54 protein-coding genes and 3 pseudogenes (2 of these 57 only partly in view) are annotated in these 55,257 nt (G+C 63.4%); 32 read left to right on the top strand and 25 right to left on the bottom strand.

Annotation, left to right across the window (positions count from 1 at the left end; genetic code table 11):
* The 5 genes in view from ACZYHG_RS00775 to ACZYHG_RS00755 are tightly spaced (at most 21 nt apart) and all read left to right on the top strand, a layout consistent with a single transcriptional unit that may run on beyond the window.
* A protein-coding gene (locus ACZYHG_RS00775; RefSeq protein ID WP_464612111.1) for a GMC family oxidoreductase crosses the window boundary here: on the top strand, positions 1-1,482 show its 3' portion. 150 nt of this gene lie to the left of the window's left edge; the window shows 1,482 of its 1,632 coding nt (coding positions 151-1,632); the start codon falls outside the window, past its left edge; the stop codon is at positions 1,480-1,482.
* Positions 1,479-2,408, top strand: a complete 930-nt coding sequence (gene fhmpcd1 / locus ACZYHG_RS00770) for a 5-formyl-3-hydroxy-2-methylpyridine 4-carboxylate 5-dehydrogenase (RefSeq protein WP_464612110.1) — start codon at positions 1,479-1,481, stop codon at positions 2,406-2,408. Before ACZYHG_RS00775 ends, fhmpcd1 begins: the two co-directional genes overlap by 4 nt.
* 1 nt (position 2,409) lies before the next feature.
* Positions 2,410-3,243: an ABC transporter ATP-binding protein gene (locus ACZYHG_RS00765; protein ID WP_464612109.1), complete on the top strand. Its 834-nt coding sequence runs from the start codon at positions 2,410-2,412 to the stop codon at positions 3,241-3,243.
* Entirely contained in the window at positions 3,240-4,055 is an 816-nt protein-coding gene (locus ACZYHG_RS00760) for an ABC transporter permease (RefSeq protein ID WP_464612108.1), read from the top strand. The genes ACZYHG_RS00765 and ACZYHG_RS00760 overlap by 4 nt, the downstream gene beginning before the upstream one ends.
* 21 nt (positions 4,056-4,076) lie before the next feature.
* Positions 4,077-5,087: an ABC transporter substrate-binding protein gene (locus tag ACZYHG_RS00755; RefSeq protein WP_464612107.1), complete on the top strand. Its 1,011-nt coding sequence runs from the start codon at positions 4,077-4,079 to the stop codon at positions 5,085-5,087.
* Between the two features lie 38 nt (positions 5,088-5,125).
* Here ACZYHG_RS00755 and ACZYHG_RS00750 read toward each other — a convergent pair whose 3' ends face one another.
* Positions 5,126-5,551 (bottom strand): hypothetical protein, encoded by a 426-nt coding sequence (locus ACZYHG_RS00750; protein WP_464612106.1) that lies wholly within the window; start codon positions 5,549-5,551, stop codon positions 5,126-5,128.
* A 139-nt stretch (positions 5,552-5,690) separates the two neighbouring features.
* Here ACZYHG_RS00750 and ACZYHG_RS00745 point away from each other — a divergent pair, with 139 nt between their 5' ends.
* From ACZYHG_RS00745 to pldH, 7 genes are all read left to right on the top strand, one after another.
* A complete protein-coding gene (locus ACZYHG_RS00745) occupies positions 5,691-6,680 on the top strand; it encodes a putative B6 ABC transporter substrate-binding protein (protein ID WP_464612105.1) in 990 nt (329 codons plus the stop codon).
* Positions 6,681-6,757: 77 nt separating this feature from the next.
* Positions 6,758-8,326: a putative B6 ABC transporter ATP-binding protein gene (locus ACZYHG_RS00740; protein ID WP_464612104.1), complete on the top strand. Its 1,569-nt coding sequence runs from the start codon at positions 6,758-6,760 to the stop codon at positions 8,324-8,326.
* Entirely contained in the window at positions 8,323-9,420 is a 1,098-nt protein-coding gene (locus ACZYHG_RS00735; protein ID WP_464612103.1) for a putative B6 ABC transporter permease subunit 2, read from the top strand. The genes ACZYHG_RS00740 and ACZYHG_RS00735 overlap by 4 nt, the downstream gene beginning before the upstream one ends.
* 3 nt (positions 9,421-9,423) lie before the next feature.
* Positions 9,424-10,359 carry a putative B6 ABC transporter permease subunit 1 gene (locus tag ACZYHG_RS00730; protein WP_464612102.1) on the top strand — a complete coding sequence of 312 codons (936 nt, stop codon included), beginning with the start codon at positions 9,424-9,426 and terminating at the stop codon, positions 10,357-10,359.
* A 48-nt stretch (positions 10,360-10,407) separates the two neighbouring features.
* On the top strand, positions 10,408-11,214 hold the full coding sequence (gene pldA, locus ACZYHG_RS00725) for a 4-pyridoxolactonase (protein ID WP_464612101.1): 807 nt from the start codon (positions 10,408-10,410) through the stop codon (positions 11,212-11,214).
* A gap of 26 nt (positions 11,215-11,240) precedes the next feature.
* Entirely contained in the window at positions 11,241-12,419 is a 1,179-nt protein-coding gene (gene ppaT, locus ACZYHG_RS00720; protein WP_464612100.1) for a pyridoxamine--pyruvate transaminase, read from the top strand.
* A gap of 38 nt (positions 12,420-12,457) precedes the next feature.
* Entirely contained in the window at positions 12,458-13,204 is a 747-nt protein-coding gene (pldH, locus tag ACZYHG_RS00715; protein ID WP_464612099.1) for a pyridoxal 4-dehydrogenase, SDR-type, read from the top strand.
* A gap of 154 nt (positions 13,205-13,358) precedes the next feature.
* Here the strand turns inward: pldH and ACZYHG_RS00710 are convergent, their stop codons facing one another.
* Entirely contained in the window at positions 13,359-14,201 is an 843-nt protein-coding gene (locus ACZYHG_RS00710) for a LysR substrate-binding domain-containing protein (RefSeq protein ID WP_464612098.1), read from the bottom strand.
* A gap of 48 nt (positions 14,202-14,249) precedes the next feature.
* On the opposite strand from ACZYHG_RS00710, the gene ACZYHG_RS00705 reads away from it, so the two are divergent.
* Positions 14,250-15,296, top strand: coding sequence for a bile acid:sodium symporter family protein (locus ACZYHG_RS00705; protein WP_464612097.1), 1,047 nt, complete (start codon positions 14,250-14,252; stop codon positions 15,294-15,296).
* A gap of 15 nt (positions 15,297-15,311) precedes the next feature.
* Here ACZYHG_RS00705 and ACZYHG_RS00700 read toward each other — a convergent pair whose 3' ends face one another.
* Both ACZYHG_RS00700 and ACZYHG_RS00695 read right to left on the bottom strand, forming a co-directional pair.
* Positions 15,312-16,091, bottom strand: a complete 780-nt coding sequence (locus ACZYHG_RS00700) for an alpha/beta hydrolase (protein ID WP_464614842.1) — start codon at positions 16,089-16,091, stop codon at positions 15,312-15,314.
* Between the two features lie 264 nt (positions 16,092-16,355).
* A complete protein-coding gene (locus ACZYHG_RS00695) occupies positions 16,356-17,003 on the bottom strand; it encodes a MarR family winged helix-turn-helix transcriptional regulator (RefSeq protein ID WP_464612096.1) in 648 nt (215 codons plus the stop codon).
* Positions 17,004-17,121: 118 nt separating this feature from the next.
* Between ACZYHG_RS00695 and ACZYHG_RS00690 the strand changes: the two genes are divergently transcribed.
* Positions 17,122-18,651, top strand: coding sequence for an MDR family MFS transporter (locus ACZYHG_RS00690; RefSeq protein ID WP_464612095.1), 1,530 nt, complete (start codon positions 17,122-17,124; stop codon positions 18,649-18,651).
* A gap of 30 nt (positions 18,652-18,681) precedes the next feature.
* Here ACZYHG_RS00690 and ACZYHG_RS00685 read toward each other — a convergent pair whose 3' ends face one another.
* A complete protein-coding gene (locus ACZYHG_RS00685) occupies positions 18,682-19,539 on the bottom strand; it encodes a LysR family transcriptional regulator (protein ID WP_464612094.1) in 858 nt (285 codons plus the stop codon).
* 95 nt (positions 19,540-19,634) lie between these two features.
* Between ACZYHG_RS00685 and ACZYHG_RS00680 the strand changes: the two genes are divergently transcribed.
* The 4 genes and pseudogenes from ACZYHG_RS00680 to ACZYHG_RS00665 all read left to right on the top strand — a co-directional run bounded on the left by ACZYHG_RS00680 (position 19,635) and on the right by ACZYHG_RS00665 (position 24,615).
* Positions 19,635-20,969: an aspartate aminotransferase family protein gene (locus ACZYHG_RS00680; protein WP_464612093.1), complete on the top strand. Its 1,335-nt coding sequence runs from the start codon at positions 19,635-19,637 to the stop codon at positions 20,967-20,969.
* A gap of 195 nt (positions 20,970-21,164) precedes the next feature.
* Positions 21,165-22,508: pseudogene (locus ACZYHG_RS00675) on the top strand (NAD(P)/FAD-dependent oxidoreductase).
* A 112-nt stretch (positions 22,509-22,620) separates the two neighbouring features.
* Positions 22,621-23,514, top strand: a complete 894-nt coding sequence (locus ACZYHG_RS00670) for a dihydrodipicolinate synthase family protein (protein ID WP_464612092.1) — start codon at positions 22,621-22,623, stop codon at positions 23,512-23,514.
* 81 nt (positions 23,515-23,595) lie between these two features.
* Positions 23,596-24,615: an NADP-dependent oxidoreductase gene (locus ACZYHG_RS00665; protein WP_464612091.1), complete on the top strand. Its 1,020-nt coding sequence runs from the start codon at positions 23,596-23,598 to the stop codon at positions 24,613-24,615.
* 16 nt (positions 24,616-24,631) lie between these two features.
* Here ACZYHG_RS00665 and ACZYHG_RS00660 read toward each other — a convergent pair whose 3' ends face one another.
* Complete coding sequence (locus ACZYHG_RS00660; RefSeq protein WP_464612090.1) at positions 24,632-25,954, bottom strand: MFS transporter; 1,323 nt, start codon at positions 25,952-25,954, stop codon at positions 24,632-24,634.
* Between the two features lie 209 nt (positions 25,955-26,163).
* Here ACZYHG_RS00660 and cyoA point away from each other — a divergent pair.
* From cyoA to ACZYHG_RS00620, 8 genes and pseudogenes are all read left to right on the top strand, one after another.
* Positions 26,164-27,344: pseudogene (gene cyoA, locus ACZYHG_RS00655) on the top strand (ubiquinol oxidase subunit II).
* A 10-nt stretch (positions 27,345-27,354) separates the two neighbouring features.
* Complete coding sequence (cyoB, locus tag ACZYHG_RS00650; RefSeq protein WP_464612089.1) at positions 27,355-29,352, top strand: cytochrome o ubiquinol oxidase subunit I; 1,998 nt, start codon at positions 27,355-27,357, stop codon at positions 29,350-29,352.
* Positions 29,353-29,361: 9 nt separating this feature from the next.
* Positions 29,362-29,988, top strand: a complete 627-nt coding sequence (gene cyoC / locus ACZYHG_RS00645; RefSeq protein WP_464612088.1) for a cytochrome o ubiquinol oxidase subunit III — start codon at positions 29,362-29,364, stop codon at positions 29,986-29,988.
* Entirely contained in the window at positions 29,985-30,362 is a 378-nt protein-coding gene (gene cyoD, locus ACZYHG_RS00640; RefSeq protein WP_464612087.1) for a cytochrome o ubiquinol oxidase subunit IV, read from the top strand. Before cyoC ends, cyoD begins: the two co-directional genes overlap by 4 nt.
* A gap of 110 nt (positions 30,363-30,472) precedes the next feature.
* Complete coding sequence (locus ACZYHG_RS00635) at positions 30,473-31,171, top strand: SURF1 family protein (RefSeq protein ID WP_464612086.1); 699 nt, start codon at positions 30,473-30,475, stop codon at positions 31,169-31,171.
* On the top strand, positions 31,168-32,520 hold the full coding sequence (locus ACZYHG_RS00630; protein ID WP_464612085.1) for an ATP-binding protein: 1,353 nt from the start codon (positions 31,168-31,170) through the stop codon (positions 32,518-32,520). The genes ACZYHG_RS00635 and ACZYHG_RS00630 overlap by 4 nt, the downstream gene beginning before the upstream one ends.
* On the top strand, positions 32,510-33,046 hold the full coding sequence (locus tag ACZYHG_RS00625) for a response regulator transcription factor (RefSeq protein WP_464612084.1): 537 nt from the start codon (positions 32,510-32,512) through the stop codon (positions 33,044-33,046). The genes ACZYHG_RS00630 and ACZYHG_RS00625 overlap by 11 nt, the downstream gene beginning before the upstream one ends.
* Positions 33,047-33,179: 133 nt before the next feature.
* Positions 33,180-34,442 carry a DUF763 domain-containing protein gene (locus tag ACZYHG_RS00620; protein ID WP_464612083.1) on the top strand — a complete coding sequence of 421 codons (1,263 nt, stop codon included), beginning with the start codon at positions 33,180-33,182 and terminating at the stop codon, positions 34,440-34,442.
* A 23-nt stretch (positions 34,443-34,465) separates the two neighbouring features.
* Here ACZYHG_RS00620 and ACZYHG_RS00615 read toward each other — a convergent pair whose 3' ends face one another.
* Positions 34,466-34,708: a KTSC domain-containing protein gene (locus ACZYHG_RS00615; RefSeq protein ID WP_464612082.1), complete on the bottom strand. Its 243-nt coding sequence runs from the start codon at positions 34,706-34,708 to the stop codon at positions 34,466-34,468.
* Between the two features lie 97 nt (positions 34,709-34,805).
* On the opposite strand from ACZYHG_RS00615, the gene ACZYHG_RS00610 reads away from it, so the two are divergent.
* The gene (locus tag ACZYHG_RS00610; protein WP_464612081.1) at positions 34,806-35,420 is read left to right on the top strand and encodes an alpha-ketoglutarate-dependent dioxygenase AlkB; all 615 of its coding nucleotides are present in this window, start codon (positions 34,806-34,808) and stop codon (positions 35,418-35,420) included.
* Positions 35,421-35,461: 41 nt separating this feature from the next.
* On the opposite strand, the gene ACZYHG_RS00605 is transcribed toward ACZYHG_RS00610, so the two are convergent.
* Positions 35,462-36,247, bottom strand: a complete 786-nt coding sequence (locus ACZYHG_RS00605) for an SDR family NAD(P)-dependent oxidoreductase (RefSeq protein ID WP_464612080.1) — start codon at positions 36,245-36,247, stop codon at positions 35,462-35,464.
* Positions 36,248-36,348: 101 nt separating this feature from the next.
* Between ACZYHG_RS00605 and uxuA the strand changes: the two genes are divergently transcribed.
* The gene (gene uxuA / locus ACZYHG_RS00600) at positions 36,349-37,533 is read left to right on the top strand and encodes a mannonate dehydratase (RefSeq protein WP_464612079.1); all 1,185 of its coding nucleotides are present in this window, start codon (positions 36,349-36,351) and stop codon (positions 37,531-37,533) included.
* 3 nt (positions 37,534-37,536) lie between these two features.
* Here uxuA and ACZYHG_RS00595 read toward each other — a convergent pair whose 3' ends face one another.
* From ACZYHG_RS00595 to ACZYHG_RS00580, 4 genes are read right to left on the bottom strand one after another with little or no spacing between them, the layout of a single operon-like run.
* Positions 37,537-38,394, bottom strand: coding sequence for a sigma-70 family RNA polymerase sigma factor (locus ACZYHG_RS00595; protein ID WP_464612078.1), 858 nt, complete (start codon positions 38,392-38,394; stop codon positions 37,537-37,539).
* Positions 38,394-38,870 (bottom strand): carboxymuconolactone decarboxylase family protein, encoded by a 477-nt coding sequence (locus tag ACZYHG_RS00590; RefSeq protein WP_464612077.1) that lies wholly within the window; start codon positions 38,868-38,870, stop codon positions 38,394-38,396. The genes ACZYHG_RS00595 and ACZYHG_RS00590 overlap by 1 nt, the downstream gene beginning before the upstream one ends.
* Complete coding sequence (locus ACZYHG_RS00585) at positions 38,770-39,120, bottom strand: hypothetical protein (RefSeq protein ID WP_464612076.1); 351 nt, start codon at positions 39,118-39,120, stop codon at positions 38,770-38,772. The genes ACZYHG_RS00590 and ACZYHG_RS00585 overlap by 101 nt, the downstream gene beginning before the upstream one ends.
* Positions 39,117-39,311 carry a hypothetical protein gene (locus ACZYHG_RS00580; RefSeq protein WP_464612075.1) on the bottom strand — a complete coding sequence of 65 codons (195 nt, stop codon included), beginning with the start codon at positions 39,309-39,311 and terminating at the stop codon, positions 39,117-39,119. Before ACZYHG_RS00580 ends, ACZYHG_RS00585 begins: the two co-directional genes overlap by 4 nt.
* Before the next feature lie 94 nt (positions 39,312-39,405).
* On the opposite strand from ACZYHG_RS00580, the pseudogene ACZYHG_RS00575 reads away from it, so the two are divergent.
* Positions 39,406-39,870 (top strand): annotated as a pseudogene (locus ACZYHG_RS00575) (Rossmann-fold NAD(P)-binding domain-containing protein); the annotation flags it as partial.
* Positions 39,871-39,903: 33 nt separating this feature from the next.
* On the opposite strand, the gene ACZYHG_RS00570 reads toward ACZYHG_RS00575, so the two are convergent.
* The 11 genes from ACZYHG_RS00570 to ACZYHG_RS00520 all read right to left on the bottom strand — a co-directional run bounded on the left by ACZYHG_RS00570 (position 39,904) and on the right by ACZYHG_RS00520 (position 50,441).
* Positions 39,904-40,287 (bottom strand): LuxR C-terminal-related transcriptional regulator, encoded by a 384-nt coding sequence (locus tag ACZYHG_RS00570; protein ID WP_464612074.1) that lies wholly within the window; start codon positions 40,285-40,287, stop codon positions 39,904-39,906.
* A gap of 286 nt (positions 40,288-40,573) precedes the next feature.
* Positions 40,574-41,389: a trypsin-like serine peptidase gene (locus ACZYHG_RS00565; RefSeq protein WP_464612073.1), complete on the bottom strand. Its 816-nt coding sequence runs from the start codon at positions 41,387-41,389 to the stop codon at positions 40,574-40,576.
* A complete protein-coding gene (locus tag ACZYHG_RS00560) occupies positions 41,386-41,742 on the bottom strand; it encodes a hypothetical protein (protein ID WP_464612072.1) in 357 nt (118 codons plus the stop codon). The genes ACZYHG_RS00565 and ACZYHG_RS00560 overlap by 4 nt, the downstream gene beginning before the upstream one ends.
* 16 nt (positions 41,743-41,758) lie before the next feature.
* On the bottom strand, positions 41,759-42,457 hold the full coding sequence (locus ACZYHG_RS00555; RefSeq protein ID WP_464612071.1) for a hypothetical protein: 699 nt from the start codon (positions 42,455-42,457) through the stop codon (positions 41,759-41,761).
* A gap of 41 nt (positions 42,458-42,498) precedes the next feature.
* Positions 42,499-43,533 (bottom strand): DUF4438 domain-containing protein, encoded by a 1,035-nt coding sequence (locus ACZYHG_RS00550; protein WP_464612070.1) that lies wholly within the window; start codon positions 43,531-43,533, stop codon positions 42,499-42,501.
* A complete protein-coding gene (locus ACZYHG_RS00545; protein ID WP_464612069.1) occupies positions 43,530-44,366 on the bottom strand; it encodes a hypothetical protein in 837 nt (278 codons plus the stop codon). Before ACZYHG_RS00545 ends, ACZYHG_RS00550 begins: the two co-directional genes overlap by 4 nt.
* Positions 44,367-44,396: 30 nt before the next feature.
* Positions 44,397-45,500: a hypothetical protein gene (locus ACZYHG_RS00540; protein ID WP_464612068.1), complete on the bottom strand. Its 1,104-nt coding sequence runs from the start codon at positions 45,498-45,500 to the stop codon at positions 44,397-44,399.
* A gap of 89 nt (positions 45,501-45,589) precedes the next feature.
* Positions 45,590-46,270, bottom strand: coding sequence for a hypothetical protein (locus ACZYHG_RS00535; protein WP_464612067.1), 681 nt, complete (start codon positions 46,268-46,270; stop codon positions 45,590-45,592).
* Positions 46,271-46,293: 23 nt separating this feature from the next.
* Entirely contained in the window at positions 46,294-48,054 is a 1,761-nt protein-coding gene (locus tag ACZYHG_RS00530) for a hypothetical protein (RefSeq protein ID WP_464612066.1), read from the bottom strand.
* A gap of 11 nt (positions 48,055-48,065) precedes the next feature.
* Positions 48,066-49,358, bottom strand: a complete 1,293-nt coding sequence (locus ACZYHG_RS00525) for a hypothetical protein (RefSeq protein WP_464612065.1) — start codon at positions 49,356-49,358, stop codon at positions 48,066-48,068.
* Positions 49,359-49,388: 30 nt separating this feature from the next.
* Complete coding sequence (locus tag ACZYHG_RS00520; RefSeq protein WP_464612064.1) at positions 49,389-50,441, bottom strand: hypothetical protein; 1,053 nt, start codon at positions 50,439-50,441, stop codon at positions 49,389-49,391.
* Positions 50,442-51,037: 596 nt separating this feature from the next.
* Between ACZYHG_RS00520 and ACZYHG_RS00515 the strand changes: the two genes are divergently transcribed.
* The 3 genes from ACZYHG_RS00515 to ACZYHG_RS00505 all read left to right on the top strand — a co-directional run bounded on the left by ACZYHG_RS00515 (position 51,038) and on the right by ACZYHG_RS00505 (position 53,706).
* Complete coding sequence (locus ACZYHG_RS00515) at positions 51,038-52,057, top strand: isopenicillin N synthase family dioxygenase (protein ID WP_464612063.1); 1,020 nt, start codon at positions 51,038-51,040, stop codon at positions 52,055-52,057.
* Between the two features lie 294 nt (positions 52,058-52,351).
* Positions 52,352-53,041: an SDR family NAD(P)-dependent oxidoreductase gene (locus ACZYHG_RS00510; RefSeq protein WP_464612062.1), complete on the top strand. Its 690-nt coding sequence runs from the start codon at positions 52,352-52,354 to the stop codon at positions 53,039-53,041.
* Positions 53,042-53,454: 413 nt separating this feature from the next.
* Entirely contained in the window at positions 53,455-53,706 is a 252-nt protein-coding gene (locus ACZYHG_RS00505; RefSeq protein ID WP_464612061.1) for a hypothetical protein, read from the top strand.
* 77 nt (positions 53,707-53,783) lie between these two features.
* On the opposite strand, the gene ACZYHG_RS00500 is transcribed toward ACZYHG_RS00505, so the two are convergent.
* Complete coding sequence (locus ACZYHG_RS00500) at positions 53,784-54,902, bottom strand: DmpA family aminopeptidase (protein ID WP_464612060.1); 1,119 nt, start codon at positions 54,900-54,902, stop codon at positions 53,784-53,786.
* A 4-nt stretch (positions 54,903-54,906) separates the two neighbouring features.
* Positions 54,907-55,257, bottom strand: the end of a protein-coding gene (gene xseA, locus ACZYHG_RS00495; protein WP_464612059.1) for an exodeoxyribonuclease VII large subunit. 1,218 nt of this gene lie beyond the right edge of the window; the window shows 351 of its 1,569 coding nt (coding positions 1,219-1,569); its start codon lies beyond the right edge, outside the window; its stop codon occupies positions 54,907-54,909.

Genomic DNA, 55,257 nt, shown 5'->3' with positions numbered 1-55,257 from the left:
CTTGGCTGGGGCAAGATCCTGACCGAGCGACGCCATGACTGGATGTATTTCTGCGAGCCGGAAGACAATGTCGGCGGACGCCGGGTCGAATGCGCGCGCGGCAAGGTGGTCGGCGGATCATCGTCGACCAACGCCATGGCCTATGTGCGGGGCAATCGCGGCGACTACGATCGTTGGGCAGCAGCGGGGCTCAGCGACTGGTCCTATGACAAGGTGCTGCCGTACTTCCGAAAACAGGAAAGCTGGCAAGGCGGCGAGAACCAGTATCGTGGCGGCAGGGGCCCAGTCAGCACCCAGTTCTGCCGCTACAAGGACACGCTGATCGAAGCCTTTGCACAAGCCAGCGTGGACGCCGGTTACGACCAGACGAAAGATTACAATGGCGAGCGGCAGGAAGGGTTCGGCCGCCTCCAGATGACGATTTCAAAGGGCCGGCGCAGCTCGACCGCGACAGCCTATCTGCGGCCGGTCCTGAAGCGGCCCAACCTGACCGTCCTGACGGAAGCGAGCGCGACCAGGATCGTGCTGGAGGGTGCGCGCGCCACCGGCGTCACCATCAACCATCGCGGAGCCGAACGTACGGTTCTCGCCCGCAAGGAAGTGCTGCTTTCCGGCGGTGTGATCAACACGCCGCAACTCATGATGCTGTCGGGCATCGGGGCGCAGGATGAGCTTGCCGCCCACGGTATCCAGACGCGGGTTGACCTGCCGGCGGTCGGCAAGAACCTGCAGGACCATGTCTCGGTCATCCTCATGTACCGGCGCCGGGCTCCGGGCGGCCCGTTCCTGCGCAACATGCGTGCCGACCGGATCGGGCTCGATTTCGTCAAGACTTACTTCACGGGACGCGGTTTTTCCGGCGATGTGCCTGGCGGTGTCGTCGCCTTCCTGAAGAGCGGCCCGGCGCGACCGTTGCCGGATGTGCAACTGCTCTTCACGGCAGCTCCGCTCGCCGCATGGCCATACTTCAAGCCATTCAAGGCGCCGTTTGCGGACGGCTTCGCAACACGCATCGTGGCGACGCAGCCCGAAAGCCGGGGCGCGGTGAAGCTGGCGTCGGCCGATCCTGCGGCGGCACCCCTGATCCATCAGAATTTCCTCGCCTCGCCGAAGGATTGGGAGTCGCTGCGGGCCGGCTTCAGGGTGGCGCGGGATCTCGCGTCGCAGCCCTCCATGCAGCCCTTCATCGCGGCGGAGTTTTTCCCCGGGCCGAAGTGCCAGAGCGACGACGAGATCGACGAGCATATCCGCAAGACCTCCATCACCGTGCATCATCCCGCCGGGACTTGCCGGATGGGCGCCGACGAAGCCTCTGTCGTTGATCCGCAATTGCGCGTTCGCGGCGTCCAGGGTCTGCGCGTGGTGGACGCTTCCGTCATGCCCGACCTGGTCTGCGGAAACATCAATGCGGCAGTGATCATGATCGCCGAGAAAGCCGCCGATCTCATCGCCAGTTCGAAAGAAAGCAGGGCAGTGTCATGATCCAGCGTATCGCCATCATCGGTATGGGCACGATGGGTCCGGGCATGGCCGCCCGGCTCGCCAGAGGCGGCCTTCAGGTCGTCGCCTACGACGTTGCCCCGGCAGCGATCGAGCGCGCGCGATCCATGCTGGGCGTGGCCGAGACCGTCCTTAACTCCCTCGGTATCGCACCGCCGCCGGCTGGCGTTGGAACGGTTCGCTTCACCAACGACATCGGCGATGCGGTGTCCGGTGCCGATCTCGTCATCGAGAACGTTCCTGAAAACATTTCGGTCAAGGCCGACGTCTATCACGCGATCGACGGCCTGATCGCATCGGACACGATCGTCGCGTCCGACACGTCCGGTATTCCGATCACCAAGCTGCAGGCGCATATCTCGCATCCCGAGCGGATGGTGGGCATGCACTGGTCGAACCCGCCGCACATCATCCCGATGATCGAGGTGATCGCCGGCGAGAAGACTGCGCCGCAAACCGTGGCTGTCATCCGCGACCTTATCCGCTCCATCGGCTTGCTGCCGGTGGTGGTGAAGAAGGATGTTCCGGGCTTCGTCGAAAATCGCGTCCTCTATGCGCTGCTGCGCGAGGCGGTCGACCTTGTCGAGCGCGGCGTCATCGATCCGGAAGATCTCGATACCTGCGTGTCGTGGGGCATCGGCTACAAGATCGCCGTGATCGGGCCGATGGCGCTCCTCGATATGGCGGGCCTCGATATCTACAAATCCGTCTCCTCCTTCCTCAACGCGGATCTCTCCAATCGCGACGACGTCGCGCCGATGGTGCTGGAAAAGACCAACGCGTCGAAGTTCGGCATCAAGTCGGGCGAGGGCATGTTCTCCTATACGCCCGAGCAGACGAAGGCCCTGCAAGGCGAACGGGCCCGCAAACTCGTCGCGGTGCGGCGCATCCTGGAGGGCCGGGAGTAGCATGCGCATGGAACCCATTCGAGCAGCAGGCGGCCGGCTAGCCCATATCCGCCACGATGACGACCTGATCTCCGCCAAGGGCGTTTCGGTCGTCATGGCCAGGCAATTGGTGCTAAGGAATATCGACCTTGCGATACCGAAGGGGTCGTTCGTCTCCCTCATCGGGCCTTCCGGTTGCGGCAAGAGCACCTTGCTCAAGGTTCTTGCCGGGCTTGTCAATCCGACGAGCGGCAGCGTTTCGATCGCCGGGCTTTCGCCGGTCGAGGCGGCGCGCAAGCGTATGATCGGCCTCGTCTTCCAGGACGCCAACCTGCTTCCGTGGAAGAATGCCGTCGACAACGCATCGATGCTGCTTGGCATCGCCGACAAGTCGCTCTCGCGCGCGGATTTGCGGGCGCGCGGGCAGGAGATGTTGGAACTGGTTGGGTTGGGCGACAGCGCCCACAAGCGTCCCCATGAATTGTCCGGCGGCATGCGTCAGCGCGTCGCCATCGCGCGGGCCTTGGCGCTCGATCCGGCGGTGCTGCTGATGGACGAGCCGTTCGGCGCGCTTGACGCCATAACCCGCGATTCGATGGGCCAGTCGCTGCTGGAAATCTGGCAGCGCACCGGCAAGACCATCGTGCTCGTCACCCATTCCATAGACGAAGCTATCCACCTGTCGCGCCATGTCCACGTGATGGGGATCAAGCCCGGGCGGATCACCGAGAGCCTCGACATCGGTCTGCCCTATCCGCGCGATCTGTCGGTCACGGAAGATCCGGAGTTCGTCAGGCTGGCGGTTCATCTGCGGATGATGCTGCGCGCCAGCCACCAACCGGGAGGCACGTCGTGAGCGATCAACCCATCACCAATCTCTCCGAGCCGCGGCTTGCCTCCAACTGGGCAGCGGCGACAGGCAGCTGGCTGCCAGCGGTCATCCTTCTGCTGGCGACGATCATCGTCTGGGAAGCCGTGGTGCGGATCTTCGCCATATCCGCCTTCATCATTCCGGCCCCCTCCGAGATCGCGCAGTCGCTGGTCGCGCAATGGGCAACGTTGATGCGGGCGACACTGGTGACGGCCGGCGAGATCCTGTTCGGCTTCGTTGTCTCTGTCGTGGTCGGCATTGCCATCGCGCTGGTCATCGTGCGCTTCGACTGGCTGGGGCGAGCGCTCTATCCGCTGGTGGTGCTGTTCCAGAATGTTCCCAAGGTGGCGCTGGCGCCGATCTTCATCCTCTGGTTCGGCTACGGGCTCGCGCCCAAGATCGGCCTGATCCTGGTCATCGCCTTCTTCCCGGTGACGCTGTCGATGCTGGCGGGCATGCAGTCGGTCGACCGCTCGCTGCTGTCACTGATGAATTCGGTCGGCGCCAGCCAGACCCAGATCCTGTTTCGGATCCGCGTCCCGCATTCGCTGCCGAACCTGATGGCCGGAACCAAGATCGCCGCGACGCTCAGCGTCATCGGCGCCATCGTCGGCGAGTTCGCCGGCGCCTCGGACGGGCTCGGCTACGTCATCCAGTTCGCTTCTACCCAACTCGACACGGCACTGGTCTTCGCGGCGCTGCTGCTCGTTTCGGTGCTGGGCATCGCCTTCTACTACGCCGCCGAGATTCTCGAACGCATCGTGGTGCCGTGGGCACCGAAATTCAGTCGGGCCTAAGTCCCCAGGAAGGATAGAACAATGCTCAGACGTTCACTCATCAAAGCAGCCACGCTTGCAGCGTTTGCCGGCGCGCTTGGCTTCTCCGACATGGCGCTGGCGGCAGACAAGGTCAACGTCCAGCTAGACTGGGTGGTGCGCGGCAACCACGCCATGTTCTTCGTCGGTAAGGAAAAGGGCTTCTTCGCCAAGAACGACATCGACGTGACCGAGATCCGCAAGGGTTCCGGCTCGCCGGACGCCATGCGGCTGGTCGGCAACGGGAACGCGGATTTCGGTTTCGGTGATCTTCCCACGCTGGCCGTCGCGCGGTCGCAGAATGTTCCGGTGGTGGCGCTGGCAGCCGTCAACCAGCACTCGCCGCTGGCGATCATGTCGCTGGCCAAGACCGTGAAGCTCACCAAGCCGGCCGATCTCAAGGGGCTCACCATCGGCATTCATCCGGCCGGTTCAACCTACCTCTTCTTCAAGGGCTTCCTGGCGGCCAATGGCCTGACCGAAAAGGACATGACGCTGAACAGCGTTTCGCCGCCTTATGAAAGCTACCTGCTCCTTGGCCGGGTTCAGACGGTGATCGGCTATGTCGATGCCGAGGTCCCCGAACTGGAGGCCAAGGCTGGAGGCCCCGGCTCGCTCAGCATCATGTTGGGCGCCGATTACGGCTGGAAGGCCTATGGCTCGGGCCTCTTCACCTCGCAGGCGATGATCAAGGACAAGCCTGATGTCGTCGCCCGCTTCGTCAAGGGCTACAGGGAGGCCTTCGACTATGTCGTGGCGCACCCCGAAGAGGCTGCCGAGATCACTGCCAAGGCAGCACCCGGTTATGCCGACAAGAAGGATGTGTTGCTGGCACAGATCAATGCCGACATCGCGTCGACCTTCACCAGCCCGGACACCAAGGAACACGGTCTCGGCTGGATGACCAAGACGCAATGGGAGGAAACGCTGAAGACGCTCACCGATCAGGGCGTGCTCAAGACGGCTCTCTCGGCGGACGACGTCTTCACCGACACGTTCCTGGCAACCAAGTAGGAGGCGCGCGGTGTCGGGGCGGGCAAATCGATGAGCGCCTACCGGCAGACCAAGCTGTCCTGCACCATGGCGCAGGACACGACGCGCTCGCCTTTCGCCGCGTCGGTGCGGTCAAGCGTGATCTGCACGCGGGTCGCATATGTGCGGCCCGACAGGCCGCACCACAGCCGCTCGACGGGCAGGTTCTCGCGCTTGTCGTTGAGGATCGTGAACGTGCCCGTCTTGGGATCGAACCAGAGTTCGACACGGGCGCTCTTGCCCGGCTCGACGGTCGCGATCCCGGCCGAATACCAGTGGGCGAAGTCGGCATTGCAGGACAAGCCTTCGTTGCCCGCATTTGAAATCGTCAATGGCACCATGTCGAGCCCGTCAGTCCCGGTGCGCACGGTGACGTGGTGCAACTCAACCGCATTGGCGAAGGACGTGAACGCCAGCATCACCGGGAGAATATAACGAATCTTCACTTTGCCTGAGCTCCGTAGGGTGGGTTTGTGCAGGCAGTCTATCTCGCTTCCGCGCAATAACAATAAGAATAATGATTGGTAGTCAACCAGAGAGGGTAAAATGTTAAAGCTTCTTAAAAGCAGTGTAAGTGCACTTATATTGAGCGGTGTCTTGCTTGGCGGCGCGTTTGCCGGTGAAGTCAAGTCGATCGCAATCCTGACGCCCGAAGAAGGCACGGATTATGGCTGGAACCAGCAAGGCATCGACGCGGCAAAGGCCGCGGGCAAGGCCGCCGGCGTCGAAGTGGTCGTGGCTCAGGGCCTCGGCTATGGCGACGTTCGTCCGACCATGCGGGAACTTGCGTCCGATGGCGCCAGCCTACTGATCGCGCATGCCAGCGGCTACAACACCTCGGCGCCCGAAATCGCCAAGGAGTTGAAAGTTCCGGTAGCCATCGTCGACACCCCCAACGGCCTGGAGAAGGGTCTCGTCGCAGACTACACGCTGAGCGGCCACCAGGGCGCCTATCTCGCCGGCCGTCTGGCCGCCAAGATGTCGCGTTCGAAGTCGGTCGGCATCGTCGTCTCGGGCGAACCGCCGTCGTGGAACTCGCAATCGGCGGCATTCGCGCAGGGCGTGAAGGCCGAGAACCCAGCCGTCAAGATCACCTACGCGGTGATCGGGCCGGCCGCCTACAGCGACGCGGCCGGCGGCAAGCGCGTCACCGAAAGCGTGATCGCGTCGGGTGCGGACATCATCTTCGGCCAGGGCAATGGTTCGAGCTTCGGCATGCTGCAGGCAGTCGAGACGACCAAGGCGGCTGACGGCGGCAAGGTCTATTTCATCGACGTCATCGGTGACAAGTCGCCGATCGACAAAGGCTTCCTGCTGTCGTCGGTGGTGTGGAACATCGAGCCGGTCTACGCGGCGATGATCGCTGACCTGAAGGCCGACACGTTCGGCACCAAGCACTATGCGATCGGCCTCAAGGACGATTCGGTGAAGCTGCTGAAGACCGCTGCGATCCCGGACAATGTCTGGGCGGAAATCCAGGCGCTGCGCGAAGACGTCATTTCCGGCAAGATCAAGGTCGATCCAGTGTTTGACGCGGCCGCCGTCAGGGCGTTGATGACAAGCGTCGCCCAGTAAGGCGATCAAATACAGGCTGCTGGAGGGGTGATCCGTCACCCCTCCAGACCTTTCCCGTTTTTCAGTGCTGGGCCTTCATGAGCAGTTCTTCTTCATCGCCCGTCGACAAGCGCGACATCGTCGCGCTTGAAGGCGTGACCAAACGCTTTCCCGGAATCGTCGCCAATGACAGCATCGACCTGTCGATCCGTCCTGGCGAAGTGCATGTGCTGCTGGGCGAGAACGGCGCGGGCAAATCCACGCTGATCGGCATGTTGTCCGGCCTGCAGCAGCCGGATGAAGGGCGCATCCTGGTCGACGGCAAACCGGTGCCGATCACCTCGCCGCGCCATGCGCTTGCGCTCGGCATCGGCACCGTTTTCCAGCACATGATGCTGGTGCCGACGCTGACGGTGGCGGAAAACCTGTTGCTTGGCGGGCCGTGGTGGCAGCGACCCAAGACCGAAGAACTGGCGGCGCGCGTCGCCGAGATCACCAGCAGCCTCGGCATCACGGTGAAACTGCATGCCAAGGTGTCGGAGCTTTCACTTGGCGAGCAGCAGCAGGTCGAAATCCTGCGCGCCATGGTGCGCAACAGCCGGCTGCTGATCCTCGACGAATCCACCTCGATGCTGACGCCGAAGGGCATCGATGAACTGGGCGCATTGATGCGTCGTCTGGTTGAGCAGGGGCTTGCCATCGTCTTCATCACGCACAAGTTGAAGGAGGCGGCTGCCTTCGGCGACCGCATCTCGGTGCTGAAACTCGGCCGCAAGGTCGGCGAGATCCCGCCCGAACGCTTTCGCGCGCTGGGGGAGCAGGAGATCATTTCCGAAATCGTGCAATTGATGTTCGGCAAGCAGAAGGACGATCCCGAAGCGGTCGAGCGTCCTGTCCGCACCGTCCGCACGGACGCCGCTCCGCTGCTTCAGGTCACGGATCTGGCGGTCGCGCCGACGGACAATGCGCCGGGCCTGTCATCGATCTCCTTCGATATTCTTCCAGGCGAGATTCTGGGCATCGCCGGCATCGACGGCAACGGGCAAAAGCAGCTGGCGGAAGCCTTGGCCGGTCAGCGTGTGGCGACCGGCGGTTCGGTGCGGCTGGAAGGCTCGGCAATAGAGGCGCTGAGCGTCGGCGAACGCCGCCAGCGTGGCCTTCGCTACCTGACCGACGATCGGCTGGGCGAGGGCACGGTCGGCACCTTCCCGGTCTCGATCAACTTCTTCCTCAAGCAGGTCGGCGCGGCTCCGTTCTGGCGCCACGGCGTCGAACAGCGCGGCGAAATCGACAAGCGCGCCGCCCAGCTCGTGCGCGACTATGATGTGCGCACGCCAAGCTTGAAGACGCCGGTCGCGCGGCTGTCCGGCGGCAATATCCAGAAGGTGCTGCTGGCGCGCGAACTGGCCGAAGGCGCCAAGGTGGTGATCTTCAACAAGCCAACCTACGGTCTCGATCTCGCCAACACATTGGCGTCGCGCCAGCGCATCCGCGACACTGCGGCGCGCGGCCTCGCCGTGCTGCTCATCTCCACCGACCTCGAGGAGTTGCTCAGCATGTGCGACCGCATCGCTGTCATTGCCAACGGTGCGCTGGTCGGCACCGTCGAGAACACCGACGATGCGCGAACCAAGGTCGGTCGCCTGATGATCGGACTTGCGGCATGAGCATCGACACCGCACCCACCGCCAGTGCAACCGCGCTCGATGCCACGAGCGCCGCGACGACGCGCCGCGACATACTGCGTCGGCTGCTGATGACGCTCGGCCCGATCCTCATCGCTCTCGTCATCGCCGGCTGCATCCTGCTTTCCGTCGGCGTCGACCCGCTCGCCTATTACGGCTTCGTCCTGGAGAAAGGATTGTTCTCGCCGCTCGGTATCCAGCAGACGCTGACGCGCATGGCGCCGCTGCTGTTTCTTGCCGCCGGCCTCATCGTGGCCTTTCGCGCCGGCATGTGGAATCTCGGCGGCGACGGCCAGTTCCTGCTCGGCGCGGTGACGGCGGCGGCCAGCGCTCCCGTGTTCGTGCAGATTATGCCGGCCTGGCTGGCGCTGTTCTGCGCGTTCCTCATCGCCATGGCGGTGGCGATGATCTGGTCGCTGGTGCCGGCGCTGCTGCGTGCCTATCAGGGCGTCAACGAGATCATCACCACGCTGATGATGACGTTCCTCGGCACCTCGCTCGCCAATGTGCTGGTCAAGCTGGTGTTTCGCGATCCCTCCACGACCGTGCCGCAGACCCGCACGTTGCCGGTGGAAGACCGGCTGCCGCGCCTGTTCGACACGACCATCACCAGCGGCCTGCTGCTCGGCCTGGCGGCGATCATCATCGTGCATCTGGTGATGACGCGCACGGCGTTCGGGCTGAAATTGCGGATCGTCGGCGCCAACCCGCGCGCCGCGATTCATTCGGGGCTCGGCGTGCCGGGCCTGACCGTCGCCGTCTTCGCCATTTCCGCGGGGCTCGCGGGCCTTGCCGGCGCCGTCGACATCATCGGCGTGCAAGGCAATGTCCGCGCCGACTGGAACCCCGCCTATGGGCTGGCGGTCATTCCAGCCGTGTTCCTTGCCCGCATGAACGGCTTTGCCGCGATTGGTTTCGTGTTCCTGCTTTCGGTGCTGTCGATCGGCGGCGAGAGCGCAGCGCGGCGGCTTGGTGTGCCCAACACTTTCACGCTGGTGCTGGTTTCCATCGTGCTGATCGTGCTCGCACTCGCCGAGTATGTCGATCACCGCTATCATCAGTCCAGAAAGGCCTGACGCATGACCGGGCTGCTCAGCGAAGTCTTTCTCAGCGCACTCCTGTTCGGGGCGGTTACCGCGGCAATCCCGCTTCTGCTTGCCGGGCTCGGCGAGCAGATGTCGGAAAAGGCCGGCGTGCTCAACATCGGCATCGAAGGCATGATGCTGGCCGGCGCCTATCTCGGCTTCGTCGGCGCCTTCTATTCCGGGTCATTGTGGCTGGGCTTTCTCACCGGTGCGGCCGGCGGCGTCGCGGTGGCTCTGGTCATGGCGTTGTTGTGCGTGCGCATCGGGCTGAATCAGATCGTTATCGGCATCGCGCTGACGCTCGGTCTCGAAGGGCTGACGGCGCTGCTGCACCATTTCCAGTTCTCGCGCAGCTATCCCCGCCTGCCGGCGGCGGACGCGAGCGTCATTCCGCTGCTGTCGGATATTCCTGTCATTGGGCCCGCCTTCTTCAAGCATCATCTGATCGTCTATCTGGCGGTCGCGCTGGTGTTCGCCATGAGCTACCTCTACCGGCGCACGCAACTCGGCCTCAATTTGCAGGCCGCCGGCGACAAGCCGGCAGCACTCGACGTCGCCGGCATCGACGTCGTCAGGACGCGCACCATCGCGGTGTTGACGACCGGAGCGCTGGCCGGGCTTGGCGGCGCCTATCTCGCCAATGTCGGCGCCGGCCTGTTCATTCCGTTCATCACCAACGGCGCCGGCTTCCTCGGCATCGTGCTCGCCATGCTGGCGCGGGGCCGACCGATCTGGGTGCTGTTCGGCGCCCTTCTGTTCGGCGTCTGCCTGTCGCTGACGACGGCCATGCAGGTGGCTGGCATCAACATCCCGACCGACGTCATCCAGATGCTGCCGTTCCTGGCTGTGATGATCATGCTGGTGCTGTTCGGCCGGCGCGCCAGCCTGCCGGCGGCACTTGGCATTCCATACGAGCGCGGCGCGCGCTGACAACAATCACATGCGCGGAAGAGACCCGCGCCAAAACAGGAGGCAACAATGTCGGATACCAAGGTCTACCTGCTCGACGGCGGCTCGCTTGTTCTCGACGGCTACCATGTGTTCTGGAATCGCGGCCCGGGCGGCGAAGTGCGCTTTCCCGTTTATTCGATCCTGATCGAGCATGCCGAAGGCCGCTTCCTCATCGACACCGGCTACGACTACGACCACGTCATGAAGGTGCTGCCGTTCGAGAAGCCGATCCAGGAAAAGCACCAGACCATTCCAGGTGCGCTGGCCCTGCTTGGCCTTGAGCCCAAGGATATCAACGTCGTCGTCAACTCGCATTTCCATTTCGACCATTGCGGCGGCAACAAGTATTTTCCGCATGCCAAGAAGATCTGCCACCGCACCGAGGTGCCGCAGGCCTGCAACCCGCAGCCTTTCGAGCATCTCGGCTATTCCGACCTGAGCTTCTCGGCGGAAGCCGCCGAAGCGCGCGGAGCGACCGCGCAGCTGCTGGCGGGCACGACGCGCGCCAACTCGACCTTCGAAGGCATCGACGGCGACGTCGAACTGGCCAAGGGGGTCAAGCTGATCTCGACGCCCGGCCATTCGATCGGCCATTACAGCCTGCTGGTCGAATTCCCCAAGCGCAAGCCGATCATGTTCACCATCGACGCGGCCTACACGCAAAAGAGCCTTGAAACGCTGTGCCAGGCTGCCTTCCACATCGACCCGGTCGCGGGCGTCAATTCGATGCGCAAGGTCAAGAAGCTGGCCGAGGACCACGGCGCCGAGCTGATGTACTCGCACGACATGGACAACTTCAAGACCTACAAGACCGGCACGCAATTCTACGGCTGACCGCCGCCAATCCGGAGACCAAGACCATGCGCTACCTCGAACACGCCGATCCGGTCATCACGCTGACCGCAGGCCCGGTGAATGCCTATCCAGAAGTGCTGCGCGGTCTCTCGCGCACTGTGCTCTATGATTATGACCCGGCGTTCCAGCTCTTCTACGAGAAGGTGGTCGACAAGGCGCAGAAGGCGATGCGGCTGTCCAACAAGCCGCTCATCCTGCATGGCGAGCCGGTGCTGGGCCTGGAGGCCGCAGCAGCGTCATTGATCACGCCGGACGACGTGGTGCTCAACCTTGCCTCAGGCGTCTATGGCAAGGGCTTCGGCTACTGGGCGAAACGCTATTCGCCGCATCTTCTCGAAATCGAAGTGCCCTACAATGAGGCGATCGACCCGCAGCCGGTCGCCGACATGCTGAAGGCGCATCCGGAAATCACCATCGTGTCGGTCTGCCATCACGACACGCCGTCAGGCACCATCAACCCGATCGACGCCATCGGCGCGCTGGTCTCGGCGCATGGCGGTTACCTGATCGTCGACGCGGTTTCCTCCTTCGGCGGCATGAAGACCCATCCCGAGGACTGCAAGGCCGACATCTATGTCACCGGCCCCGGCAAGTGCCTCGGCGCGCCGCCGGCGCTGACGATCATGGGCGTCAGCGACCGCGCCTGGGCCAAGATGAAGGCCAACAAGGCAGCACCGCGCGCATCTGTGCTGAGCATCGTCGATTGGGAAAATGCCTGGTCGCGCGACAAGCCGTTCCCGTTCACGCCATCGGTCGCTGAAGTGAACGGCCTCGATGTCGCACTCGATCTCTATCTCAACGAAGGACCGGAGGCTGTGTGGGCGCGCCACGCGCTGACGGCAAAGGCCATGCGTGCGGGCGTCACCGGCATGGGCCTGTCGATCTGGGCCGCGAGCGACGCGATCGCCTCGCCAAGCACCACGGCCGTGCGCACGCCCGACGGCGTCGACGAGAAGGCGCTGCGGGTCGCGGCGCGCGCCCGTTATGGCGTCGTCTTCTCGTCGGGCCGCGGCGAAACATTGGGCAAGCTGACGCGCATCGGCCATATGGGACCGACCGCCCAGCCGATCTATGCGATCGCCGCGCTGACGGCGCTTGGCGGCGCCATGAATGCGGCCGGCCAGAAGCTTGCGGTCGGCAAGGGCATCGACGCGGCGCTGGCCGTTATCGATGCCGACGCCTGAACAGACATCATCGGATCACGGATTGAGGGAGCATTTTCATGACTGAACGGCTTGCAGGGAAGACGGCGCTGGTTACCGGCGCGGCACAGGGCATCGGCAAGGCGATCGCGGCGCGGCTTGCCGCCGACGGCGCGACCGTCATCGTCAGCGACATCAATGCCGAAGGCGCCAAGGCGGCAGCCGCATCGATCGGCGGCAAGGCGAAGGCGATCGCCGCCGACATTTCCGACCCGGCATCGGTCAAAGCGCTGTTTGGCGAAATCCAGGCGCTGACGGGCGGCATCGACATTCTGGTCAACAATGCCAGCATCGTGCCGTTCATCGCCTGGGACGATGTCGACCTCGACCATTGGCGCAAGATCATCGACGTCAATCTGACAGGCACCTTCATTGTCAGCCGAGCCGGCACCGACCAGATGCGGGCGGCAGGCAAGGCAGGACGGGTGATCAACATCGCATCCAACACCTTCTTTGCCGGCACGCCGAACATGGCGGCCTATGTCGCGGCCAAGGGCGGCGTCATCGGTTTCACCCGGGCGCTGGCCACGGAGCTTGGCAAGTACAACATCACGGCGAATGCGGTGACGCCTGGCCTGATCGAGAGCGACGGCGTCAAGGCGAGCCCGCACAACGAAGCGTTCGGCTTCGTCGAGATGCTGCAGGCGATGAAGGGCAAGGGCCAGCCCGAGCACATCGCCGATGTCGTATCGTTCCTGGCTAGCGAGGACGCCCGCTGGATCACCGGCCAGACGCTGAATGTCGACGCCGGGATGGTCAGGCACTAGAGCAATTCCAGGAAAAGTGTGAGCGGGTTTTCCGTCCGGAATTTCGGAAAAACAAAGAGTTAGAGCAGTTCATCGTTTTCGTGAAGCGGTGAACTGCTTTAACGAGAGCAATTCCCGAAAACGGAGACACTGGCCGACAGCCCTGCGCAGCGGCTCAGCGCAGGGCTTTCACCTTGGAGAGTATATCTTCCGAAAGCGCTGAAACGAGTGCCTTGTCAGCGCCCTTGCTCGGGATCAGGACGAACTCCACATCCTCCAACTGCGGCAGGCTGCCGATTTCCTTCAGGCCCGAAGGCGACATGCTTTGCGGTTGCACCAGAACCCCCATGCCTGCGCGTGCGGCGGCCGTCAGCCCGCTCAGGCTTCCGCAGGTGCAGACAATGCGCCATGGCATGCGGTGCCGCTCGAGCACTTCCAGCGCAATGCTGCGCGTGACGCTTGGCGCGGGGAAGGCAATCAACGGCAAGGCCGCAAGCGATAGAACGTGTTCCGGATCGCGGGCGAGCCAGACAAGCGGCTCGCGATAGACGAGCTGACCACGGCTGTCGCCCAGCCGGCGCTTTGCCAAAACGAGATCGAGTTCGCCATTGTCCTGCATCTCATAGAGCAGGCCGCTCAGCGCGACCGTCAGTTCAAGATCAACGGATGGGTGAGACCGGACGAAATCCTCCAGCACGACAGGCAGACGGCTGGCAACCAGGTCCTCGGATACGCCGAGCCTCAAAGTACCACGCAGCTTCTGTGCGGTGAACAGCGCCTGCATCTGGCCCTCTATGGACAACATGGTCCGGGCATGGCCGAGCAGGGCTTCGCCGTCGGGCGTCAGCATCACCTTGTGCGTATCGCGGGCCAGCAACTGCCTGCCAATCGCAGCCTCCAGCTTGCTGATGTGCTGGCTAACGGTGGATTGCCCGAGCCCCAGCCTCTCGGCCGCGAAGGTGAAGCTTCCCATCTGCTGGACGGTGACAAAGCTGCGAAGTTGGACCAAATCGAGCATTGATATCTCAAATTACGATAACTGTTATTCCTTGTATCCTATTTTGCAATGCGCGAAAAGACGGTGCTGCACCCACCCCGGAACGAACATGTCATGCGCCGCTTTCTGCCCGATACTTTTCTGATCTTGCTGTTGTCCACGGTCGCGCTTGCGTCCGTCGTGCCAGCGACCGGGACGTTCGCGAGATGGTTCGCGATCGCGACCAATTTTGCCGTGGCGCTTCTGTTCTTCCTGCATGGTGCGAGGCTCTCGCGTGATGTGGTTGTTGCCGGCCTGATGCATTGGCGCCTGCACCTGGTGATTCTTCTGACGACATTTGGCCTGTTCCCGCTGCTGGGCCTGGCGCTTGGCTATCTGCCTGTTTCGATCCTGCCCAAGCCGCTCTATCTCGGCATTCTGTTTCTCTGTGTCCTGCCCTCGACGGTGCAGTCCTCGATCGCGTTCACCTCGATGGCCGGTGGAAATGTCCCTGCCGCCATCTGCTCGGCATCCGCCTCCAACATCTTCGGCATGTTCCTGACACCCTTGCTCGTTGGGCTGCTCTTCTCCATCGGTGGTCATGGCGGATTTTCGTGGGATGCGGTGGGGCAGATCCTCGTGCAACTGCTCCTGCCTTTTGCGCTCGGACAATTGCTGGAGCCCAAGATCGGCAACTGGATACGCTCTCGCAAGACATTGCTGATGCCTGTCGATCGTGGCTCGATCCTGATGGTGGTCTATCTGGCCTTCAGCACGGCCATCGCCGAGGGGCTGTGGCACATGTTCTCGCTGCGCGACATCGCCGTGGTCGTCGTCGCCGACATGGTGTTGCTTGGCCTGGTGCTTCTGTTCACGACCTATGGCAGTCGGCTTCTCGGCTTCCACAAGGCCGACCAGATCACGATCACTTTCTGCGGCTCGAAGAAGAGCCTGGCGAGCGGTGTGCCGATGGCGAACGTCATCTTTGCCGGCCAGGGCGTCGGCGCGATCGTTCTGCCGCTGATGCTTTTCCACCAGATACAGCTCATGGTCTGCGCCATGATCGCCCAGAAATATGCCAGGGCGGCAAACCGGTCCGCCGTGCTGCAAGCCGAGCCGACGGCCTCGGTGGCTTAGTTGGGTTGCGCATATCTAGGTGAGCTGTCCGGCGGCTTCTAAAATCAGCTGGGTGATCTCTTGTGGATGGGAGATCAGCGACAGATGGCTTGCCTTCACCTCGATGATCTTTGCTTTCATGCGCTTTGCCATGAAGCGTTCGAGATCCGGGTTGATCGTGCGATCCTCTGTCGAGACGGCATACCAGCTTGGTTTCGAGCGCCAGGCGGCTTGCGTCGTCTTTCCGGAGAAGAGCCTGTCCGAGATCGGACCCTGCACGGCATAGAGGATGCGCGCCTTCTCGAGAGGAATGCCGCCAGCGAAATCCCGTAGAAAAGCCTCCTCGCTGAGCTTGCCATAGCCTTCGGACCAGACAAGCCCCGCCGAGGCGGGCGGCGCCGCGAAAGTCCTGGCGAGCGCCGTGTAGTCTTCACCCGCATCCGGAGCGCGAGCCGCCACGTAGACAAGCGAAGAAACTTTTGGATCCATCCCAGCCTCAGTGATGATCATGCCGGCAAAGGAGTGTCCGACCAGAATCGTCGGTCCATCTTGGAGCGCGATCGCACGGTGCGTTGCGTCGATGCCCGCTTGCAAGGTGGTCAGCGGGTGCTGGACGACAGTCGCCTTGAGGCCGGCCTGCTGCAGCCGGCCAACCACTTCCGACCAGCACGAGCCGTCCGCATAAGCGCCATGGACCAGGACGACATTGCGTATCTTGACGCCTGTCTGCGCTCGCGCCTTGGCGGAGCCGGCCAATATGCTCGTCGCCACCCCGGCGACGAGCGCGGTGGAGAAAGTACGCCTGTTGATCATGATCGTGGATTCCTTGAGAGGTTGGCAGGTTCGCGTCGAAGCTTCGACTTGCCGAACCTTCGACTTGCCAAACCTTCGACTTGGAAGTGCCGCAAGATGCTGGCGCGGCGCTCACATCCAGACTTCGCAGCCTGCCCGGCCTTCGTTACCACCGTCACCGCTTCGTGATCGCTTGCCGCGGACAACGTCGTTCACGTGAACCTTCCTGAGCCTGTCTACACAGTCGACCGGCCATTTGGATGTATGGCCGTCCACCCCGGCGCCACCCTATTTCGTCTCGGGCAGTCCGGGCTCCGTCTCGTCCATCATCTGCTTGACGGCATCGGCCGACCTGCTCATCCCCGCGTCGTCGATGGCCCAACCCGCGAAGCGTTCCAGCAGGGCGGCGAACGTTACCAGGTCCTGCTCATCCCATTGCGCCAGTGCGCCAGCGAAGATGCGCCATTTGGTCTGACGCACCGCCGTCACCAGGCGCTCGCTCTTGGCGGTGGGTCTGAGGCAAATGCGTCGGGCGTCGAGTTGCGATGCGACGCGGAAGGCGTAGCCACGCTCGACGAGATCGGCAGAGATGCGGCTGGCGCGGGAGGGGTCGATCCCCATGCGCTCGGCGATGATGCCGACCGTCACCTCGTCCTGCGCAGTGTCGCTGACGACCGCATTGAGCGCGATAATCGCGTCGAGATGGCTCACTTCCAGCGAGGGATCGACGCGGGCCAGGATCAAACGACCGAAGTCCCGGCGCTGGACCGAACGGCGCACCTTGGTCATCACCGCATCGATGGCGGCGACGGCCCCGGCTGCCGCTTCGGACATGCCATTGCTGCGCGCCAGGTCGGCGAGGTCCTGATCGCCTTGTGTCTGGCAATGGGCTGAAAATCGGTCGGCGCTGCCCGGCCCGGTATCGTTGGTGTTCATGCCACAGCGCGCTAGCAAGAATACATGCTGATGTCAATTGCATGCCAATAGCATATAATTGATGTTGACATATATCTGCTGCAGGCACATAAACCGCGCCCAAACGTCGGAGACATCCATGAGCCTTGACTCAACCCTTCCAGATGCCGCGCCCGTGGAGGCCGGGGCCCGGCCCGATCTCACGACGCTGATCGTCTATTTCGGCGCGCTGATCGCCATGTTCATGGCCACCATCGACATGCAGATCGTCGTCACCGCCTTGCCCACCATCGCCGGCGAACTGGGCAATCTGCATCTGTTCGGCTGGGTCGGCGCCGCCTATCTGCTCTCGACCGCTGCTGTCGCGCCCTTCTACGGCAAGCTCGGCGATATGTATGGCCGCAAGAATGTGGTGTTGACGGCGATCACCTTGTTCCTGTTGGGCTCGCTGGTCTGCGGCATGGCATGGTCGATGGAGAGCCTGATCGCGGCGCGCGTCCTGCAAGGTATAGGCGGCGGCGGCCTGATGGTCTCGGCCTTCGCCATGATCGGCGAACTGTTCGGACCGCGCGACCGTGCCAAGTACCAAGGCTACAGTTCGGCGGTGTTCGCGCTGTCGTCGGTGCTCGGCCCGTTGGCGGGCGGCTATATCACCAGTCTGTTCGGCTGGCGCTGGGTGTTCCTGGTCAACCTGCCGATCGGCATCGTCGTGCTTGCGGTGATCGGCTTCGCCATGCGCAGTCGGTTCAACGAAAAGAAGCACCGCGTCGACTATCTCGGCGGCTTGCTGCTGGCCATCGGCACCACGGCAATCGTCTATTGGGGCTATCATGTGCTCGACCCCGCCGGGCCGGATCTGCTCACCTTCGCGCTGCCGGTGATCGCGGTGGCGGCAATCGCCTCGTTCATCATGGTCGAGCGGCGGGCCGAAGAGCCGATCGTGCCCTTGCGGCTGTTCGACGTTTCGACGGTCCGTATCGTCTCGGGCGTGTCGCTGGTTGCCGGCTCGGTGACGCTGGGCATGTTCTTCTATTTCGCGCTCTACATGCAGACGCTCACGGGCCTCAGCCCCGCAGAAGTCGGCTTCCTGTTCCTGCCGGCTTCCGTGACCTCGATGGTCGTCTCGATACTGGCCGGACGGGTGATTGCCGCAACCGGTCGCTACAAATGGATGCCGGTGGTGGCGATGGGTATTGGCGGGCTGCTGATGATTGGCTTTGTTTTCATCAACTCGCACACGCCGATCTGGGTGCTGGCGACGATGATGGCTGTATTCGGCATCAGCATGGGCCTGCAGTTCCAGGTACTGATGGTGGCGATCCAGGCTGCCGCACCGCTGCAGGACATCGGCGCGGTGACCTCTCTGATTACGCAGTCGCGGACCATCGGGGCATCGCTGGGGCTGGCGCTGAATGGCGCGGTGATGACCTGGGCGCTGAACCGGCAGACTTCAGAACTGCCCGCCGACGCCGCCGCCCTGTTGCCGGATGGCCTGACCGGACTGACCCCGCATCTGGCATCGAGCCTGCCGGTCGCAATCCGCGATGTTGTGCTCGGCCACTATTCGAGTGGCTTCAACGTGATGTTCATCTGGGTGGCAGCGCTCTACTTCGTCGCGATGGCACTGACGCTTTTGCTCGAGGACATACAGATCCCGAAGCGCGGCTGAGCCGGGCAGGCAGCCGCCAGTTCGATCGCCTCAAAGCGACGGGAGAACACTTCGGATGTGGCCCGCAAAGGCCTCGACCGCAGGCGATCGCTCCGAGTTGGCAAAGGCGATCAGAATGCCCAGGCGAGGCAGCTGAGGAAGCGGCGCGTTCAGAATATGGAGGTCGGGCGGGACCGCCTCCTTGGTCATCACGCTGATGGCCAGACCGGACCGCGCGACGGCAATCAATCCGGCAAGGCTGTTGCTGGCATAGGATATCTTGTAGCGCAGCCCGGCACCGGCCATGGCTTCACAAGCCGCCTTGTGGTCCACGGCGTTCGACGCCGACAAAGCCAGCGGAACGGTGTCGCCAAAATCGTAGAGCTCCAGCGACGGCTTGCTGCCCACCCACACCAGCGATTCCGTACGCACGATATCCTGCGTCTGGTTTGCATTCGGCGCGGAAACAAGCGCGAGGTCGATCTGGCGTCCGTTGAGAAGCGTTCGCAATTCGACCGTCGGCGCCGAAACGACCTTGATCTCGACATCGGGGTACATGGTTCCAAAACTCTTCAGGAGCGCGGGAAAGAACGCACTCAGATAATCTTCGGGACTGCCGAAAAGGATCGAGCCGTGCAGGCCTTTGTCGGAAAGCGCCGATATAGCCTCGTCGTGGATTTTAAGAATGCGCTCGGCATAGGCCAGGAAGCGCTCACCGCTGCCGGTCAAGCGCACCCCGCTGCCGCTGCGATGAAACAGGCTCTGGCCGAGAGCCTCCTCGAGCCGCTGGATCTGCATGGTCACCGCTGATTGCGTGCGTCCGACCTGTACCGCTGTCGCGCTCAACGTGCCCGAATGGGCAGCACGAACGAAGGTCGCCAGCAGCCTGAGGTCGAGTGGTCCCTGCATATCAATTCCGTTGATATCGGAATCCGATTACTATCAATTTTACTGCATCCGCACCATCGGCTAACTTCCGCCTGAACACTTGGCGGAGCAGCAGCATGTCGAAAAATTCGGATCGTCAATTCTGGGACGCGGCGCAAAAGCATCTCATCCGCTATGGCGGCACGTTCGAGCCCGCCATCATCGAGCGCGCCGCGGGTTCGTTCGTCTATGATGCGGACGACCGGCCCATCCTCGATTTCACCTCCGGCCAGATGAGCGCACTGCTCGGGCATAGCCATCCCAGGATTGTCTCGACGGTCAGCCGCCAGGTCGAAAAGGTCGCGCATCTGTTCAGCGGCATGCTGTCGCGTCCGGTGGTCGAGCTTGCGCAACGCCTTGCAGCGCTGGCGCCCGGTCTCGATCGGGTGCTGCTGCTTTCGACCGGCGCCGAGTCAAACGAAGCGGCCATCCGGATGGCGAAGTTGGTGACTGGCAAACATGAGATCGTCGCCTTCTCAAAGAGCTGGCACGGCATGACAGGTGCCGCCGCGTCGGCAACCTACAGCGCAGGCCGCAAGGGCTATGGACCCGCGGCGGTAGGCTCGCTCGCCATTCCCGCACCCAACAGTTTCCGGCCGCGCTTCAAGCATGCCGACGGCTCGTTGGACTGGCTTACCGAACTCAACGATGCGTTCGACCTGATCGACAGCCAGTCAACGGGAAGCCTGGCTGCCTTTGTCGCCGAGCCGATCCTGTCGAGTGGCGGCATATTGGAGCTGCCGCACGGCTATCTGGCGGCGCTCAAGCAAAAGTGCCACGAGCGCGGCATGCTGCTTATCCTCGACGAAGCGCAGACCGGCATCGGCCGCACGGGCGATATGTTCGCCTTTCAAAGGGATGGCGTCACCCCCGATATACTCACACTGTCCAAGACCATCGGCGCGGGGCTGCCGCTGTCGGCCGTGATGACGACAGCTGAAATCGAGGAGGCGGCGCACGCCAATGGCTTCCTGTTCTACACCACGCATGTCTCCGATCCGCTGCCGGCGGCCGTGGGCCTCGCCGTGCTCGATGTGGTCGAGGAAGAAAAGCTCGTCGAGCGGACACGGTATCTCGGTGCGAAACTGTTCGACGGACTGTCGCGACTGAAGCAGCGCTATGAGTGTGTCGGCGACGTGCGCGGCCGTGGCCTTCTGCTCGGGGTCGAGATCGTCAACGGCAAGGGCAGGGAGCCCGACAACCAGCTTGGCGCCCGGATTGCGGCGGAAGCGTTCCGCCGCGGCCTGAGCATGAACATCGTCAAGCTTCCCGGTATGGGCGGCGTGTTCCGCATTGCTCCACCGCTGACGATTTCCGAAGAGGAACTCGACCTCGGCTTGCGGGTCATTTCGGACTCGATCGAAGGGGGGCTCGCGGCAAGTGCGGGCCTTTCCGGCATCGCCGCCGAGTGACGGGCATGGCGATGGCTGCGATGGTGGCCAACAACTTTATCGCACTGGCACGCAAATTCTCCAGGTCGGCGGTGTAGTGCTGGCCATTGGTCTCTTGGCGCATTGCCGACTTCCCATGGAAGCGGCCAGGTCTGCCGCCGCCAGGACAGGTCTTGCGACCGGACACCGTCGTGGCGCGATAAAGGATAGTACGCATTGACCTTCCCCTTCACTGAAGCCACTCCGATCCAGTTTCAAGCGCCGTTGCCGAAGACCTCGGAAGTCGTGATCATCGGAGGCGGCGTCATCGGTGTGACCACGGCGCTGTTCCTGGCGCGGCGCAACATCTCGGTCACCTTGCTGGAGAAGGGACGCATCGCCGCCGAGCAATCCTCGCGCAACTGGGGCTGGATCCGGCAGCAGGGCCGCGACGCCGACGAACTGCCGATCGTCATCGAAGCGCAACGCCTCTGGCGCCAACTGGCCCAGGAATGCGGCGAGGACATCGGGCTGAAGCAGACGGGCGTCACCTATCTTGCGCACACCTAGAAGGAGATGGCCGGTTTCGCCAGGTTCCTGAAGATCGCTGAGGCTTACGGCGTCGACACGCGTCTGCTTGATCAAGGCGAGACCGCCAGGCTGATCCCGGCCATGTCGCGCCCCTTCAAGGGCGCGATGACCACGCCATCGGATATGCGCGCCGAGCCCTGGGTGGCGGTGCCCGCACTTGCCCGCCTGGCCGCCCGGCAAGGCGCCACCATCATCGAGAATTGCGCCGCACGCATGCTTGATGTCTCGGCGGGACGCATCAGCGGCGTCTGGACCGAGCAAGGGCGCATCGCCACGTCGAGCGTTCTCGTCGCCAGCGGCGCGTGGACGTCCCTGTTCCTGCACGCGCATGGCATCTCGATCCCTCAACTCAGTGTCAGAACAACCGTCGCCGCGACCGCGCCGCTGCCGGAAATCTACGCCGGCGCTGCCGCGGACGAACACATCGCGTTTCGGCGCAGGCAAGATGGCGGCTATACGCTGGCGGCGGGAGGCAGCCACGTGCTCTATGTCGGGCCGGATGCCTTGCGCCACGCGCCGAAGTATCTTCCTGCACTCAAGGCAAATCCCCTTGGCACGCGCTACCGGCCGGTCGCGCCGCGTGGCTACCCGGACAGCTGGTCGACCCCGCGCAAATGGGACGCGGACAAGGAAACCCCGTTCGAACGGATGCGCATTCTCAATCCAGCCCCCGAGGCCAAGGCCCTTCGCGCCATCGACCGCGAATTCAAGCGGCTTTTCCCGCAATTCGAGACTGTACCGCTCAAGGCGAGTTGGGCGGGCATGATCGATGCGATGCCGGATGTCGTGCCCGTCGTCGATCGCGCAGCAGCGATCCCGGGCCTCGTCATCGCGACCGGCATGAGCGGTCACGGCTTCGGCATCGGCCCTGGCATGGGCCGCATCCTGTCCGATCTGATCCAGGGCAACGAGACCGGGCACAATCTCCAAAGGTTCCGTCTCTCCCGTTTCAGCGACGGCAGTCCGACCCGGTTGGGACCCTCGCTTTAGATGATCCCGCCTTGGCACGGACCATGGCGAGAGCAGGTGAGCAACCCGGCCCCGGAACCCATTCGATTTCAGCGAAGCGGACAGATGTCCACGAGCAAGAGGAGATCAAGACATGACCTGGACAGGCGTTTTTCCCGCGGTCACCACCAAGATGCAGGCATCGGGATCCATCGATATCGAGGCCACGCAGTCAAGCATTGATCGCCTTATAAAGAACGGCGTTTCGGGCGTCATCGTCCTGCCCATGCTGGGCGAGAACGCGACGCTGACGCAGCAAGAACGCGACGCCGTCGTCACCGTCGCCTGCGAGGTTGTCGCGGGCAGGGTGCCGCTTCTGTCAGGTCTGGCCGAACTGTCGACCGACAATGCCATTGCCGCGGCCCGCAACTATCAGAAGCTTGGCGCGCAAGGCCTGATGACCTTTCCAAGTCTTGCCTACCGTACGGATCGCCGTGAAACGGTCGCATGGTACAAGGCCGTTGCCGAGGCGAGCGACCTGCGGGTGATGATTTACAACAACCCCATTGCCTACAAGGTTGATGTCGACGTCGAAACATTGAAGGCTTTGGTCGACGTGCCCGGTATCGTCGCTATCAAGGAAGAGACAGGCGACATCCGGCGCGTGACCGACCTGTTCAACGCCTTTGGCGACCGCTTCGACATCTTCTGCGGCGTCGACGATCTTATCCTGGAAAGCCTGGCGCTCGGCGTCGTCGGCTGGGTGTCCGGCATGACCAATGCATGGCCGGCGGAATGCGTGGCGCTCTTCAATGAGGCCAGGGCTGGAAACTTCAAGGCCGCATTGCCGCTGTACAGGTTGTTGACGCCAGCTTTCCATCTCGACACCGACGTGAAGCTGGTTCAGTACATCAAGCTTGCCGAACATCTCGTCTACGGCGCGCCCGAATTCGTGCGCAAGCCACGCCTGGAGATCGAAGGCAGTGAGCGTGCGTCGGTTGAGAAAGTCATCAGGGCCACGATCGCCGATCTGGGCAAACGGGTTTGAAGCAGCGCCTGCTGAACTTTGCTCTCAACTATCATGTCGAGCGCCACCGGCCGGCGCGGGAATTCCAGGAGGGCGTATCCAATGTCGACTGAGACGAACACCCGCATCGTGCTTGCGTCGCGGCCGCAGGGCCGGCCGAAGCCAGGCGACTTCCGCGTCGAGTCCGTGGCGATCGCCGAGCCGGGCGAGGGCGAACTGCTGCTCCAGATCCTCTATCTGTCGCTTGATCCCTACATGCGCGGCCGCATGAACGCCGCAAAATCCTATGCCAAGCCGGTCGAGGTCGGCGGGGTGATGGAAGGCGGCACCGTCGCGCGCGTCGTCAGATCCCGCCATGCCGATTTTGCTGAAGGCGATATCGTGCTGTCCCACTCGGGATGGCAGGGTTTCGCACTGTCCGATGGGGTCGGGCTGCGCAAGCTCGACCCTGCCGCGGCGCCGATCACGACCGCGCTCGGTGTGCTGGGTATGCCGGGCTTCACCGCCTATGCCGGCTTGCTGACGATCGGACAGCCAAAGGCTGGTGAGACGGTGGTCGTGGCGGCTGCCAGCGGCGCGGTCGGCTCGGCCGTTGGCCAGATCGCACGCATCAAGGGCGCGCGTGCCGTTGGCATCGCCGGCGGCGCTGGCAAATGCGCCTTCGTGCGGCAGGAGCTCGGCTTCGACGCTGTCGTCGACCACCGGGCCGACGATTTCGCCGAGCAGTTGAAGGCTGCCTGCCCTGATGGCATCGACGTCTATTTCGAGAATGTCGGCGGTCCTGTCTGGGATGCGGGGTTTCCCCTGCTGAACGAGTTCGCGCGTGTCCCTGTCTGCGGGTTGATCGCGCAATACAACACCATCGCGATATCAGGCGCCGACCGGCTGCCGACGTTGATGCAGCAAGTGCTCCACCGCAGCCTGACGATAAGGGGCTTCATCCAGCGCGAATTTGTCGACCAGCGTCCGGCCTTCTATCGTGAGATGGCCGGATGGATCGCGTCAGGGCAGGTCCGCTACCGGGAAGACATCGTGGATGGCTTGCAGAATGCGCCGCAAGCCTTCCTCGGCCTTCTCGACGGCAAGAACTTCGGCAAGCTCATCGTGCGGGTCGCGCAATAATAGCGTCTCGCAAAAATCAGTCGGGCTGGCGGTCCGCCGCCGGGCGCCGTCCGTCGATCCACAGCGCAAGTAAGGTGCAGGCAGCACCCGACAGCAGATAGGCGCCGGCGGCGATGAGGCCGAAATTGCCGGCCAGCAGCAGCGCAGCGAGCGGCGCGAAGCCGGCGCCAAACATCCAGGCCAGATCCGAGGTTATGGCCGAGCCAGTGTAGCGATACTGGCGGGAAAAGCTCGAGGCGACGACGCCCGATGATTGTCCGAAACTCAACCCCAGCAGGATGAAGCCGAGCACCATGAACAGCGCTTCGCCGACAGCGCCGCCATCCAGAAGCTGCGGGGCAAAGCCGCTGAAGGTGGCGATGGCGATCGCCGAACCGCCGAGTAGTGCACGCCGTCCGACGCGATCGGCCAGCGGCCCCGACGCGACGATGGCCGCAATGCCGAACAGCGCGCTCACTGCCTCGATCACCAGGAAGCGCGCGGGCCCCTCATCGGTGAACAGGAACACCCAGGACAGCGGAAACACCGTCACCATGTGGAACAGGGCGAAACTCGCCAGTGGCGCGAAGGCGCCGATGACGACGTTGCGGCCTTCGGCTTTGATCGTGTCCCTTATGCGCGTCGGCTGCAGGTCGCCGCTTTCGTACAATTTCGAGAATTCGGGCGTCACGACAATGCGCAGCCGGGCAAACAGCGCCACGACATTGATGGCGAAGGCAACGAAGAAGGGATAGCGCCAGCCCCACGCAAGGAAGTCGTCGGCCGACAGATTGGCGACGAAGAAGGCGAAGAGAGCGGCTGCCACGATGAGGCCGATCGGCGCGCCCAGCTGCGGGATCATGGCATAGAAGCCGCGCCGGTTTTCCGGCGCGTTCAACGCCAGCAGCGAAGGCAGCCCGTCCCATGTTCCGCCGAGCGCCAGACCCTGTCCGATGCGGGCAAGCGCGAGAAGCCAGATCGCCACCGCACCGATGTCGCCATAGGCCGGCAGAAACGCGATGGCGACGGTCGACGTGCCAAGCAGGAACAGCGCGATCGTCAGTTTGGCGCCGCGGCCATAGGCGCGATCGATGGCCATGAACAGAACCGAGCCGAACGGGCGCGCGACGAAGGCGAGCGCGAAGATGGAGAAGGAATACAGCGTCCCGACGAGTGGATCGTGCGTCGGAAATATGAGCTTGGGAAACACGATGACGGACGCAATCGCATAGACGAAGAAGTCGAAGAATTCCGACGTCCTGCCCACGATCACGCCGACCGCGATATCGCCGGCGCTGACCTGGCCATGATGCGAGCCGATCAGCTCGCTGTTGGTTTCGGCAGTCGAAGTCTGAGCCATCTTATCCGTCGCCACCGCGTGGAATGAAGTGTCCGGGATCCAATTCTGGGGTTTCCCAGAGGTTCCATTGTGCACTGCAAACTGCGCCAAAGCCATGCCGGCTGGGCATTGGACAAATTGTCCAATGTTGCCGCGGCGCCGCGAGCAGTAGCCCTTGATGCCGCACTGCAACATGAACGGTTGCGGTGGTCCATTGAGGGCAGCGTTTAATGAAACGATTTGGAGCCTTGCTTCTGTTTCCTCTGGCCGGGCTGCTCAGCGGCTGCGATCTGGTCGTGCTTGCGCCCGCCGGCGATGTCGCGCTCCAGCAGCGTGACCTGCTCGTGGTCTCGACCGTGCTGATGCTGATCATCATCGTGCCCGTCATGGCGCTGACTGTCTTCTTCGCCTGGCGCTACCGGCATTCCAACCCGTCGGCGACCTACGCGCCGGACTGGGATCATTCCACGAAACTGGAGTTGGTGATCTGGGCAGCGCCCCTGCTTATCATCATATGCCTTGGCGCGCTGACCTGGCTCGGCACGCATCTGCTCGACCCCTACCGCCGCATCGACCGCATCGAGCCCGGCCAGCCGGTCACAGCGCTGCACAAGCCGCTGCGGGTCGAGGTCGTGGCGCTCGACTGGAAGTGGCTCTTCATCTATCCGGACTATGGCATCGCCTCCGTCAACGAGCTGGCGGCGCCGGTCAACCAGCCGATCGACTTCCGCATCACCTCCTCGGCGGTGATGAACTCCTTCTACATTCCAGCCCTGGCCGGGCAGATCTATGCAATGCCGGCGATGGAGACCAAGCTACACGCCGTTATCAACCGGCCGGGCACGTATGTAGGCTTCTCAGCCAATTACAGCGGCGCCGGCTTTTCGGGCATGCGCTTCGCCTTCCACGGCCTGTCCGACCAGGCTTTCGACCAGTGGGTGGCGCAGACCAGGACCGCGTCGGCGGCGCTGAACCGTGACAGCTATCTCGAACTCGAAAAGCCGAGCGAGAACGAGCCGGTCCGCCACTACGCCTCTGTCGATCCCGACCTCTACGGCGCCATTCTCAATCTGTGCGTCGAGCGCGGCAAGATGTGCATGAACGAGATGATGTCGATCGACGCCAAGGGCGGCCTCGGTCTTGCGGGTGTCCGCAACACGCTGCCGCTGCAATACGACAAGCTCGCCCGGCGCGGCGCGGTGTTCGGCAACGATCCGTCCTATGTCGCCAGCATCTGCACGGCTGAGGAAGCGGCTGCCGCGACGCGCGCGGCCAGCAACGCCACGCCGACGGATTGGCCGGCCAGGAATCTTCCCCGCTGCGCGGGGCCGGGCTGCTGAGGCCAGGCACCGAGAGCCGCCGCGCCGAGGCGGATGCGCCATCGCTCGGCCTGCTGCGGCAAGAATTGTGAGAGACAGCCAATGCCCGATACGCTGACCAGATTCATCTTCGGCCGTCTCACCTTGGACTCGCTGCCGCTGCACGAGCCGATCGTCGTTGCCACCTTCGCCGCGGTGGCGCTCGGCGGCGTAGCCCTTCTCGGCGTCATCACCTATTTCAAGCTCTGGGGTTACCTCTGGCGCGAGTGGTTCACCAGCGTCGACCACAAGAAGATCGGCATCATGTACATGGTGCTCGGCCTCGTCATGCTGCTGCGCGGCTTTTCGGACGCCATCATGATGCGCCTGCAGCAGGCCATCGCCTTCAACGGTTCCGAGGGCTACCTCAATTCGCATCACTATGACCAGATCTTCACCGCGCACGGCGTGATCATGATCTTCTTCGTGGCGATGCCCTTCGTCACCGGGCTGATGAACTTCGTCGTGCCGCTGCAGATCGGCGCGCGTGACGTCTCCTTCCCCTTCCTCAACAATTTCAGCTTCTGGATGACGGTCGGCGGCGCCATCCTGGTCATGGCGTCGCTGTTTGTCGGCGAATTCGCCCGCACCGGCTGGCTCGCCTATCCGCCGCTCTCCGGCATCGGCTACAGTCCCGACGTCGGCGTCGATTATTACATCTGGGCGTTGCAGGTGGCGGGTGTCGGCACCACGCTGTCGGGCATCAACCTGATCTGCACCATCATCAAGATGCGCGCGCCCGGCATGACGATGATGCGTATGCCTGTCTTCACCTGGACGTCGCTGTGCACCAATGTGCTGATCGTGGCGTCCTTCCCGGTGCTGACGGCGGTGCTCTCGCTGCTGGCGCTCGACCGCTATGTCGGCACCAATTTCTTCACCAACGATTTCGGCGGCAACCCGATGATGTATGTGAACCTCATCTGGATATGGGGTCGCCCGGAAGTTTACATCCTCATCCTGCCGCTGTTCGGCGTCTTTTCCGAGGTTACCTCGACCTTCTCCGGCAAGCGCCTGTTCGGCTACACCTCGATGGTCTACGCCACGGTGGTCATCACCATCCTGTCCTATCTGGTCTGGCTGCACCACTTCTTCACCATGGGCTCCGGCGCCAGCGTCAATTCCTTCTTCGGCATCACCACGATGATCATTTCGATCCCGACCGGGGCGAAGATCTTCAACTGGCTGTTCACGATGTATCGCGGCCGCATCCGCTTCGAACTGCCGATGATGTGGACGATGGCCTTCATGCTCACCTTCACCGTCGGCGGCATGACCGGCGTGCTGCTTGCCGTGCCGCCGGCGGACTTCGTCCTGCACAACAGCCTGTTCCTGATCGCGCATTTCCACAATGTCATCATCGGCGGCGTGCTGTTCGGCCTGTTTGCCGGCATCGCCTACTGGTGGCCCAAGGCCTTCGGGTTCAAGCTCGATCCGTTCTGGGGCAAGGTCTCGTTCTGGTTCTGGGTGGTCGGCTTCTGGTTCGCCTTCATGCCGCTCTATGTCCTCGGCCTGATGGGCGTGACGCGCCGCATGCGCGTCTTCGACGACCCATCGCTGCAGATCTGGTTCATCATCGCTGCCTTCGGCGCGGTGCTGATTGCCTTCGGCATTGCCGCTTTCCTGGTCCAGATCTACGTCTCCATCCGCAAGCGCGAGGCCCTGACGGATCCGACCGGCGATCCTTGGGACGGCCGCACGCTCGAATGGTCGACCTCCTCGCCGCCGCCCGCCTACAACTTCGCCTTCACGCCGGTCGTGCGCGACAACGATGCCTGGTGGGACATGAAGAAGGCCGGCTACAGCAGGCCGCTCTCCGGCTTCAAGCCGATCCACATGCCGAGCAACACCGGCACCGGTGTCATCTTGGCCGCCTTTAGCGTGGCTCTCGGCTTCGGCCTGATCTGGTACATCTGGTGGCTGGCGGCGCTGAGCTTCGTCTGCCTGATCGCCACCGCGATCGGCCACACCTTCAACTATATCAGAGACTTCCACATTCCGACTGCCGAGGTCACGCAGACGGAGGAGGCGAGGACGACGCTCCTCGCTGCCCAGGGCTAGGGTTTGAGCATGGCTTCGACAGCAACCACGGCCGGCACCGAACCGGTCTTCCACCTGGAAGAAGAGCATGCGCACGCCGAAGGCAGCAGCACCATGCTCGGCTTCTGGCTCTATCTGATGAGCGACTGCCTGATCTTCGCCATGCTGTTCGCGGCCTATGGCGTGCTCGGCGGCAATTACGCGGCGGGGCCGGCGCCGAAGGACCTGTTCGACCTCGACTTGGTGGCGGTCAACACCGCCATGCTGCTGTTCTCCTCGATCACCTATGGCTTTGCCATGCTGACCATGGACAAGGGCCGCGTCGCGGCAACGCAAGCCTGGCTTGCGGTGACCGCCCTGTTCGGTCTGGCCTTCCTGTCGATCGAGCTCTACGAGTTCTCCCACATGATCCATGAAGGTGCCACGCCGCAGCGCAGCGCTTTCCTGTCATCCTTCTTCACTTTGGTCGGCACGCACGGCCTGCACGTCACCTTCGGCCTCGTCTGGCTGGTGACGCTGATGACGCAGGTTGCCCGGTTCGGCCTTATCGAGGCCAACCGCCGTCGGCTGATGTGCCTCTCGATGTTCTGGCATTTCCTCGACGTCGTCTGGATCGGCGTCTTCACCTTCGTCTACCTGATGGGGATGTTGCGATGAGCGCTCATGATCATGCCGAGGGTCACGGCGACGCCCATGGCGGAGCCGCGCATGGGTCGTTCAGGGGCTACCTGATCGGCTTCGTGCTGTCGGTGATACTGACGGCCATCCCATTCTGGCTGGTCATGAGCGGCGCCATCGACGACAAGCAGGCCACGGCCATCGTCGTCATGGCTTTCGCGGTGGTGCAGATCGTCGTCCACATGGTCTTCTTCCTGCATATGAACACCGCCTCCGAGGGCGGATGGTCGATGCTGGCGCTGATCTTTACACTGATCCTGGTCGTCATCGTGCTGACCGGCTCGCTCTGGGTGATGTACCATCTCAACGCCAACATGATGCCAGGGCTTCACGACATGCGCGAGATGCCGTGAGCCCGGCGCCGGGCGCGGGGAGGACCAGTATCGAGGCACGGATCGGGCGGGCCGGGATTGGCTTGCCCGCCGCGCCAGGAAAGGACGCCGGCAGATCGCCCGCGTCGCGTATGTTCCTCCGCCTGCTCGGGCTCCTCGGCGTGCTGGTGTTTCTTGGCCTCGGCATATGGCAGCTGGAAAGGCGGGTCTGGAAGCTCGATCTGATCGCCCGCGTTGACCAACGCATCCATGCCCCCGTTGTCGATGCGCCTGGCCCACTGAACTGGAGCGGCATGACCGCCGCCGGTGACGAATACCGCCATGTGCGATTGGCCGGGCGCTTTCTGGGCGGCGCCAATACGCTGGTGCAAGCGGTGACGGAGCTTGGCGGCGGCTATTGGGTGCTGACGCCGATGCAAACAGATCGCGGCTTCGTCGTACTGGTCAACCGCGGCTTCATTCCCCAGGAGCGCAAGCCTGAGTTCGAGCGGGAGAGCGATGGCATCTCGTCGCCGGCCGTCATTGACGGGTTGTTGCGCATCAGCGAGCCCGGTGGCGGCTTCCTGCGCAACAACGATGCCGCGGGCAATCGCTGGTATTCACGGGACGTCGCCGCCATCGCAACCGCGCGCGGTCAGACGGATGTCGCGCCCTATTTCGTCGATGCGGAGGCATCCGGCGACTGGCCGCGTGGCGGCCTGACTGTCGTGACTTTCCGCAACAGCCACCTCGTCTATGCTTTGACCTGGTTCACGCTCGCTGCGATGCTCGCCGCAGCCTTGGCCGCGCCGATGATCGACCGCCGTCGGCGGCAAGGACCGGCAAGATGAGCGTCACGACTTCAGCGCCTGGCTACGACAAATCCTTCGCGGCAACATCTCTTGCGGGCAAGGGCAGCGGAGTCACCAATCCCGACGCCGCGAACAGGAAGAACCTGCTCCTGCTCATCCAACTGCGTTGGCTGGCGGTGGCGGGTCAGGTGCTTACCATTCTGGTGACGGAATACTGGTTCGATATCCCGCTGCCGCTGCCGGAAATGGCCGGCGTCGTGCTTTTCCTGGTCGGGCTGAACATCTTCAGCCTGCTGGCTTCGCGTGGCCAGCGCCCGATCAGCAACGCGCAGCTGTTCGTGGCGCTCATTTTCGACATGGCGGCACTGACCACACAGCTCTACCTGAGCGGCGGTTCCTCGAATCCGTTCGTATCGCTCTATCTCCTGCAGATCACGCTTGGCGCCGCGCTGCTGACACCCTGGTCCACCTGGATCCTGGTGGCGGCCGCTTCGGCCTGCTTCGTCTTCCTCACCTTCCAGTTCCAGCCGATCGCGGTCCCGCATCACGGCGGCAGCGACCTGTTGGCCCTGCATATCAGGGGCATGTTCATCTGCTTCGTGCTGGCGGCGGGCCTGATCGTCATCTTCATGACACGCATCAACCGCAATCTGCGTGAGCGCGACGCCTATCTCGCCGATCTGCGCCAGCGCTCGGCCGAGGAAGACCACATCGTGCGTATGGGCCTGCTGGCCTCGGGTGCCGCGCATGAACTGGGCACGCCGCTTTCGACCATATCGGTCATCCTGTCCGACTGGCGCCAGATGCGCAGCGTCTCGCGCAACCGCGAGCTGGCCGGGGACGTGGCCGAAATGCAGGCGCAGATCGAGCGCTGCAAGAGCATCGTTTCGGGCATCCTGATGTCTTCGGGGCAGGCGCGGGGCGAAGGCACCATCCGCACCAGCATCCGCCATTTCCTCGACGATCTGGTCCAGGAGTGGCGCACCAGCCGCCAGCCGCTCAATCTGGAGTACGTGAACGATTTCGAACCCGATGAGCAGATCGTCTCCGACACGGCGCTGAAGCAGGTCATCTTCAACGTCTTCGACAATGCCCAGGAAGCATCGCCCGATTGGGTAGGCGTCACCGCCGAGCGGCAGGGCGAGAAACTGGTGATTGCCGTGCGCGACCGCGGGCCGGGTTTCGACGAGGGTATTCTGGCTGCACTTGGCCAGCCCTATATGTCGAGCAAGGGACGGCCGGGCGGTGGCCTTGGCCTTTTCCTCGTCGTCAACGTGGTCCGAAAGCTCGGCGGCGACTTTTCGGCGCGTAACATGGAAGAGGGCGCCTGTGTTACGCTTTCACTGCCGCTCGCGGCGCTGACCGATGGAGATGATCATGAGGCCTGATCGATCCCTGTTTATCGTCGAGGACGACGCCACCTTCGCGAAGACGCTGAAGCGCTCCTTCGAGAAGCGCGACTACGACGTCATGGTCTGCCACGGCAGGGAAGATTTGGTTCGTGCCCTCGAAACGGCCGTTCCGGCATACGCCGTCGTCGATCTCAAGCTTGGCGCCGGTGGCTCCGGGCTGGAATGCGTCAAATTGCTCAGCGCCCGCAATGCGTCGATGAGAATCGTCGTGCTGACCGGCTTTGCCAGCATCGCCACCGCGGTCGAGGCGATCAAGCTTGGCGCATGTCACTATTTGGCCAAGCCCGCCAACACCGATGACATCGAAGCCGCCTTCGGCCGCGCCGAGGGCGATGTTTCGGTCTCGCTGACGACCCGTCCCACCTCGATCAAGAATCTCGAATGGGAGCGCATCCACGAAACGCTCGTCGAGACCGGCTTCAACATCTCCGAAACGGCGCGCCGGCTGGGCCTGCACCGGCGCACTCTGGCCCGCAAGCTCGAGAAACGCGTGGTGCGGTAGCCGCAAGGGCTGCGCCCATTATCAGGCGAAATCGATTTGGTCCCTCGGCCAATTCGAGCGGGAGCATTCAAAGCTTTCCTGCGTGGCCTGGGATGCCTATCTGTGTGGACAGACACCGGAACAGGCAACGGATTTGGCGCAACGATCGGGCAGTGCGGATCTTCCACTTCATGGCGGGCGCGTGCCGAAATGGCTGGGCGACCGCATGACGCGCCTTGGCGCCGTCATGTGCGAGGCGATCATCCATCATTATGGCCGCAACGAATTGCTGCGGCGGCTGGCGCATCCGTTCTGGTTCCAGTCCTTCGGCGCCGTCATGGGCATGGACTGGCACTCCTCCGGCATCACCACCAGCGTCGTCGGCGCCTTGAAACGGGGTCTGACGCCGCTCTCTGGCGAACTCGGCATTCACGTCTGCGGCGGCCGTGGCGCGCATTCGCGCAAGACGCCGCATGAGCTGACCGCCATTGGCGAGCGGATCGGCTTCGACGGACAGCACCTCGCAACCGTCAGCCGGCTGGTCGCCAAGGTCGACAGCGCCGCCGTTCAGGATGGCTTCGACCTCTATCTGCACGGCTTCATCGTCACCGACGATGGCGACTGGGTGGTGGTGCAGCAAGGCATGAACGGCGACAGCAAGGTGGCACGCCGCTACCATTGGCTGTCCGAAGGTCTGAAGAGTTTCGTCGATCAGCCGCATGCCGCCATCGAAGGCGCCAACCAGGGCGAGATCGTCAACCTGACCGACCGCCGTGCCGAGGCCTCGCGCCAGGGACAGCTAGACCTGCTCCAGGACCTTGGGCCGGACCGTATCCTGCAGGAATTCGCTGCTTTGCATCCCAACACCGCCCCAGCTCCGGAGCAGCCACTGCTGCCGCATCTGGTCATGCCGGCTCACCACGATGTGCGCGAAAGCGATGTCATCATGCGTCGCCTGCATGGAAACATGGCGGCCGCCGCCGAGCGTGGCCCGGCGGATTTTTCCGAGCTTCTGCTGGTTCCCGGCGTGGGCGCGCGCACGGTGCGCGCACTGGCCCTCGTTGCCGAAGTGGTGCATGGCGCGCCGTGCCGGTTTTCCGATCCGGGCCGTTTCTCGCTCGCCCATGGCGGCAAGGACAGGCACCCGTTCCCCGTTCCGCTCAAGGTCTATGACGAGACGATCGGCGTGCTGAAATCGGCCGTGCAGAAGGCCAGGCTCGGCCGCGAAGAGGAAATCGGTGCGTTGAAGCGGCTTGACGATCAGTCGCGGCAGGTCGAGCGATACGTCACTGGCCCCAGCCTGAAGGAAATTGTCGCCGGAGAATTCGACCAGTCGCATTTGCTCGGCGGCCGCAGTGTCTTTGGCTGGGAACCGGCGCCGGACCACTCACCCGCGGAGCTGAACAAGAAGGCCTGACAGGCCGACCTTGATCCTACACGTCATGCCACGCGACGGTAGCTGTAACGGTCGCGGATGAATTCATTGAAGAAGCGGCCCTTCGAGGATGCTTTCATGAAAGCTGCGTAGGTTGCCGGGGCGACGTCAGCATAGTCATAACGATTGCCGCTCGGCACAAACCAGACGGAGAGGGTCCTGGTTCCGGGATCGTATTGTGTGTTTCGGATCGCGGTCGATGGCATGTTGGCACCTGACGGCTCAGCCAGATAAATTCGCCAGCCCAAGGTCCGGTTCCCTGCCGTTGCTCGTCGCCGCTATCTGTCAGGTCTGGAAGCACGGGTCCGTATTGCCTTGTGGTCCGGCCTTCACCATCTAGCTGGGATGTCGTCGCTCAAATCGAAAGCCACCGCCCCCGCTCTGGCATTCCAGCAGGATTTGTTTGGCGATGCCGAGGAGTTGCCTGAAGGCTTCGCCTACCAAGCCGAATTGATCACGCCGCAGGAAGAGACCGAACTCGCCCGGCATCTTGAAGAGCTGCCTTTCCAGGCGTTCGATTTCCATGGCCATCTGGCAAACCGGCGCGTCGTCGGGTTCGGCCTGCGCTACGATTATGAGCGGCGCGAAGTGGTCGAGGCGGCGCCGATTCCAGACTTCCTGCTGCCTCTACGCGCGAAGGTCGCGGCCTTTGCGCACCGGCCTGCCGAGACGTTTGCTCAGGTGCTGATCAATGAATACCGGCCCGGCGCCGGTATCGGCTGGCATCGCGACAAGCCGCATTTCGAGGATATCGTTGGTGTCTCCCTGATGGCGCCCTGCAGCTTTCGGCTGCGGCGAAAGAGCGGTGACAAATGGGAGCGCCGGACCATCGCCGTCGAGTCAAGGTCGGCCTATCTCATGACTGGCCCTTCGCGCACCGAATGGGAGCACAGCATCCCGCCGCTTGCCGAGCATCGCTATTCGATCACCTTGCGGACGCTGCGCTCCCAAAACCCCTGAGCATCATGCCGCGTGTGAAGGCCGGGCTGACCGTCACGCGTCTACTTCACGCCGATGCCGGCGGTCAGACCGCCGTCGATCTTGTAGTCGGCGCCTGTGCAGAAGCCGGCCTTCGAGGAACACAGAAAGGCGATGAGTTCCGCCACTTCCTCCGGCTCGCCGATGCGGCCCAAGGGATGCGCCGCGCCGAAGCGCCTGTAGGCTTCTTCGACATCGGCATCGCTGCCATTGTCGCCACGCGCGGCCTTCTCCAGGATCGGTGTGCGGATTGAGCCCGGGCTCACTGAATTCACCCTTATGCCTGATGCCGCGTAGTCGAGCGCTAGCGAGCGCGTCAGCGTATGGATGGCGCCCTTGGTCGTGGCATAGGCGGCGACGTTCTGCTGGCAGGCGAAGCCTTGCACCGAAGCGACGTTGACGATGGCGCCGCCACCGCGCCTGATCATTTCCGGGATGCCAAAATGCGCGGTCAGGTAAATCGAGCCGACATTGACCGTCATCGCCCGGTTCCAGGTTTCCCAGTCGGTCGTCGTCGCGGTTCCGTAGGGATGCACCGCGGCGGAATTGACGATGACGTCGATGCCGCCGAATTTCGCGACACCGGCCGCGACCGCGTCGCGAACCTGGTCAGAGACCGAGACGTCAACTGTCTGCACCAGCGCATCCGCCCCGGCCTCGGCAAGGTTTTCCTGCATGGCGGTATTGGCGGCCCGGTCGATGCCGCAGGCGATGATCGCGGCACCCCCCTGCGCCAGCCGTCTTGCGGTGGCGAGTGCGATGCCGGTTGTCCCCGTTACCAATGCCACCTTGCCATCAAAATCTTTCATCGTGGGAGCTCCTCATGCGCTGTCGAAAACCTGGTTCCGAGTTTGACACTCATCGTAGTCAAACAATAGGTTGCCGGTCTCTCGCAAAAAGGAAAGCGGCAATGGAACAGTGCTGGCGCTGGTATGGTCCGGATGATCCGGTGACACTCGATCATGTCAGACAGGCTGGTGCCACGGGCGTGGTTTCTGCGCTCCATCATATCTACGATGGCAGGGCCTGGCCCGAGGCCGATGTGCTCGAACGCAAGCGTATCATCGAGGCCGCCGGCCTGACATGGTCGGTCGTCGAAAGCATCCCGGTCCACAATTCTTTCAAGATCGGCGCGCCCGAACGCGAGCGTTATGCCGGCTACTATCGCGACAGCATCCGCGCGCTCGCCAAAGCAGGCATCAAGACGGTCTGCTACAATTTCATGCCGGTGGTGGACTGGACGCGCACCGATCTTATGCATCGCCTGCCGACAACCGGCTACGCCCTGCGCTTCGATGCCATTGATTTTGCCGCCTATGACCTATTCGTGCTGCAGCGCAAGAACGGCGCCGCCAGCTACACGCCGGCGCGTATCGCCGAGGCCGAGACGCGGCTGAAGGCGCTGACACCGGAGCAGGTCGACCAGATCGAGCGCAACCTCATCGCCGGCCTGCCGGCAACCGAGCGCAAATATGACCGCGACAGTTTCCGCGAGGCTTTGGCGGAATATGATGGGATCGGGCCCAAGGAATTGCGTGACAACCTCGCCTGGTTCCTGCGCGAGATCATTCCAGCGGCCGAAGAGGAAGGGGTGCGCATGTGCATCCATCCAGACGACCCGCCCTTTTCGCTCTATGGCCTGCCGCGCGTCGTGTCGACCGCGCAGGATGCGCGTTTCATCCTCGAAGCGGTCGACAGCCCGGCCAATGGCCTGACCTTCTGCACCGGCTCCTACGGTACGCGCGCCGACAACGACATCGTCGCCATGGTCAAGGAATTCGCCGACCGCATCCATTTCGTCCATCTGCGCAACATCACCATCGAGGAGGACGGCTCGTTCTACGAAGCCGAGCATCTCGAGGGCGGCACCGACATGGCGCATGTCATCCTCGCTCTGATGCAAGAGGAGAAGCGCCGGCGCAGCGAAGGCCGCGCCGACTGGCGCATTCCGATGCGGCCGGACCATGGGCATCTGCTCGCCGACGATATCGGCAAGAAGAAGATCAATCCCGGCTACTCGCTGATCGGCCGGCTGAAGGGTCTCGCCGAATTGCGTGGCATCATGCGCGCCGTGGAGAAGTTCGGACTGGCCTGATAGTTAGTGTAGATGCTTGAGCTTGTCGGGGTTACGCACGACATAGATGGCCGCGATCTTGCCGTCGTGTATGTCAAGTGCGGTGGTCTGGAGTTCGCCATCGGCTTCAAGGGTGACGAAGCCCGGCAATCCGTTGATGAAACCGACGCGGACAAGTTTCGAGGCATGCGTGCGCAACCAGGCCGCAACCTGCTCGTAATGAGTCATGACGGCATCGAAGCCCAAGACCGGCTGCGCGGCTGCCGGACGCTTGCCGCCGCCATCGGCATGGGCGATGACATCGGCGCTCAACATGGCGCCAAGCGCCTTCATGTCGCCGCTGCGCGAGGCCGTGAAAAAGGCCTCGGCAAGCGCGAGCCCGTGTTGCCTCTCCACCGCAAAGCGGGGCCGCGCCTCGCGGACATGGCCGCGCGCCCGGGCCGCCAGTTGACGGCAGGCGGCCGGGTCGCGATCGACCGCGGCCGCGACCTCGTCAAACCCGAGCCCGAACACATCGTGCAGCAGGAAGGCGGCGCGTTCGAGCGGTGACAGTCGCTCCAGTGCCAGCATAAGCGGCAAGGTGACGTCTTCCACCTCGTCTTCTTCGACGACGGGATCGGGAAGCCAGGGGCCGACATAGGTCTCGCGTTTATGCCGCGCGGATTTGAGCTGGTCGAGGCACAGCCGCGTCACTGTACGGCGCAGGAATGCCTCGGGTTCGCGGACCATGCCGCGATCGGCCTTCATCCAGCGGATGAAGGCCTCTTGCACGACGTCCTCGGCGTCCGACACCGAGCCTAGCATGCGATAGGCAACGCGCATGAGCTTCGGGCGCAACGGGGCGAAACCCGCTGCCGCATCGTCGGCCTCGGGACTCGTCATCAGGCTGCCGCCGCCCTGGCGGCCTTGATGGCAGCCGGGTCGGCATAGAGGCCGAAACCGACTGAGATGCGGTTCCAGGCGTTGATGATGTTGATCGTCAAGGTGAGCTTGATCTGCTCCTCCTCCGTGAAATGCGCCTTCAACTCTTCATAGGCGCCTGCGCGGCCTGTGTCTTCCGAGATCCGGGTCAAGGCCTCGGTCCAGGCCAGTGCCGCGCGTTCGCGGTCGCTGTAGCAGGGTGCTTCGCGCCAGGCCGGCAGCAGGTAGATGCGCTGCTCGGTCTCACCGTTCTCGCGCGCTTCGGTCGCGTGGAGATTGATGCAGTTGGCGCAGCCATTGATCTGCGAGGCACGCAGCTTCACCAGTTCGGTGAGGCTATGCTCGAGGCTGGCGGCGGCGGAGAGCTCGATCGAGGAGCGCTGCCAGTTCTTCATCAGCGAAGGGGCAGCGGCGAAGAGATCGATTTTTGCGGTCATGGTTGGCTTCCTTCTGTTGGTGCCGACGCCATGACGAGCGAGGATTCTCCTGTGTGACATCCAGGCCAGTTTTTTTGATGTCACCGATCTCTTCTGGCCCGGCCGATCCCGACAGGTCGAGCAGCGAGTGGCCGCCTTCCTCGATCAATCTGTTGCCCTGGCCACCGACGACGCTGAGCGGCGAGAAGCGCAGCTTGCCGATCTGCGCGATGGCCGCGGCGTCGCGTTCGCGCAGGCTGAGATTGCTCACGAAATTGTCTCCGTCGCACGTGCGGGTAGCGCCGCCGCGAGGCGGTTTGCCCACTCCTCGATACCGGACCGGCTCGCGAGCAGATCCTGCCGGATCTCGACGAGGACGGCGGGGATGCCGCGATCGTCGCCGTGGATAGGCACGGCGTAATCGGCGTCGCGGCTGATCACATAAGGCACGTTGGCCGCCACGTTGAGCGCCGCGTCGGTGCGCAGGCCCGCAAGGATCGCTTCGGCGAGGCCGGCCGCACCCGCATGCAGCACGCCCGCATGCCACGGTCTGGTCAGTGCCGACATCATCACCACCGTCAGCGCCGACAAGCAGTATGCCACCATCCTGACCGACAACATGGTCGGTTCCGGCGTCCACATCAACGCCGTCGGCGGCGACTGACCGGGCAAGACCAAACTGGACCGCGACATCCTGCTGCGCTTCGACATCTTCGTCGAATACCCGCCGCAGACCCGCATAGAAGGCGAGATCCAGCAGCTTGCGCCGGATCATGAGGTGACCGAGTTGTGGCAAGTCATGTCAGGCGCCACCAAAGGTCGGTGCGATGCCGGTCAGATCACGCTGTTCGATTCGGTGGGCTTCGCCATCGAGGATTTTTCGGCGCTGCGTTATGTCAGGGAACAGCTGAAGTCGACCGGCCTCTACCAGGAACTCGACATGCTGGCCGATCCCGACGAGCCGCGCGACCTGTTTGGCATGCTGCTTCGAGCAGACTCTTCGAAAAAAGCGTTCGCCTGATTTTTGGTGGGCAGACCCCGGAGGCCCCTCGGTCTATCGGACATCGTGGCGGAAATCCGCCCGGCCAGCCAGCACGCAAGATGCGATTGCCGAACGCCGGCCGATGTTCAGCTTTGCGAAGATCCGCCTGATGTGTTCGCGTACGGTGTAGCCGCTGATGCCGAGTTGCCGCGCGATCTCCTTGTCCAGTTTTCCGTCGCTGATCAGCAGGGCGATCTGGAGCTCGCGCCGTGTCAATATGTCGGCGGCCGACAGTGGAAGATCGCTGGTCGCGGGCGGCACGTAGACCGCATCATAGATCAGATAGTGTGTGCCGGCGCACACGATGCGTCCCACCGGTCGGCGCTCATCGGCATGACCAACCGCGCAATCGTCATCGTCCACGTGACGGATGGCGACCAGTGAATGGCCGTTCACGACAAATCTGGAAGTATCCGTTTCCGGATCACATTCCTTCCGTGACGCAGAGATCTCGTCGGCAAAATCAGAAAGTCTCTGCAAGTTCTCGGCACGTGCAATCATGGCCGAACGCCCTAGTTGGCAGGAAACTCATTACAATCACAAGCCCCGGCGCCCCAACAAAACTGCCGCGCCACCGAACCCCGGCGCGACCAGTATGAATGCTGCATTGATGGCGCGAACTATAACACTTCCCAGAATATTAGCATTCGCAAAATCATCATCCGTTCATCTTTTTCGCCACTCAGCGCCTGAACCCGGCGCGGATTGAGCGCAAGAGATCAGGGGTCAGCCTGACGCCTCGGTTGAACAGTCCGGCAGGCGCCAGCGGCACGCCGGGCCGACACCCCCAGGCGCCACTCGAATGCGGCCTCGGGCCAGCGGTGTGAACCGCGACGACCACGGGCGCGCCGGCTTGCTGGCGATGGATCCAGACAGGAGCGCCGCTATGTCCCGGACACGTATCGACGCTGTAGAAAAGTTGCCGTTCCGTGATCCGGTCCAGGCGTTCCGAATGCTCCCATTGCGTGCCATCCGGCTTGTCGGCCGGATAGCCCGAAATGTGCAGCAGCCGTGAGCTGCGAAGCCTTTCGAGATCTTGGCGGTTCGGCGACCACAGCTGGAAGAATCCCGGCGAAGGCGAGAACGGCCGCTCGAGCTCGATCAGTCCGACATCGTGCAAACCCGACGGACGGCGCCGGTATGGCGGATTGACGTGCCATTGCTTGGCCCACTGCCAGCCGAAAGGCCGTGCATCGCGTGACGCGCGGCCTGGCGTGACACGGATGCGCACCGCGAGATTGGGCAGGCCGAGGCGCTGCCGGATCGGACTGGTGATGCAATGTGCCGCCGTCAACAGCCGCGTCGGCGAAATCAGGAAGGCAGTACAGCCGGTCATCCTGCCGTCGCCGAAATCGCGTTCGATATGGCAGACCGCACTGTGCGGAAAGCGGTTGGTATGCGTGACCCTGGCGCGGCCGTCAGTCGGCCCGACCACCGCATAGTCCGCTTCGTCGGCCAGCCGGTCGAGTTCGAAGGGCGTGGGCGAAAACAGCGTCATGTCTCTTGCTCGTGTTCGGCCTCCGGTGACGCGACGTCGGCTGGCACGGGCCCAGGGTGCACTGGATTGTCGATCCCTTCTTCACGCGCGGGTTCTGGCAGTGCCTCGGCCTCATTCGTATGCGGACTTGCCGTCTGGCCGAGCATGCCGCGCAGGCGCTCCATCAGCAGATGAGCCTCTTCGCCGCGGCCTTCGAGATAGGCCGAGGCACGGTCCACGAACTCCTCGTCGGAGCCGAACGGTGCCTCAACTGGACGCGGCGGTGCCGAGCGCAGCGCCTTGACCTCCTGAAGAACGATGGCATCGAGGTCGGCCCATACCGACCTTGCGCGAGGTGCGACTTGCCCGTGCATAGGGATCTCCCTTGGTTTAGTTGTTGCGCATCAGACCCATTTCATCGAATGTCGTGCTGTTGGGGTCGTAAAGCAGCGGCCGCTCCCGGTCCTGCAGCCAGCCCTCGTAGTTCCTTGCACGCCTTGGATGCATGGCCTGACGAGTGAGACGAGCAGCCTGGACCAGGATCTGGCCCGGCTGCAGATTGCGGATCGCGGAGTTGACCCTTGGATCGGCGCGGCTCGGCTGCCGGTAATGCTCGGTCAGTCTCTGCGCGATCGAATTGTTGCCCTTGGTCATGCCGATGCTGAGCGGGCGGTTGCGGTCGATGCCGGCGCGGGTGATGCGATAGACCTGCGGGCCCGGCGCCAGGAAAGGCCGCAATGTCGCATCGACACTCCCGCCCTGCCTTGCAGCGGCGCGTGCCGCGTCGATCGCTGCCAGCGAGACCGGCGCCGTCCAGCCGCGCCAGCCCGGCAATTGCGAGCCCCTGGCTCGTGCCGAGGTCTGGCCGCGCGCCGGTCGCGGGGCTCGCCGTGCCGCGGTCTCGTCGAAGGAGGCGGCGTCAGCGCAACCACCGCAGCCACAGCTTGGAAAATGCCGGCGCCTGACCTCGACGGCGCGAAAGCCCTGCTGCCGCCGCCGGCAGCGTGTGCAGCCGCAAGGCGAGCGGTGACCGACGGCCTGCGCGGCCTCGTTGACCAGCGCGTCGAGTTGCTCGTCGAGATATGACATGCCGATCCTCCTCGTACCTTGTTTCTCCGCTCAGGCCGGATCTACCCGGATCCGGCCACCATGCTTGGGTCCGACGCCGTGGCCCGCCGGCGCAGCCGTGCCACCGTCCGTTCCCTTTGCTCGACCGTCGGCAGGGGAAACGACGGCTGTGCCGGCCGCGGCGGTCGAATGTCCAGATAGCGCGCGATGTTGGCGTCCGGGTTGAGCTCCAGTTGCAGAACCGAGGCCGGCGCCGAAAGCAGCGAGACGACGCCCGGCCCATGCCCAGCGACCGTGCTGTCGCTATGCACGATCACGCCCACCGACACATGTCCTCCCAGCCGTGACCGGCCATAGCGGTTGTCCGCATCCATGATGCCGACAATGTCGCCGAAGCGCAGCGATCCGAGCTTGTAGCGCCGCACCATGCCGGGATCGGACATCTGGATATCGTAGTCGCCGCGCAGCACGTTGTTGCGGCCAAGGCCCGAGCCCATGACACGCGCGGGAATGCGGTGCGTCACCTTGACGTGGATCCTGCCGTTGCGCTCGACCGGCCGCCAGCGCGCCAACAGCCTTGGCGAGCAGTTCCAGATGGCGACGTCGGGATAGTCGGTCAGGCGCAGGCCAAGTCCGTAGGCCCAGACCTGGATGCGATCGCCGATTGCCATCTGCTGCATCGCCGGCAGCGGAAAGTCGATCAGCACGGTGTCGACACCGCCATGCTTGCCAGTCACCACGCCGCGCGCACCGACCGCGCGTCCTGACGTGACGATCGCGTGATTGCCGACACAGGAATAGCTTTGCAGCGCCTGGTTGGCGGCGTCGGGGCTGCCGCCGGCGGCACGCGCTTCGTTGCGGATCGACACCGCCGGTTCGACATGGTCGCCGGCCAACCCGACACAGGGATCGCCGACGCGATGGTTGAGCACGATGCCGCCGGTGCCCGGCAGCGAACGCGGCCTGCCGTCGTAGCCGATGCGCCAAGGCGTGCCTTTCTCGGTCGGCGAGGCGACTTGTCCGGCGACGCTGATCATCACCAGATCGCGCGCATTGGTGCGCAGGCCGTGCACCGGGTGGATGCGGGGCGGTTTCATGCCGCCACCTCCGCCGGCGCCAGTTCGTACCAGAGGGCGCAGGCATTGCGCCATGGATCGTCGGCTGTCGCGTCATCATGGTCGGCCGGATCTTCCAGCGCCCAGTCGGTTTCGGTCCAGCCATCGGGCAGCGCCAGGATGACCGGGGCGACCACTTGCACGATCGCGGCATTGCGGCCGCTCGCCGCGATCGGCGCCGCGGCCGGCCAGAGTGCCGGCCCGGACCATCCCGGGATTGCTCCAGGGTGGCGTTTGGTGGGAAATGCCAGCCGCTCTAGATAGTCGCAGAGCGGCGGCCTGGCGCCGCCATTGCCGGCGATGGTGAGAATATAGGTGTTGTCGGGCTGTAGCGCGGCAGAGAGCGCGATCACGTCGCGCGCGCACTCGTCGAGCGGAGCAGCGGTGCCGGCCACATCGCCAAAATGCGTTTCGAGCGCCGCACAGCAACCCTCAAAGCGTGGCAACAGCGTCGTTTCCTCGCGCTCGGGCAATGCGCTTTCATATTGGGCGTCACCGATCCAATGCACCCGCGATGACAGGCGGCCATTCTGCCAGGCCCGCCGCCATGGTTCGAGTTCCAGCGTCAGCTCCTTGAGGATGGCATCGCGCGTGCCAGGATCGAGCCAACTGCCTCCCATCTGATCGGGCCGACGACGGTAGTATTCATCGTTGTCGAGCAAGGTATAGAAGCCGCGCGGCAGCCATACGCGCGCCGACTGGGAAAGCATCACCGTCACCAGCAACCCCATCGGCGACAGTGCCAGGGGGACGTCGATGACGATGTTCGGCGGCTTGGCCGCGAAACGCCCGGGAAGAGCAAGATGGTGGTCCATCGCTGACACCCTTCAGTCTCGGCGAACAGTTCAGGCGGCTATGCGCGACGCGGTGTTGCGGTTCATCCCGTACGACCAGTGCACGCGATCGCCGTCGAGGCCAGGGAAGCGGCGTCCTTCGCGTGTCAGCCGGTAGGCGGCAAGCCATGCATCGGCCTGCGAGCCCATCTTCTTGGCGTCGGCGTCGAACTCCGCCGGCGTGACCGTCGTGCGGAAATCGTTCTCGGCGATGTATTGCAGTGTCCGCCGGCCGGCATCGGCCATCTTGGCGCGTTGCGACATCTCGGCCGCACCGCCCAGATGGCGATTGGCGACGGCTTCGATGACGTCCCATTTGGTGTTGGCGTCGAAGGATTTCTTGATGTCGGGTGCATCAAACAGCTCGAAGATCTGCTGCAGATACTGTCCGGTTTCACGGGTCAGCGCCAGGATGTTGCCATAGCTCGAACGGTCGAGGTGATAGCGCAGGTCGGTGCCGACGCGCTGCACGGTGGCAAGTGCGGCGAAGGGCCGGTCGTTGATGGTGGAGCTGCCGCGAATGACCTGGCCAATGGTCAGATCCTGGAAGTATTGCGACATCGCATTCATGAAGGCGACCAGTTGGAAGTGGAAGCTGCGGTTGACGATGGCGCCCGCCGGCACCGGCGCGCGGCCGTAATTGAAGACGCGGCGATAGGCGATCAGCCGGTCGCGCCGCTTGTAGCGGATCGGCCGCCACTTCTCGAGGATGTAGAGCCCGCGCGCGCCGGGGCCGCGCTGGATGCGGATCTGGCCGTTCTGGAACAGCCGGCGCAACACATCGACCACCTGGAACAGCTTCATGCGGTCCATCTGGTAGATGTAATAGAGTTCGGCCGACGCCTGCAGTTGCGGCGGGATGATCGATTCGTCGAAATCGTTGCGCAGCAACGGCATCTGCAGCGAATCGAACGGCTTGATCGGTCCGTCGCCGAAGCCGACCAGATCCGCGAAGCTGGTTGTTGTCTTGCTGGACGAGCGGTCGAGCAACTCTCCGTAGCGACCCTCGAATTCGCTCTCGAAAGCAGCGCGGTCCGCCGGCGACAATCCCGACAACTCGTCCCTGAAGAAGCGCTGGAACAGCCGCTGGATGACCTGGTTGGATTCACTAGCCATAATCAGACCTCATCTTGCTCGAATTGGCGGCTCATAGTTTCTCAGGCACCTGGGTTTTCAGGCACTTGGGTTCTCAGTCACTAGGATTCTCAGGCACTTGGTGGCTGCTGTTCGCCTGACGTCGCGTCCTGGCTGGCGGCAATCGCGTTCATCACGGCCGGCGCGAGGTCGAAGAAACGCACCAGTTCGCTCTCGGTCACAACCGCGGGAAGGCCGCTGTTGAAATTGTTGGCGTCGTTAAGGCGCCTGACGAACTCGTGGCGCCGGTTTTCCTGCGGCTTGCCCTTCTGGAATGTCACGATCTCCTGCAGCGACATGAATTTCGCCTGGTTGAACCAGCGCCCGGCAATTGTCCGGCCGACGATGTCGCCAGTCGTATCGACCGCGGCGGCATAGAGCGCCGTGACATTGTCCTTGTCGCGCAGGCCAAGCGACTGCACGGTCTCATCCAACCTGTTGATCGCCTTGCCGATTTCGCCAAGCTTCTTGTCGATCGCGTCGCCATTGGGCTGGTTTTGCAACCCCGTCGCGATGGCCTCGACCGCCACGGTCAACCTGTCGAAGGTTTTCGACTGTTCGTCGTCGGGGAAGCCCCTGATCGCCTTGGCAACCTCGCGGATCGCCGTCTTGGTCCCGTCGCCGCTGGTGACGACCTTGTCGGCCAACAGATCAATCGACTGTGGCGTCTCGGCCGCCACTTCGAAACGGGCCTTGACCCCGGCGTGAAATTTGTTGGCCGGATGATAGGGGAACGGAATTTTCGCAGCCATTGTCGTGCTCCTCTCCTGCCTGCTCAGGCCGACCAGTAGTCGGGACGATTCTGCCCCATGCTTGCCATCGAACTGGCTATTGGCGACGGCATCTGGACCGGGCTCGGCAGATTGGTACCCTGGCCGAACGTATCCTGGAGGATCTGGCGCACCATCCAGCGGATCAGCGACTGGTTGTTGCGGAAGTTGAAAACATTGAAGTCGCATTGCGAGGTCAGCGAACGCACGAGGCGTTCCGTCTGGTCTTCCGCCTGGAAGGCGGTGCGCAGCTCGCGCACCATCAGCGCCCTCAGGCTCGCATCCCAGGCCGCCGGACCACCGAAGGGGTCGATCAAATCACCGGTGATGTCGCCGAGCTTGTTCTTCAGCTTGTCGCTGAATTCGCACAGCAGCACACCAGGGTTCTTCATCTGGTCGGTCAGGTCCAGCACTCTGTTGACCACCAGGCCGACGGCCGTGGCCCGTCTCTCCTGTTCGCCAAGGCCATCCGGATCTGTGCCCACCGCATAAAGATCAATCGCCCGGTCGAGCAGGAACAGCACGTAGTCCAGCAGCACCTGGCAGCTGATGTCGTCGTCATCGCAGCCGCAGCCGGCGAAGCAGTCGACCTGCTCGAGCAGGAAGCCGCGCGCGATGGTGAGGTTCATCAGGCGGATGGCGCCCTGGTCGGGGCCGCCCGCGCCATAGAGCCCGTAGACGATGATTGGCGGGCGCGCGACATAGAGCAGCCGCGAGCTGCCTTTCGAAACGAAGGCATCGACGAAAAGCTGCAGGCTGGAGACGAAGGCCACCAGCGGCGGCGATTCCGGCGGTCCGGACGTGATCGGCACGTCGATCGGCACCGGAATGCTCTGGCCGAACTGGATCAGCCGCTGGAAGCGGTGAACGAGCATTGCCGACGCGGTCGACAGTTCACGCAGACCTTCCACGCTTGCCCCGGTCGACAGGTCGACCAGGTCGTCCATCGCCTGCGACAGCGCGTTCTCTTCCAGAAGCGCGCGCAGGTCCGCCTGGCCGCCGGCCTCCAGCTGTTGCACCAGATTGCGGTAAGCTTCGATACCGCGCGGCCAGTCCTCCTGGCCAAGCGCGCTTTCGACCGAGCCAGTCAGGCTGCGCAGCGCCATGATGACGGCGTTGCGGCGCGCCTGCAGCTCTCCGGCCGCCGAGCGCACGATCGACGTGCTGCGGGTAATGCCGCTGGATGCCAGTCCTTCGCCGATGGCCACAAGAATGAGCCCGGCCAGCACATCGCAACTCTGGGCAAGCCGCCGGAACAGGATGGCGCTGCCATCCGTGAGCGTACCGACATAGCGCGCCAGCCGCGAATACTCGCCGAGCTGACGGCGCGCCGACATGGCGCGGTCGTGATTGACGGAATTGAGTGCCAGTCGGGCAGCCGCCAGTCCATCGTTGGCGATCTGCCGGATCGACCGGCCCCAGCCGATCAACTCGATGCGGATGTCCTTCAATGGCGAGGAGGTTGAAAGCGTCTGCAGGTCGCGTTCGAGATCGTCCTGCGCCTGCGCCATTTCCACGGAGGACGGGCCGGTGTTGCGGGCTGGCGGCACATAGTCGGGCACGCTCGAATAGGGCAGGCCAGCCTGTTCGCGGCGGTCCCGGTCCGCTTCCTCGGGATAGAAGTTGAGCAGGGCGTTGGCGATCTGGTCGGGATCGCGCGGGTCACTGACGCGCAATGTCTTGCGCAGCAGATTGTCCACGGCAACCGTGGCGGGCGACCGAAATTTCGAGACCGGGCTGGCGGCGGTTGTAAATAGGTCGACCATGACATCTCACCTCATGCAACGAGTGCGGCTGGGGACGGTTGCGCAGTGGGCCGTCGGTTTGCCTGACGCTGGGCCAGGTTTCGGATGACGAGCTTGGCAATGGCATCCGGTTCGGCGCCGGCCTCCAGCGCGAAACGGCTGGCCGACACAAGAAAACGTGGCGGCAGGTCAGGCACTCGCCCCGCCGCGATCAGGATTCCGCCACGGCGGATGCGGGCCTCGTCGGCGCGCGTGAAAGGAATGGCGTCGGCCAGCGCGTGCTGACCAAGACCGCGCCGTGGCTGGTAGGCGATCTCGTCTACCAGTGCCGGGATGACACGTGGCACTGAAGCAAGCAGGACCGGAGGCAGTCTGTGGCCGCGGGCCGGGTTGTAGAGGCCGCGCCAGACGCGCTCGGCGCGGGCCGCCTCGTCGGCAAAGCCCATGCGGCGCAGCATCTCGGTCAGGATCAGAACCCTGATCCAGCCGGTTGGATGCGCACCGCCGGGGCGATAGGTGAGGGCGCGCGCACCAGGATGGGCAAGAAACTCCATCATGCCCCAGACCGACGCGGTACCGCCAAGCAGCAATGCCGCGAGATCGGCGAAGATCTCCTTGTGCCAGCGGCGCATGATCGTCACCACGAGCGGATCGAAACGCATCGAGGCCAGTCGGTTGGCAACCGCTTGCGCGTTCTCTTGCCAGAGTCCCATGTCGGCCTGCAAATTGTGCGCGACCTCGTGCAGGAAGACCGATTGCCAGGGATTGTCGCGATCCCAGGGAATGCGGATCACCGGGAATGGATTGCTGTCACCGAGCAGGCGGGCGAGTGCCACGCCGCGGCGTTGGGTGGCCGGCGAATAGCCATGCTCCATATAGGTCAGCGGCTTCAAGAGCGGGCCACGGAAGACGCCCGGCAAGGCCCCACGGACAACCGTGTAGCAGTCGAGCGCGATCGCGTCATGAGCGGCGAGCGCCGGAGCGAAGCCAGAACCACGCTGCGACATCACCTCGAAGAACATGCCGAAGGTGCGACGCAGACGGTCTATGCTACGGTCGAGCATCGCCATCTGGGTGAGCGCGGCCTGGGCCGTTGCGGGCGGCCAGGCGCGCTCGATCTCGGCGATCTGCCGGTCGATCGTGTTGCCGATGGTCGCCAGCCGCCTGTTGGCGGCATGGAAGTGAGCCCGCGACGGCGCATAGGGCAGGTCTTCGGGACGAAGCCCGATGCGCCGCGGCGTCAAGCGGTTCAGGCGCTGTGCACGAGCCTTCAAAGCCCGCAGTTTGGTGTCCAGGAACCGCCTGGTCGAAGAACCCGTGCGCATCGCCACGATCCTTCCGTTGCAAGTCGGGCTTCAGTTCGGCCGAATGGTGATGCTGACCGGACCGCGGATCGTGATCCGCCGGCGACGGCCATGGCGCTGGCCATATCCGCCTGGCCAACCACCGGCAGCCCGCCCGGCGCCCAAGGCTCGCCCCGCGATACGTGCAAGATTTTGTCCTGGAGCCATGCCGGCACGAACCGCCGCCGCGGTGCGGCGCACGATCTGGCGCCCTCTCTGCAGGGGGCGCGTCAATTGCCGGCGCAGACCTTGCCCGCGTGCCGCGACACGGCGCGCGGTGCGCGCCAGAACCAGCGGCCGAACCGACGCCGGCGTGCGGCGCGTGACGGCCGTACGGCGAACGCTGTTGGCGATGCGGGGCAGCGCACGGATTGCGGTTGGTCCGCCACGGTTGACAAGCTGGGCAGCAGCACGGCGCACGGTGCGAATTGCCTGTGTGCGTGCCGCCGCAGGCATGCGCGCCGCCACCGGGCCAAGCACTCGTCTCGTTGCAAGCGCGGCGACCAGCGGGATGGCGGCACGATTGCGCACCGCCAGCTCGGCGAATGCGTCGAGCGCCTCGTCTTCGGACGCTTCATCCGCCATCAGCTGGCCGACGACATTGGCGACACCACCAATGGCGGTGCCGACGCCAGGAATGAGGCTGGCGACGGGTGCCACCGCGCGAGCAATGCGGCCGATCGTGGGAGCGGCGCGTCGGACGGTGCGCACGACGCCGCGAATGCCACGGGCGATACGGCGGAAGAACTCGTCGCTGTCTTCTGCCGCAAGCGCGTAGCTCATCGCCTGGTCCCAGGCATCGTCGTCGGACTCATCGCCTTCGTCGAAGCCGTCGCCCTCATCGAACTCATCACCGGCATCGAATTCGTCGCCGGCGTCCATCTCGTCGAAGCCGGAGGCCTCGAACTCGTCGCCTTCGTCGAACTCGTCGCCTTCGTCGGCCTCATCGGCGCCGTCGAAGCCATCGCCTTCGTCCATTTCGTCGAATTCGTCGTAGCTGTCGGCAGGGCCTTCCGCTTCATCAAAGGCAAGGTCGTCGAACATCGATTCGTCATACCCGTCCATCTCGAGATCTCCTCTTGAGCGATCGGCCCCTCAGGGGAGCGGGACCAAAGCGATTAACGCCGGTCGGGATAGTCGCCCCTGAGACAATGGCTCTCAAGTCGGCAGTAACGGGTAGCTCAAAGGTGGTCGCCAATATCGGCGACTATTCAGTCGAATAATTTTGTGCGCAATCATAATTATACTGTAAATATTATTTTATCTTTATTTTCACCGATTTTGATGCATGAGAGATGATTGTCGCACCTTGGCGGCTAAATCTGGCGCGCAAACTGCATGATTTCAGCCGTCGGTCTTGGATAACGGGCTGACGATCTATGCGAAGGCGGCGTGCTGTAGCGATGCAGGCGGCTTCCGCTTTCCACGTATTTGCTCGAATGAATCGCGATCATCATCCGCTTCCGCCTGCGAATGGAAAAATTGTTCGTCGCGGCCGCGACGAAGGGCCGATCGTTTCTTCCCCGGCAACCCGAAGTCGATGAGACTTGCCAGCACTGATGGCAGCTACGGTCGCGGAAAAGTGCCTGCATGTTCAATCGGCTGGGTTTTCCGGAGGAGTTCCAAGCAACTTCCGGAACGCGCTGGGAAAGGAGCCTGATATGCCCAGAATAGTGCCTGTGCTCGATCTGAGCCGTCTTGAACAAGGCGCATCGGAACGTCGGACATTTCTGGCGGATTTGCGTTCCGCTTCGCGCGATATCGGCTTTTTCTATCTGGCCGGACATGGCATCCCCTGGGCCGAGATCAGCGAGGTGCTCACTGCGTCGCGCCGCTTCTTTGCCCTGGCGGAGGCTGACAAGCTCTCGATCGAGATGGTCAAGTCCTCGCAGTTCCGCGGCTACACGCGCGCCGGCGGCGAATTGACCAAGGGCAAGGAAGACTGGCGCGAGCAGCTCGACATCGGCGTCGAGCGCCAGCCCATACCGCAGGGGCCGGGCGTGCCCGCGTGGACGCGGCTACAGGGCCCGAACCAGTGGCCAGCGGCGCTGCCGGATCTCAAGCCGTCGCTGCTTGCCTGGCAGGGCAAGGTGACGGCCGTGGCGATCCGGCTGCTGAAGGCTTTCGCGCTATCGCTCGATCAGCCCGAGGACGCGTTCGACCCGATCTACAGCAGCGAACCCAACCATCGCATGAAGATTGTGCGCTACCCCGGCCGTGACGCGACCGGCGGCAACCAGGGTGTCGGCGCGCACAAGGATGGCGGTTTCCTGACGTTGTTGCTGCAGGATGACAACAAGGGGTTGCAGGTCGATTATGATGGAAGCTGGGTGGATGTGGACCCTATTCCCGGCACGCTTGTCGTCAACATTGGCGAATTGCTTGAACTGGCCTCGAACGGCTATTTGCGCGCCACCGTGCACCGCGTCGTGACGCCGCCCGCCGGCGTCGAGCGCATTTCAGTGCCGTTCTTCTTCAGCGCCAGGCTCGATGCGACCATACCGCTGCTTGGCCTGTCCGAGGAATTGGCGGCGCAGGCGCGTGGCCCGGCCAGCGATCCGGACAATCCGCTGTTTCGCGATGTCGGAACCAACGTGCTGAAAAGCCGGTTGCGCTCTCATCCCGACGTGGCAAAGCGCCACTATGCGGATCTGCTCGAGCCGGAAGCCCCGGCGCGCTGAGGTCGGCGTGGCAAGAAAGAACAGGATTTTTGCAATGCCGGCCGATTTTGGAAAATCATTCGTCGCAACTGGCCTAAAATCGGCTCACAACAGAATGATCGTTTGGCGGTTTCCTCCCATTCCACTGAACGGTGTTCCCCTCTGAAGGTTTTGACCTTCTTTTTGGCCGGGCCGTTTTCGCGCCCGGCCATTTTTCTGTGCCGCCGTGCATTGTCGGTGCCGCGCCGATCCGGCAAATTCCCGGTCATTCGCTCCGGTCGGCGATCGCGATCAATGTAAAACAGGAGAGGTCTGATGACATCCAATGTCGCCATCATCGCAGGCGTGGGGTCCGGATTGAGCGCCTCGCTCGCGCGTCTTCTTGCGAAAAACGGGTTCCAGGTCGTTCTGGCGGCCCGCAACGTCGAAAAGCTTGAAGACCTGAAGGCCGAGACCGGGGCGCAGGCCGTGGCGACGGATGTCTCCGATGCCGCGTCGGTGGAGCACCTGTTCGAGGTCGCCGACAAGGCCGGCACGCTCTCGCTGGTGGTTTTCAACGCCACCGGACGTGCTCGTGGGCCGATAGCCGAGCTCGATCCCGAGGCGGTCCGGCAGGCTTTGCTGGTCGGCGCCTATGGCGGGTTCCTGGTCGGACAGCAGGCGGCCCGGCGGCTGGTGGCTCTGGGCTCGGGTTCGATCCTCTTCACCGGGGCAACGGCAAGCGTCAAAGGGTTCGCCGGCTCAGCCGGTTTTGCGATGCCGAAATTCGGCTTGCGCGGGCTGGCGCAGTCCATGGCCCGCGAACTGGCGCCGAAGAACGTCCACGTCGCGCATTTCATCATCGATGGCGGCATTGCATCGGCCGCGTCCGCAGGGGATTCCGATACGCCGGATCGCCGGCTGTCGCCGGATGCGATCGCCGAGGCCTATCTTTCCATCCATCGCCAGCACCGCAGCGCCTGGACCTGGGAAATGGAGTTGAGGCCTTGGGTGGAGACGTTCTGACGGGGGTGCGCTGGGTGCGACTTTGTGGGCCTTATGGGCAAGATCGAGGGAGTCGACATTGCGTGAGGATATCACTATATACCGGCGACTTCGGCCCACGTGCTTGAAAACCGCCTGTTGAAGCAACCGTGAATATGTTACGCATTGCGCCCATCTTTTGTGACGAAAATCGGCTCGGAAACCGGAAATAAGCAAACAGAAACAGTGGCGCGAAGCTGGGTTGATCCAGCCAACGGTACCGACCCGCCAGAATCAGAAATGTTCGTGAATCCTCGATTTCCTTCAGCTTTGTGGACCTTGGACGGCATCGGCTTGCCGGGTGACCGCGACTCGGCTCGAATGGGAACATGCATCCTTCGTGGGATGCTGGCGTTTATGATTACCAACCGGCTTTGCCGCCAGGGAACAGCAGTATGAGCGAACACGCGATCGAGTTCTTGCGGGGATGGATCGGCGAAAAGGTCCATTGCCAGTCCCAGGCGAGGATCGACAAGCAGGCCGAGACATTGGCCAAGGAATGCGCCGCCAAGGCCGCGGAAGTCGGCATCCACCTGGAGGATATCCAGGAAGAGGTCGGCGACATCAAGGAACTGATTGCATCCCGGCTCGAGGAAGCCGCAGAGGCCGACCAGCGTCAGCAGGCGTCCGCCAAAGCCGCTGAATAATTCCTAGAGGCAATCTCGTCTGAAATGCGGGCTATTCGGCCCGCGTTTTCGTCTCAGCCCTCAGCCGAACTTCTCTTTCAGCCAAACTTCTCTTTGAGCCATGCCTTCGGCAGTGCCGGCACGAAATTGCCGTCGCGCCCGGTCATGTCGTCATTGGCGATCATGGCGTTGAGGATCGATTCCTCCACCGTCTGGATCACGGCGTCGAAAAACGGGTCGATGTCGCTGTCCGGGATGAAGGTGGCGTTGGCGATCCGGCCCGAAGGCGCCAGCGCCGCGGCAGGATTGGCTGTCGAGAAGGCGAGAAAGATGTCGCCCGAGCTGTGATAGCCGAAGCCGCCGGTCATGGCGACGCCGAGCGGTACGCGGCGCGCCAGCCGCTTCATCTGGTGCGGCAGAAATGGCGCATCGGTGGCGACAACGGCGATGATCGAGCCTTTTTCCGCATGCCGCGCGTCGTCTCGGATCGCCGATTCGGCGAGCGCTGGCTCGACGCGCTGGCCGCGAAGCGTGAAATTGCGCAGCTTGCCGAAATTCGACTGCACGAAAGCGCCGACAGTGTAGGTGCGCTCTTGCCACCCGACGATGCGCGATGCCGTGCCCGAGCCCGCCTTGAAGCCGAAGGTGATCATGCCGGTGCCGCCGCCGACGCTGCCTTCCTCGATCGGACCGCTAGCGGCACCGTCAAGTGCCTGGGCCACATGCTCAAAGGTCAAATGGTGGCCGTTGATGTCGTTGAGGAAGCCGTCATAGGTCTCCGCCGCCACCGGCAGGCCCCAGCCGCTGTCGATGGCGGCCGGCAGCACGCGTTGCATCCAGCGCAGTGTGCCGTCACGCGAAACACCGCAGGAATGCGTGTTGGTGATGGTGATCGGGAAGTTGAAGGCGCCGGTTTCCTCGATGATGTGCGAGCCGGTTAATTCGCCATTGCCGTTCTGGCTGAAAATGCCGGCAAAGACCGGCGTGGCCAGCTCAGCAAGCGGCCTGGGCAGGATCGCGGTGACCCCGGTGCGCACCGGCCCCTTGCCGACGACCAGCGCGCCATCGCCCGAAATAAGCGTCGCATAGCCGACCGCAACACCCGAGACGTCGGTGATTGCATTGAACGGCCCGGGCGTTCCGTCGAAGCCGATGCCGAAGCTCCGCGCGCGCGGCTTGCCGGATGGCGTCGCCCGATGGTGTGGATTGTCGGTCATGGCCTTAGAACAATGATCCCTGATTGCCGGGTCCCCGGGTCTTGCCAACTGGGCCCCTTGCAGCCGGCTTCGGCCGCGCGGCGCCGCTGGTTGCCACAGCATCCGCCGTGCCGTCGGCGAACTCCAGCGAAAGCGACATCCCAGATGCCACATCGGCCGCCTGCTTGATGACGGCGCCGTCGGCATCCTTCACCAGGGCAAAGCCGCGCGCCAGGACAGCCTTGTGCGACAGCGTGGTCAGCAGGCGCTCGGCCTGGCTCAACTGGCCGCGCAGGCGTTCGAGCCTCAGCCAGATGACCCGATCCTGCCGCCGCGCCAGCGCCGTCAGTGTGTCGGCCTGCAGTTTCTGGCGCCG

The organism is Mesorhizobium subarcticum, assembly GCF_055456085.1.
The sequence above is the reverse complement of the archived record's forward strand: the minus strand, read 5'-3'. Positions and strand labels throughout refer to the sequence as shown.

Excerpts from the sequence above, each read along its gene's own strand:
- fhmpcd1 (WP_464612110.1), top strand. The coding sequence starts at position 1,479 with ATGATCCAGCGTATCGCCATCATCGGTATGGGCACGATGGGTCCGGGC.
- ACZYHG_RS00765 (WP_464612109.1), top strand. The coding sequence starts at position 2,410 with ATGCGCATGGAACCCATTCGAGCAGCAGGCGGCCGGCTAGCCCATATC.
- ACZYHG_RS00755 (WP_464612107.1), top strand. The coding sequence starts at position 4,077 with ATGCTCAGACGTTCACTCATCAAAGCAGCCACGCTTGCAGCGTTTGCC.
- ACZYHG_RS00740 (WP_464612104.1), top strand. The coding sequence starts at position 6,758 with ATGAGCAGTTCTTCTTCATCGCCCGTCGACAAGCGCGACATCGTCGCG.
- ACZYHG_RS00735 (WP_464612103.1), top strand. The coding sequence starts at position 8,323 with ATGAGCATCGACACCGCACCCACCGCCAGTGCAACCGCGCTCGATGCC.
- ACZYHG_RS00730 (WP_464612102.1), top strand. The coding sequence starts at position 9,424 with ATGACCGGGCTGCTCAGCGAAGTCTTTCTCAGCGCACTCCTGTTCGGG.
- pldA (WP_464612101.1), top strand. The coding sequence starts at position 10,408 with ATGTCGGATACCAAGGTCTACCTGCTCGACGGCGGCTCGCTTGTTCTC.
- ppaT (WP_464612100.1), top strand. The coding sequence starts at position 11,241 with ATGCGCTACCTCGAACACGCCGATCCGGTCATCACGCTGACCGCAGGC.
- pldH (WP_464612099.1), top strand. The coding sequence starts at position 12,458 with ATGACTGAACGGCTTGCAGGGAAGACGGCGCTGGTTACCGGCGCGGCA.
- ACZYHG_RS00710 (WP_464612098.1), bottom strand. The coding sequence starts at position 14,201 with ATGCTCGATTTGGTCCAACTTCGCAGCTTTGTCACCGTCCAGCAGATG.
- ACZYHG_RS00705 (WP_464612097.1), top strand. The coding sequence starts at position 14,250 with ATGCGCGAAAAGACGGTGCTGCACCCACCCCGGAACGAACATGTCATG.
- ACZYHG_RS00695 (WP_464612096.1), bottom strand. The coding sequence starts at position 17,003 with ATGAACACCAACGATACCGGGCCGGGCAGCGCCGACCGATTTTCAGCC.
- ACZYHG_RS00690 (WP_464612095.1), top strand. The coding sequence starts at position 17,122 with ATGAGCCTTGACTCAACCCTTCCAGATGCCGCGCCCGTGGAGGCCGGG.
- ACZYHG_RS00685 (WP_464612094.1), bottom strand. The coding sequence starts at position 19,539 with ATGCAGGGACCACTCGACCTCAGGCTGCTGGCGACCTTCGTTCGTGCT.
- ACZYHG_RS00680 (WP_464612093.1), top strand. The coding sequence starts at position 19,635 with ATGTCGAAAAATTCGGATCGTCAATTCTGGGACGCGGCGCAAAAGCAT.
- ACZYHG_RS00670 (WP_464612092.1), top strand. The coding sequence starts at position 22,621 with ATGACCTGGACAGGCGTTTTTCCCGCGGTCACCACCAAGATGCAGGCA.
- ACZYHG_RS00665 (WP_464612091.1), top strand. The coding sequence starts at position 23,596 with ATGTCGACTGAGACGAACACCCGCATCGTGCTTGCGTCGCGGCCGCAG.
- ACZYHG_RS00660 (WP_464612090.1), bottom strand. The coding sequence starts at position 25,954 with ATGGCTCAGACTTCGACTGCCGAAACCAACAGCGAGCTGATCGGCTCG.
- cyoB (WP_464612089.1), top strand. The coding sequence starts at position 27,355 with ATGCCCGATACGCTGACCAGATTCATCTTCGGCCGTCTCACCTTGGAC.
- cyoC (WP_464612088.1), top strand. The coding sequence starts at position 29,362 with ATGGCTTCGACAGCAACCACGGCCGGCACCGAACCGGTCTTCCACCTG.
- cyoD (WP_464612087.1), top strand. The coding sequence starts at position 29,985 with ATGAGCGCTCATGATCATGCCGAGGGTCACGGCGACGCCCATGGCGGA.
- ACZYHG_RS00635 (WP_464612086.1), top strand. The coding sequence starts at position 30,473 with ATGTTCCTCCGCCTGCTCGGGCTCCTCGGCGTGCTGGTGTTTCTTGGC.
- ACZYHG_RS00630 (WP_464612085.1), top strand. The coding sequence starts at position 31,168 with ATGAGCGTCACGACTTCAGCGCCTGGCTACGACAAATCCTTCGCGGCA.
- ACZYHG_RS00625 (WP_464612084.1), top strand. The coding sequence starts at position 32,510 with ATGAGGCCTGATCGATCCCTGTTTATCGTCGAGGACGACGCCACCTTC.
- ACZYHG_RS00610 (WP_464612081.1), top strand. The coding sequence starts at position 34,806 with ATGTCGTCGCTCAAATCGAAAGCCACCGCCCCCGCTCTGGCATTCCAG.
- ACZYHG_RS00605 (WP_464612080.1), bottom strand. The coding sequence starts at position 36,247 with ATGAAAGATTTTGATGGCAAGGTGGCATTGGTAACGGGGACAACCGGC.
- uxuA (WP_464612079.1), top strand. The coding sequence starts at position 36,349 with ATGGAACAGTGCTGGCGCTGGTATGGTCCGGATGATCCGGTGACACTC.
- ACZYHG_RS00595 (WP_464612078.1), bottom strand. The coding sequence starts at position 38,394 with ATGACGAGTCCCGAGGCCGACGATGCGGCAGCGGGTTTCGCCCCGTTG.
- ACZYHG_RS00590 (WP_464612077.1), bottom strand. The coding sequence starts at position 38,870 with ATGACCGCAAAAATCGATCTCTTCGCCGCTGCCCCTTCGCTGATGAAG.
- ACZYHG_RS00565 (WP_464612073.1), bottom strand. The coding sequence starts at position 41,389 with ATGACGCTGTTTTCGCCCACGCCCTTCGAACTCGACCGGCTGGCCGAC.
- ACZYHG_RS00560 (WP_464612072.1), bottom strand. The coding sequence starts at position 41,742 with ATGCACGGGCAAGTCGCACCTCGCGCAAGGTCGGTATGGGCCGACCTC.
- ACZYHG_RS00555 (WP_464612071.1), bottom strand. The coding sequence starts at position 42,457 with ATGTCATATCTCGACGAGCAACTCGACGCGCTGGTCAACGAGGCCGCG.
- ACZYHG_RS00550 (WP_464612070.1), bottom strand. The coding sequence starts at position 43,533 with ATGAAACCGCCCCGCATCCACCCGGTGCACGGCCTGCGCACCAATGCG.
- ACZYHG_RS00545 (WP_464612069.1), bottom strand. The coding sequence starts at position 44,366 with ATGGACCACCATCTTGCTCTTCCCGGGCGTTTCGCGGCCAAGCCGCCG.
- ACZYHG_RS00540 (WP_464612068.1), bottom strand. The coding sequence starts at position 45,500 with ATGGCTAGTGAATCCAACCAGGTCATCCAGCGGCTGTTCCAGCGCTTC.
- ACZYHG_RS00535 (WP_464612067.1), bottom strand. The coding sequence starts at position 46,270 with ATGGCTGCGAAAATTCCGTTCCCCTATCATCCGGCCAACAAATTTCAC.
- ACZYHG_RS00530 (WP_464612066.1), bottom strand. The coding sequence starts at position 48,054 with ATGGTCGACCTATTTACAACCGCCGCCAGCCCGGTCTCGAAATTTCGG.
- ACZYHG_RS00525 (WP_464612065.1), bottom strand. The coding sequence starts at position 49,358 with ATGCGCACGGGTTCTTCGACCAGGCGGTTCCTGGACACCAAACTGCGG.
- ACZYHG_RS00520 (WP_464612064.1), bottom strand. The coding sequence starts at position 50,441 with ATGGACGGGTATGACGAATCGATGTTCGACGACCTTGCCTTTGATGAA.
- ACZYHG_RS00515 (WP_464612063.1), top strand. The coding sequence starts at position 51,038 with ATGCCCAGAATAGTGCCTGTGCTCGATCTGAGCCGTCTTGAACAAGGC.
- ACZYHG_RS00510 (WP_464612062.1), top strand. The coding sequence starts at position 52,352 with ATGACATCCAATGTCGCCATCATCGCAGGCGTGGGGTCCGGATTGAGC.
- ACZYHG_RS00505 (WP_464612061.1), top strand. The coding sequence starts at position 53,455 with ATGAGCGAACACGCGATCGAGTTCTTGCGGGGATGGATCGGCGAAAAG.
- ACZYHG_RS00500 (WP_464612060.1), bottom strand. The coding sequence starts at position 54,902 with ATGACCGACAATCCACACCATCGGGCGACGCCATCCGGCAAGCCGCGC.